Source organism: Acinetobacter sp. ANC_7654, from assembly GCF_056779855.1.
The window spans coordinates 115344-173014 of sequence record NZ_JBWYIR010000007.1 but is presented as its reverse complement, the minus strand read 5'-3'; the positions used below and the strand labels follow the sequence as shown (position 1 = coordinate 173014).

Annotated in this window: 52 protein-coding genes (2 of these 52 cut by a window edge); 16 read left to right on the top strand and 36 right to left on the bottom strand. The window is 40.1% G+C overall.

All coding sequences use genetic code 11. The features are described from left to right. Together AC1M86_RS09595 and gspE are read right to left on the bottom strand one after the other, a co-directional pair. Positions 1–1529, bottom strand: partial view of a DUF4394 domain-containing protein gene (locus AC1M86_RS09595; RefSeq protein ID WP_481593345.1) — the 5' portion only. 169 nt of this gene lie to the left of the window's left edge; the window shows 1529 of its 1698 coding nt (coding positions 1–1529); its start codon is at positions 1527–1529; its stop codon lies beyond the left edge, outside the window. A 608-nt stretch (positions 1530–2137) separates the two neighbouring features. Beyond that, on the bottom strand, positions 2138–3625 hold the full coding sequence (gene gspE / locus AC1M86_RS09590) for a type II secretion system ATPase GspE (protein WP_481607841.1): 1488 nt from the start codon (positions 3623–3625) through the stop codon (positions 2138–2140). A gap of 99 nt (positions 3626–3724) precedes the next feature. Here gspE and AC1M86_RS09585 point away from each other — a divergent pair, with 99 nt between their 5' ends. Further along, the gene (locus AC1M86_RS09585; protein WP_092768367.1) at positions 3725–4543 is read left to right on the top strand and encodes a hypothetical protein; all 819 of its coding nucleotides are present in this window, start codon (positions 3725–3727) and stop codon (positions 4541–4543) included. Between the two features lie 10 nt (positions 4544–4553). Further along, complete coding sequence (locus AC1M86_RS09580; protein ID WP_180028502.1) at positions 4554–5471, top strand: mechanosensitive ion channel family protein; 918 nt, start codon at positions 4554–4556, stop codon at positions 5469–5471. Positions 5472–5500: 29 nt separating this feature from the next. On the opposite strand, the gene AC1M86_RS09575 is transcribed toward AC1M86_RS09580, so the two are convergent. Both AC1M86_RS09575 and AC1M86_RS09570 read right to left on the bottom strand, forming a co-directional pair. Further along, positions 5501–6286, bottom strand: coding sequence for a DUF2339 domain-containing protein (locus tag AC1M86_RS09575; RefSeq protein ID WP_481607840.1), 786 nt, complete (start codon positions 6284–6286; stop codon positions 5501–5503). 45 nt (positions 6287–6331) lie between these two features. Beyond that, the gene (locus tag AC1M86_RS09570; protein ID WP_481607839.1) at positions 6332–8212 is read right to left on the bottom strand and encodes a DUF2339 domain-containing protein; all 1881 of its coding nucleotides are present in this window, start codon (positions 8210–8212) and stop codon (positions 6332–6334) included. A 160-nt stretch (positions 8213–8372) separates the two neighbouring features. Here AC1M86_RS09570 and polA point away from each other — a divergent pair, with 160 nt between their 5' ends. Then, positions 8373–11132, top strand: a complete 2760-nt coding sequence (gene polA, locus AC1M86_RS09565) for a DNA polymerase I (RefSeq protein WP_481607838.1) — start codon at positions 8373–8375, stop codon at positions 11130–11132. A gap of 78 nt (positions 11133–11210) precedes the next feature. Here polA and AC1M86_RS09560 read toward each other — a convergent pair whose 3' ends face one another. The 5 genes from AC1M86_RS09560 to ppx form a co-directional block, all read right to left on the bottom strand. After that, positions 11211–11759, bottom strand: a complete 549-nt coding sequence (locus tag AC1M86_RS09560; protein WP_481588726.1) for a YggT family protein — start codon at positions 11757–11759, stop codon at positions 11211–11213. A gap of 23 nt (positions 11760–11782) precedes the next feature. After that, a complete protein-coding gene (gene proC / locus AC1M86_RS09555) occupies positions 11783–12613 on the bottom strand; it encodes a pyrroline-5-carboxylate reductase (protein ID WP_035268555.1) in 831 nt (276 codons plus the stop codon). A gap of 21 nt (positions 12614–12634) precedes the next feature. Beyond that, a complete protein-coding gene (gene tilS / locus AC1M86_RS09550; RefSeq protein WP_481607837.1) occupies positions 12635–13987 on the bottom strand; it encodes a tRNA lysidine(34) synthetase TilS in 1353 nt (450 codons plus the stop codon). Next, positions 13924–14748, bottom strand: coding sequence for an acetyl-CoA carboxylase carboxyltransferase subunit alpha (locus AC1M86_RS09545; RefSeq protein WP_481593338.1), 825 nt, complete (start codon positions 14746–14748; stop codon positions 13924–13926). The genes tilS and AC1M86_RS09545 overlap by 64 nt, the downstream gene beginning before the upstream one ends. Before the next feature lie 67 nt (positions 14749–14815). Continuing rightward, a complete protein-coding gene (ppx, locus tag AC1M86_RS09540; protein ID WP_481590343.1) occupies positions 14816–16336 on the bottom strand; it encodes an exopolyphosphatase in 1521 nt (506 codons plus the stop codon). A 269-nt stretch (positions 16337–16605) separates the two neighbouring features. On the opposite strand from ppx, the gene trxA reads away from it, so the two are divergent. The 3 genes from trxA to AC1M86_RS09525 all read left to right on the top strand — a co-directional run bounded on the left by trxA (position 16606) and on the right by AC1M86_RS09525 (position 19206). Continuing rightward, positions 16606–16932 carry a thioredoxin gene (trxA, locus tag AC1M86_RS09535; protein ID WP_035268564.1) on the top strand — a complete coding sequence of 109 codons (327 nt, stop codon included), beginning with the start codon at positions 16606–16608 and terminating at the stop codon, positions 16930–16932. Between the two features lie 319 nt (positions 16933–17251). After that, positions 17252–18520, top strand: coding sequence for a transcription termination factor Rho (gene rho / locus AC1M86_RS09530; RefSeq protein ID WP_035268567.1), 1269 nt, complete (start codon positions 17252–17254; stop codon positions 18518–18520). Between the two features lie 401 nt (positions 18521–18921). Continuing rightward, positions 18922–19206, top strand: a complete 285-nt coding sequence (locus AC1M86_RS09525) for a hypothetical protein (protein WP_035268570.1) — start codon at positions 18922–18924, stop codon at positions 19204–19206. A 140-nt stretch (positions 19207–19346) separates the two neighbouring features. On the opposite strand, the gene AC1M86_RS09520 is transcribed toward AC1M86_RS09525, so the two are convergent. From AC1M86_RS09520 to pheS, 3 genes are all read right to left on the bottom strand, one after another. Then, positions 19347–19643 (bottom strand): integration host factor subunit alpha, encoded by a 297-nt coding sequence (locus tag AC1M86_RS09520; RefSeq protein ID WP_035265376.1) that lies wholly within the window; start codon positions 19641–19643, stop codon positions 19347–19349. Beyond that, entirely contained in the window at positions 19640–22021 is a 2382-nt protein-coding gene (gene pheT, locus AC1M86_RS09515; RefSeq protein ID WP_481607836.1) for a phenylalanine--tRNA ligase subunit beta, read from the bottom strand. The genes AC1M86_RS09520 and pheT overlap by 4 nt, the downstream gene beginning before the upstream one ends. 120 nt (positions 22022–22141) lie before the next feature. Continuing rightward, positions 22142–23122, bottom strand: coding sequence for a phenylalanine--tRNA ligase subunit alpha (pheS, locus tag AC1M86_RS09510; RefSeq protein ID WP_035265373.1), 981 nt, complete (start codon positions 23120–23122; stop codon positions 22142–22144). A gap of 169 nt (positions 23123–23291) precedes the next feature. Between pheS and AC1M86_RS09505 the strand changes: the two genes are divergently transcribed. Continuing rightward, on the top strand, positions 23292–24317 hold the full coding sequence (locus AC1M86_RS09505; protein WP_481607835.1) for a hypothetical protein: 1026 nt from the start codon (positions 23292–23294) through the stop codon (positions 24315–24317). Here AC1M86_RS09505 and AC1M86_RS09500 read toward each other — a convergent pair. The 6 genes from AC1M86_RS09500 to AC1M86_RS09475 form a co-directional block, all read right to left on the bottom strand. After that, on the bottom strand, positions 24302–24841 hold the full coding sequence (locus tag AC1M86_RS09500; protein ID WP_481607834.1) for a P-loop NTPase family protein: 540 nt from the start codon (positions 24839–24841) through the stop codon (positions 24302–24304). The genes AC1M86_RS09505 and AC1M86_RS09500 overlap by 16 nt on opposite strands. Positions 24842–24924: 83 nt before the next feature. After that, complete coding sequence (rplT, locus tag AC1M86_RS09495) at positions 24925–25284, bottom strand: 50S ribosomal protein L20 (protein ID WP_004867327.1); 360 nt, start codon at positions 25282–25284, stop codon at positions 24925–24927. Positions 25285–25295: 11 nt separating this feature from the next. Beyond that, positions 25296–25490 carry a 50S ribosomal protein L35 gene (gene rpmI / locus AC1M86_RS09490; RefSeq protein ID WP_004278281.1) on the bottom strand — a complete coding sequence of 65 codons (195 nt, stop codon included), beginning with the start codon at positions 25488–25490 and terminating at the stop codon, positions 25296–25298. A gap of 158 nt (positions 25491–25648) precedes the next feature. Next, positions 25649–26074: a YqaA family protein gene (locus AC1M86_RS09485; protein ID WP_035265367.1), complete on the bottom strand. Its 426-nt coding sequence runs from the start codon at positions 26072–26074 to the stop codon at positions 25649–25651. Continuing rightward, complete coding sequence (locus AC1M86_RS09480) at positions 26071–26370, bottom strand: hypothetical protein (RefSeq protein WP_481588718.1); 300 nt, start codon at positions 26368–26370, stop codon at positions 26071–26073. Before AC1M86_RS09480 ends, AC1M86_RS09485 begins: the two co-directional genes overlap by 4 nt. Before the next feature lie 72 nt (positions 26371–26442). Then, entirely contained in the window at positions 26443–27060 is a 618-nt protein-coding gene (locus AC1M86_RS09475) for a glutathione S-transferase family protein (protein WP_481607833.1), read from the bottom strand. A gap of 280 nt (positions 27061–27340) precedes the next feature. Between AC1M86_RS09475 and AC1M86_RS09470 the strand changes: the two genes are divergently transcribed. Further along, complete coding sequence (locus AC1M86_RS09470) at positions 27341–27811, top strand: Hsp20 family protein (RefSeq protein ID WP_481595065.1); 471 nt, start codon at positions 27341–27343, stop codon at positions 27809–27811. Positions 27812–28251: 440 nt separating this feature from the next. Here AC1M86_RS09470 and infC read toward each other — a convergent pair whose 3' ends face one another. Together infC and thrS are read right to left on the bottom strand one after the other, a co-directional pair. Continuing rightward, positions 28252–28803 carry a translation initiation factor IF-3 gene (gene infC, locus AC1M86_RS09465; protein WP_081403231.1) on the bottom strand — a complete coding sequence of 184 codons (552 nt, stop codon included), beginning with the start codon at positions 28801–28803 and terminating at the stop codon, positions 28252–28254. Positions 28804–28808: 5 nt separating this feature from the next. Further along, positions 28809–30731, bottom strand: a complete 1923-nt coding sequence (thrS, locus tag AC1M86_RS09460) for a threonine--tRNA ligase (RefSeq protein WP_481607832.1) — start codon at positions 30729–30731, stop codon at positions 28809–28811. A 325-nt stretch (positions 30732–31056) separates the two neighbouring features. Here thrS and AC1M86_RS09455 point away from each other — a divergent pair, with 325 nt between their 5' ends. Further along, positions 31057–32676 carry a glutamate synthase-related protein gene (locus tag AC1M86_RS09455; RefSeq protein WP_481607831.1) on the top strand — a complete coding sequence of 540 codons (1620 nt, stop codon included), beginning with the start codon at positions 31057–31059 and terminating at the stop codon, positions 32674–32676. A 58-nt stretch (positions 32677–32734) separates the two neighbouring features. Here AC1M86_RS09455 and AC1M86_RS09450 read toward each other — a convergent pair whose 3' ends face one another. From AC1M86_RS09450 to AC1M86_RS09440, 3 genes are read right to left on the bottom strand one after another with little or no spacing between them, the layout of a single operon-like run. Continuing rightward, positions 32735–33934, bottom strand: a complete 1200-nt coding sequence (locus tag AC1M86_RS09450; protein ID WP_481607830.1) for an alanine racemase — start codon at positions 33932–33934, stop codon at positions 32735–32737. Between the two features lie 3 nt (positions 33935–33937). Beyond that, entirely contained in the window at positions 33938–35227 is a 1290-nt protein-coding gene (locus AC1M86_RS09445) for a D-arabinono-1,4-lactone oxidase (protein WP_481607829.1), read from the bottom strand. After that, entirely contained in the window at positions 35224–36966 is a 1743-nt protein-coding gene (locus tag AC1M86_RS09440) for a neutral/alkaline non-lysosomal ceramidase N-terminal domain-containing protein (RefSeq protein ID WP_481607828.1), read from the bottom strand. The genes AC1M86_RS09445 and AC1M86_RS09440 overlap by 4 nt, the downstream gene beginning before the upstream one ends. A 264-nt stretch (positions 36967–37230) precedes the next feature. Here AC1M86_RS09440 and AC1M86_RS09435 point away from each other — a divergent pair, with 264 nt between their 5' ends. Then, positions 37231–38871 (top strand): acyl-CoA synthetase, encoded by a 1641-nt coding sequence (locus AC1M86_RS09435; RefSeq protein WP_481587552.1) that lies wholly within the window; start codon positions 37231–37233, stop codon positions 38869–38871. A gap of 57 nt (positions 38872–38928) precedes the next feature. Here AC1M86_RS09435 and yjgA read toward each other — a convergent pair whose 3' ends face one another. The 9 genes from yjgA to mazG form a co-directional block, all read right to left on the bottom strand. After that, a complete protein-coding gene (gene yjgA / locus AC1M86_RS09430) occupies positions 38929–39462 on the bottom strand; it encodes a ribosome biogenesis factor YjgA (protein ID WP_035265351.1) in 534 nt (177 codons plus the stop codon). A 2-nt stretch (positions 39463–39464) separates the two neighbouring features. Then, positions 39465–39734 carry an HPr family phosphocarrier protein gene (locus tag AC1M86_RS09425; protein ID WP_035265349.1) on the bottom strand — a complete coding sequence of 90 codons (270 nt, stop codon included), beginning with the start codon at positions 39732–39734 and terminating at the stop codon, positions 39465–39467. Further along, complete coding sequence (rapZ, locus tag AC1M86_RS09420) at positions 39731–40582, bottom strand: RNase adapter RapZ (protein WP_035265345.1); 852 nt, start codon at positions 40580–40582, stop codon at positions 39731–39733. The genes AC1M86_RS09425 and rapZ overlap by 4 nt, the downstream gene beginning before the upstream one ends. Positions 40583–40621: 39 nt before the next feature. Further along, complete coding sequence (gene panC, locus AC1M86_RS09415) at positions 40622–41461, bottom strand: pantoate--beta-alanine ligase (RefSeq protein ID WP_179998617.1); 840 nt, start codon at positions 41459–41461, stop codon at positions 40622–40624. Between the two features lie 2 nt (positions 41462–41463). Continuing rightward, entirely contained in the window at positions 41464–42273 is an 810-nt protein-coding gene (gene panB, locus AC1M86_RS09410; RefSeq protein WP_481597617.1) for a 3-methyl-2-oxobutanoate hydroxymethyltransferase, read from the bottom strand. Positions 42274–42313: 40 nt separating this feature from the next. After that, positions 42314–42802 (bottom strand): 2-amino-4-hydroxy-6-hydroxymethyldihydropteridine diphosphokinase, encoded by a 489-nt coding sequence (gene folK / locus AC1M86_RS09405; RefSeq protein WP_481591534.1) that lies wholly within the window; start codon positions 42800–42802, stop codon positions 42314–42316. Beyond that, a complete protein-coding gene (pcnB, locus tag AC1M86_RS09400) occupies positions 42799–44256 on the bottom strand; it encodes a polynucleotide adenylyltransferase PcnB (RefSeq protein WP_481588712.1) in 1458 nt (485 codons plus the stop codon). The genes folK and pcnB overlap by 4 nt, the downstream gene beginning before the upstream one ends. A 153-nt stretch (positions 44257–44409) precedes the next feature. Further along, positions 44410–44820: a ComEA family DNA-binding protein gene (locus AC1M86_RS09395; RefSeq protein ID WP_481607827.1), complete on the bottom strand. Its 411-nt coding sequence runs from the start codon at positions 44818–44820 to the stop codon at positions 44410–44412. Then, the gene (mazG, locus tag AC1M86_RS09390; RefSeq protein WP_481607826.1) at positions 44813–45607 is read right to left on the bottom strand and encodes a nucleoside triphosphate pyrophosphohydrolase; all 795 of its coding nucleotides are present in this window, start codon (positions 45605–45607) and stop codon (positions 44813–44815) included. Before mazG ends, AC1M86_RS09395 begins: the two co-directional genes overlap by 8 nt. 107 nt (positions 45608–45714) lie before the next feature. Here mazG and AC1M86_RS09385 point away from each other — a divergent pair, with 107 nt between their 5' ends. Together AC1M86_RS09385 and AC1M86_RS09380 are read left to right on the top strand one after the other, a co-directional pair. Further along, positions 45715–46491 carry an SDR family oxidoreductase gene (locus tag AC1M86_RS09385; protein WP_481607825.1) on the top strand — a complete coding sequence of 259 codons (777 nt, stop codon included), beginning with the start codon at positions 45715–45717 and terminating at the stop codon, positions 46489–46491. Between the two features lie 79 nt (positions 46492–46570). After that, positions 46571–47002, top strand: a complete 432-nt coding sequence (locus AC1M86_RS09380) for a hypothetical protein (RefSeq protein WP_481588708.1) — start codon at positions 46571–46573, stop codon at positions 47000–47002. 55 nt (positions 47003–47057) lie between these two features. Here the strand turns inward: AC1M86_RS09380 and AC1M86_RS09375 are convergent, their stop codons facing one another. From AC1M86_RS09375 to cysM, 4 genes are read right to left on the bottom strand one after another with little or no spacing between them, the layout of a single operon-like run. Then, entirely contained in the window at positions 47058–49364 is a 2307-nt protein-coding gene (locus AC1M86_RS09375) for a RelA/SpoT family protein (protein WP_035265331.1), read from the bottom strand. 53 nt (positions 49365–49417) lie between these two features. Continuing rightward, on the bottom strand, positions 49418–50785 hold the full coding sequence (gene rlmD, locus AC1M86_RS09370) for a 23S rRNA (uracil(1939)-C(5))-methyltransferase RlmD (protein WP_481607824.1): 1368 nt from the start codon (positions 50783–50785) through the stop codon (positions 49418–49420). A gap of 9 nt (positions 50786–50794) precedes the next feature. Continuing rightward, positions 50795–51616 carry a 3'-5' exonuclease gene (locus tag AC1M86_RS09365; RefSeq protein WP_035265329.1) on the bottom strand — a complete coding sequence of 274 codons (822 nt, stop codon included), beginning with the start codon at positions 51614–51616 and terminating at the stop codon, positions 50795–50797. Between the two features lie 16 nt (positions 51617–51632). After that, positions 51633–52553, bottom strand: a complete 921-nt coding sequence (cysM, locus tag AC1M86_RS09360) for a cysteine synthase CysM (RefSeq protein ID WP_481591540.1) — start codon at positions 52551–52553, stop codon at positions 51633–51635. Positions 52554–52703: 150 nt separating this feature from the next. Here cysM and AC1M86_RS09355 point away from each other — a divergent pair, with 150 nt between their 5' ends. From AC1M86_RS09355 to AC1M86_RS09340, 4 genes are all read left to right on the top strand, one after another. Next, on the top strand, positions 52704–55508 hold the full coding sequence (locus AC1M86_RS09355) for a GacS-like sensor histidine kinase (protein WP_481607823.1): 2805 nt from the start codon (positions 52704–52706) through the stop codon (positions 55506–55508). A gap of 110 nt (positions 55509–55618) precedes the next feature. Further along, entirely contained in the window at positions 55619–56407 is a 789-nt protein-coding gene (locus tag AC1M86_RS09350; RefSeq protein ID WP_481607822.1) for a crotonase/enoyl-CoA hydratase family protein, read from the top strand. Between the two features lie 35 nt (positions 56408–56442). Beyond that, positions 56443–57318: an NAD(P)-dependent oxidoreductase gene (locus AC1M86_RS09345; protein WP_481607847.1), complete on the top strand. Its 876-nt coding sequence runs from the start codon at positions 56443–56445 to the stop codon at positions 57316–57318. Between the two features lie 12 nt (positions 57319–57330). After that, positions 57331–57671, top strand: the 5' end (the start) of a protein-coding gene (locus tag AC1M86_RS09340; RefSeq protein ID WP_481607821.1) for a hydroxypyruvate isomerase family protein. The gene runs 433 nt beyond the window's last position; 341 of the gene's 774 nt are visible here — the first part of the coding sequence; it begins with the start codon at positions 57331–57333; its stop codon lies beyond the right edge, outside the window.

Genomic DNA, 57671 nt, shown 5'->3' with positions numbered 1-57671 from the left:
TTGTTGCTTATTGCCGCTAGAGCTAATCCATTATCACCACCAGCAATATCGAAACCATCATTCAAGCTTAAGTTCACGCCAAGACTACCTAATCTCACCAATGTTCCATCATTGGGTGGAACTTGCTTCGTCAGTAACTGATTGGCCTGATCTAGATTAAATAATTCGGTGCTAAGAGCTGAAATAGGTGTTTTAAAACTGTTGGTATATGCCGCAGCGCTAATCACTGCATTTGTGATCCCATTAATTTTGCCATCTTGAATGGTTTCACCCGTATCGACATTGATTCGCAGATTTTGCCCTGAATTACTGATGACTCTTAAACGGTCAGCCGTTGGATTGAAGTCAACAGCAAACTGTGTGCCGTCTAGAGTACTAAAGTTACTACCCGTGCCTGCTTTAAGTGCAGTCACAAGTGTTGCAGCACCAGAATTTGGGTTAATGGTATACAAGTTTGCTTGATTAGTTAAACCATATAGTGTATCGGTTTTATCAGCAGCAGTACGTAATCTAAAATCAATACCTACGAATTTCTCATTGACCAATACGCCTGTAATTTTTTGTTCGGTCGTATCATTTGGACTATTGATTTCAAATCTAATTAAAGAATTATTATTGGTCAACCCAATTCCTTTTGAAGTGGTTTCTTCTGCTCGATTAAGCGCAATCCCACGAATGGAGGTTTGACGATATTCGTTAGGCAAGTCGCTTGTCTCAAAAATAGCGTTATTGGTCGTTCCGACTTGAGCAAGATTAACTTGAAATAGTTTATATGCACCCGAGACTTTTAATGCAGCAAAACCAATATTATTTATTGGGTCTATATCAAAACCACCGTTATTCGATACATCCTGACCTAAGGGTGCAGAGATACCTAATGTTCCGGCATTTGCATTTTGCAGATAAATGCGATCTGTCGAAGATTCGATACTGTATAATTTTGTACTTGCCGTTCCAGCAAAAGCATTGGTATAAGCTGCGGCACTTACTTCGGTTGTAGCATCACCAACCCGACTAATTTCTCCATCGGTGATGGTGAGACCTGTATCAACATTAACTCTTAGGTTTTGACCATCTTGACCAATAATTCTTAGACGATCCGCAGCAGGGTTGAAATTCACGCTAAGCGCATCAGGATTGGAAGTAATTTTACTAAAAGCTGCATTACCATCTGTCGTATCTGCTGGATCAGCTGTCATTTTAATAACGAATTTTGCTACTCCAGAACTTGGATTTAACGTGTAAATATTACCCAACAAACCTACTGCATATAACTTTCCATCACTTGGACGATGGTCCATTCCAACCAGCTGATCCCCAGAAACTAAACCTGAAATTTTAATATTTGAAATCAGCGAACTAGGTTGGTCGTGATTGAGTGAGCTAATCATACCGTCACTGGTCAGTACCAAGAGATTACCAGTAGCATTTGTTGGAGGAATAGGCTCAGATGAATTTGAATCATTACATCCAACTAATCCGATACCACCGAGTGCGGTGAGGGTGCAGATGAGTGTTTTGAGTTCCATGTATAATTTTCCTTAATTACTGATATTTGATTTTGAAGAACTTCTGATTACACGGTTCAATATGTAAAACAACTCAGCTTTGCTGAGAAACACGTCGAGGTATCTTTAGACTTGGAAAGGATCATTCTATAGTTAAGCATGTAGAATACATAGAAATGTAGATCTTCAAGTTCAATGTCTGTCGCATGTTAATTAACCATATGTTTTTATTATTTTTTAGTAAATATATGTTTTATAGCTATTGTTTTGTATTGTTAGATCTATTTGGTAATACTTCACAGATTTTTTACATTAAGTATGAAACCAAATGCAAAATTAAATTATCACATTGCAAAATCTAAATATTACATAATCTTTAATTTTGTAAAATAATTTTAGTGAGATGTCTTACTGTAATGGCGTTTTGACATAAGATAATTCATAAATATTCCTATAATTCACCTTATAAACCTTATTCAAAATTATTTTTATTTATTAATGTAATTCATTACCTTATGCGAAATGCCCAACTATTATAATTGAGCTCTTTTGTTGAATCCTCAGCTTTCGAGCTTAATTTCAAATCAGCGCTTCTTCGTTTTATCGAGAATTATTAAATAATCTCTGAATCACTCCGCCGCTTCATTTGTTACTCGAAGTACTTCCTCTAATGTACTCTTACCTTCAAGCACCTTTCGTAATCCATCATCACGTATCGAACCTGACTCCTGGCGAGCATAGTTTTCAACTTCAAACTCTGCAGCATTCCCGTGAATCAGACGGCGCATTCCATCATCAACAGGGACGATTTCATAAATGGCGGTACGACCACTAAAACCTGTATGCGCACAATGTTCACACCCCTCTGGTTGAGGCAGATTGAGCGCAATACCATCATGGACATTCTTAAAAATTTCTTTTTCAAAGTCATCCGCGGCACGCCAACTATGACAATGCGAACACAAAGTACGAACCAATCGTTGCGCAATCACACCAATTAAAGAACTCGACAGAAGAAATGGCTCAATTCCCATGTCTTTTAAACGCGTCACTGCACCAATCGCAGTATTGGTATGCAACGTCGACAATACCAAGTGACCCGTCAAAGATGCTTGCACAGCAATTTCTGCAGTTTCTAAATCTCGAATTTCCCCCACCATCACCACATCGGGATCTTGACGAAGCATCGCTTTCAATGCACGCGCAAATGTCATATCCACTTTAGTGTTAACCTGAGTTTGTCCAATACCTTCAAGTTGATATTCAATTGGATCTTCCGCGGTCAAAATATTCTTAGATCCATCATTTAAATCCGAGAGTGCAGCATAAAGTGTCGTCGTTTTACCAGAACCTGTCGGTCCGGTCACGAGAATGATACCGTGAGGACGATGCACTAATTGGGTTAATCGCTCGTAATCATCTTTCATCAGACCCAAATGGGTCATATTTAAACGACCTGCTTGCTTGTCTAAAAGACGCATTACTACGCGCTCACCATGTGAAGAGGGTAAAGTCGAAACACGGACATCCACCTCACGACCAGCCAGTCGTAAAGAGATACGACCATCCTGAGGAATTCGCTTTTCAGCAATATCAAGTTTTGCCATTACTTTAATACGTGAAACTAACAATGGGGCAAGTTCACGACGTGGTTGCACGATTTCTCGAAGTTGCCCATCAACACGTAAACGAACCGATAACTTTTTTTCAAAAGCTTCAATATGTATATCTGATGCACTCACTCGAATGGCTTCGGACAATAATGCGTTAATCAATCTAACAATCGGAGCATCGTCTTCCTGATCCATCAGATCTTCTGCTTCAGGTACTTGATCGGCTAAACTTAACAAGTCAGGATGATCTTCTAAACCAGCAGCCACTTGCTGAGACTCGCCTGTCTCGCCAGCATAACTTGAACTGAGTAACTGACTAAAATCTTGTTCAGTCGCCAATTGATATTGGGCTGTACGCCCCACGTAACGGCGTGCTTCTTGCAAAGCAACCAAAGCAGTATCTTGACGACGGACAATAAAAACTTGATCCCCTTCATAACGCAACAAAACGCCATGCTTTTTTGCAAAACTATACGGTATTTGTATTTGTTTAAGTACTTGCATAAGGGATGATAATCATGATTAAAATTACCTCGAGTGTACTCTAAGCATTTGACAGCGTGAAGACAGTTTTTTAATGAATTTATTTAAGGATATTCCCTATTGTCACTAGATCAGAAACTTGAGCAAAACCCTTCGACTTTAAGATGGTGGGGTGAGCAGCATTTTGAACTCAATCAAGTGCGTGCTTGGCAATTTGGTTCATTGCTCTTTCGACTCACTCGTGGCTTACAAGAATGGCGCATGGAGTACTACCGTCCTCAAATTCAATACGACTACGAACAAAAGTGGCAGGAAATGGATGACCCCCATTTTTCATTTCCTCGTCCAGTGCATGTAGAACGTTACATGTTCAGGGAAACTCACCCTAAAATTCAATTGATACCACGTCTTGCAGATCGATCTGTGGTGATCCGTCCTGTAGACCCAATTTACATTCCAGCTGGTCAACGTGGCACGCTTTATATTAGTACCCCTCTGTGGCTTTCAGGTTATGTCGAAAGTCAAAAGACCCCATTATTCGATATACCGGTCATTATGCCTAAAGATACATGGTTCGGACCTGATCAACGCAGTGGTGAAATGTGTTACGCCACTTCAGTTGATGGTCGAACAGAACTCAAACAACTTCGTCCACGTGCATTTCGTGCAGTCACTCCAATTGACTTTCACAATGTCAGTGGACATCAACTCCGTTTCGATCGAATGAATGTACCTGTTCCTGCCCTGCCTTTGTTTTATAGTGAAAGTACAGAGCGATTATGGACGTCACAAATTAAAGTCATTCACGAAGGGATGGATCGACCAGCACGTATTCGTATTGAAAATCGCACCCCACCATTGGCTGGTGATGTAATTTATGTCAATCCAGCACGTGCCCCAGGTAGTACTTTATTTAACATGTTTGATTCATTCTTCTAAGGGGGGGCATATGGCAGATAGTCTTACCGGCACCATTGCTGATAGCCTCAAAAGTATATTTACCAATATCAATACGGATCGCTTAACTGAAATTATTATTGCGATTGTGCTTTGCTTTATTGGATTCCTTTTTGCTCGAGTCGTTTCCAATACTTTTGTTAGAACGATCGGCGCCAAATTTAATGCTCATCAGCGTTTGGTATGGCGGCGCGGTATTTTTTATTTTATTTTCCTCATCTTTGTGATGGCGAGTTTAAAAGAAGCAGGTTTTAAATTAAGTGTATTTCTAGGTGCCGCTGGTATCTTGACCGTAGCGCTGGGTTTTGCCTCCCAAACCTCTGCGACGAACTTGATTAGCGGTTTATTCTTGATTGGTGAAGGTTCTTTTGAAATTGGTGACACCATTCAAATTACGTTAATTCGTGGACATACCATCGAAGGCGAAGTGATCTCCATTGATTTACTGTCTGTCAAATTACTGACTCAAGATAATGTCTATGTCCGTTTACCTAATGAGCAATTAATTCGTGCTCCCGTACACAACCTTTCTAAATTTCCGATACGGCGCATTCCCATTACACTTGCAATCAACTTTCATGAAGACATCATTAAAGTACGAGAAGTTTTATTAAAGGTGGCGAACAGCTATCCTTTAGTGTTAGCAGATCCTAAACCTGCTGTGACGGTAACCGCATTCCGTGAATCTTCAATCGAATTGTTATTCGCCATTTGGTGCCAACAGGAAAACTTTTTGAAAGTGCGTGATGAAATGCAAGAACGCATTCGAAATGGTTTTGTTGATCACCATATTGAAATTCCTGTACCTAAAATGGGCTTTGTTGATCGCCCTCCACAACCCTCGTTGACAGATGAGGAAATAGACCAATACGCCAATGATAAGGAAATCAAAAGAGAGCCTAAATTATAATGAATTAAGGTTAATGCTTGATCTCAGGATCAAGCATTAGTCTCTTCTACTCGTTTTTGCTCTGGCGCTGGAGCGATGTACGCAATAATCAACATTAATCCTCCCGCGCCTAAAAATGATAAAACTCGACTTAGAGTGCCGATATGGGATAAATCTAACAACACCAACTTAAAAGTCACGATCGCCAAAATACTTGCACCAAACATCCATACCACTCGATTATGGATGATAGCGGCATATTTCATCACAATGAATGCCATGACCACCCACAATAATGTCAACGCCAATTGCACTGCAGAATCTTGCCAAATGATCCACTGGTTATAAGGTGTAGCAAAATAAAAATGTAAGGCTCTAAGAAGTACATAACTACTTACCCATAGCACAGCGAGTAAGATCAAGAATGCGCCAAGTGTTCGCTCTAGCCCCATTCTGATTTGACTGCGAAGCACCTGAATAAGCACCCACAAACCAGTCAGACTGACGAAATCAATAGGGTTTAAGATTGGGATAAAATATTTCCAAAAGGGTTCTACCACCCAAATTTGTGAGCTGACAATCCAGCACAACAATAAAATGAGGCTGGTCTTTGTTAACCAAAGCTTATTCAAGTCTGTTGTTTTAGAAACACTATAGCCATAAAGTATCAACGGTAAAAGAACAGCTCCCATCATAGGTGACATTGAAACTACACCCACACTGGCACAAGCTAAAGAAGCGAGTCCACCAAAGGCGATCCATTCATTTTCGTACTGAGCATTTGAAATTGGTTTTAACCACAGATAGCTCAGGCCCAAGCAAGCCAAGATAAACAAGCCTTGCTCACCAAATGACTGCCAGACGATGACTCCTTGAGTGTATTAATCGATCAGCATAATAGCTGCGAACACTACAATAGGAATCAGCCCCAACCATTTTGGTAATAACCATGACCATGAGACTACTTGGCGCGGTTGCAACACAAAATTGGCAGCAAAATAAATCGCAGTTGTGAATGCAAGTGTGTAGATTAATCTCATCGGTTCACTAAAACTTTCCACACCTTGATAAAGCAGTAAAAGACTCGCAAAAAAAGAAAAAATAGACAGGAAAATTTTATCTGACAGTGTCAGCTGTTTTTGATAACGCATCACAACATTGGAGACCACAATCGCAAGGATATAACTTAGACCTAGTAACCATGGGATGATATTTGGAATTGATGCTAACTCGATCAAATAGTATAAATACGAAAATAATCCAACTGTTAACAACGCATAACCTAATGTTCGCCCTACCCTAAACTCACGATGCAAACCCCACATTAAAATAAGAAGTCCTTCAAAAATCCACCCGATCACACTCCATACTTGTGGGATCAAGATCGGCGGGATAAAACTTAGAAAAATAAAACCTAACATTAAATAATTTTGTTTAATCGCCGTATCAAATTTCGCGTGCTGCACAACTTTAAAAATCGCAAAGTGAGTCAATGCAAAACCCAAACACAAGGCAATTTGAACCGATTTTTGATCTAAATACATGAGATGTAAAAATGCGTATGCGACCAAGGGACTGACATAAATCAATGCGGAGTCAATAATACGCTGACCTAAATGAGCTTGATTTTGATGTGTAGCGAGCTGGTTAAATCTGAAACCCAACCAAATAAATACACTCGCATGTGCAATAACTAGACAGGATAAAACGAATCTCTCTGCAACACCGCCATTCAAAAAGGCATAACCATCACCGATAACAACAATGAGCAGCAACGCTATTTGAGTGAGTATTTTCCATGGATGTAATGTACAAATTACACCTACAACACAATTGACCGCTAGATAATAAGACAGTAATTGAGCTGAGGAAAAATCTGCATGAGGTAATGTGAACGGTGCAATATAAGCAACCAAAACTCCCATCAGGGAAAGCTCCACTGACCGCTGTTTTAAAATCAGTATGACCAACGACAGCATGCTCAAGCTGTAAAGCGTAATCGTATTAATGAGATTTAACAGATCATCGTGATAAGCAAATAGAATACTTAATAACAATCCCGCAAAACCCAGTCCTTGTAAAGCAAGACCAAAGCCGCGGTTTTTTTTCTGTATATGATAACCAAAGGCAACACATATGACGGCGATGACAGCAACAGCCAAAAGTTTGATTGAAAGACTTAAGGTCCAATGTTCAACCATATATCTCAATAATAAGACGACCCCAATCACTAGGACAGTAATCGCAACTTTCAGGACAGGGTTCCCATGAAAGATCCATCGTCTGATTTGCGCCCCAAAACCCAAATCATGCTGCTGATTTGTGTGGATTCCCTCTGAACTTTGTAAAATACTTGTGATGCTGGTCTGATCGTCTGGATCTTGTTTTATTAACTTTTCCTGTAAAGCACCGATTTGAATTAATCGTCCCTCAAGTTGTCGCAACCAGTTTAGGAAAAAATAAATCCAGAATGTTAAACCTAATCCAACCAACCATGTCCAATCGAACAAGCTGCCAATTAGTGCAAGAAATGACGAAATATATAAGGGCAATCGTGATGTATTCTGTTTCGAATAATGAGTCTGTTGCTCAATGTTGGTAAGCGGTTTTTCAATATGATGGGCATATTGCATAACACTTATGAGGAATGCAGCAACACATAAAAACGTAATGATCGGCAACGCTAGAACCCAAGTACTGATCGCTACTATGATGAGGAGCATCAACCAAATCATTTTTATTTCACTATGTTGCTTCAGCATACACATCATTCCTTTTTAGCTAGATTGATGATACCTCAGCAAGAATTGGCATTTTGCGTTTTTCATCGCATATTCTGTACACTTGATTGCAAATCTTGTATCAGCGCAACTGCTGAAAATCACGTACAATGAAAAAGTTAATTGGATTAGGAACGTTTCAATGCCACCATTTGTCTTGGTCGATGGGTCATATTTTTTATTTCGTGCTTATCACGCACTACCACCGCTAACGACGTCAACAGGTTTACAAACCAACGCAATTCGCGGAGCTATTTCTGCTATCCAAAAGTTAATGCGTCGTGTTCAACCTACACACATGGCTGTCATTTTTGACACACCTGAACCAACTTTCCGTCATCAACTTTCCCCAATATATAAAGGGGATCGACCGAGCATGCCTGACGAACTCGCTCAACAAATTCCGTATTTACATAATTTAATTCGTGCTTTAGGTATCCCACTCCATGCCATACCTGGTGCGGAAGCCGATGATATCATCGGTACGCTGGCAAAACGTGCAGAAAAAGAAGGCTATCAAGTCTTGATTTCCACAGGCGATAAAGACATGGCTCAATTGGTCACGGACAAAGTGACACTTGAAGACAGTTTTAAAGACAAGCCCATGGATGTGAATGGCGTTTTTGAAAAGTTTGGTGTTTGGCCGAACCAAATTATTGATTATTTAACCCTCATGGGAGATGCCTCTGACGGCATCATGGGCGTTCCTGGTATCGGAGCAAAGACTGCGGCTAAACTGCTGAATGAATATGGTTCAATTGGTGGCATTCTTGAAAATGTCGATAAAATTAAAGGCAAAGTAGGCCAAAATATTAAAGACAATGCAGATGGTATTGCGCTAGATCATCAGCTAGCAAGTATTGTTTGTGACTTAGACATGAATCTGACCTACGATGATCTTAAACTCCGAGATCCAAATGTTGCAGAGTTACGTCAGCTTTACACCGAACTTGAGTTTAGAAATCAACTTCAGTCTTTAGATCATCCCAACAATCCAAATAGTGCTGCCTATAAACAATCAAGTCAAGTTGTCGCAAAACCGAGTACTGCAACATCGAAAATCGAAGACCAAGCGGTTCAAACTAGTGTAGATGATCAGCTTGGCGAGGCAACTTACCATACCGTTTTAACACCAGCGGATTGGGAAAAACTCTTTCAAAGATTGACTACTGAGAAACGCTTTGCTTTCGATACTGAAACCACAAGTTTAGATTATCGTGTTGCAGAGATGGTAGGCTTCTCTGTGGCATTTGATGCCCAAGATGCATATTACGTTCCGCTTGCTCACGACTATGAAGGTGCTCCAGAGCAATTGGATCGCGACGCTATTCTTGCGCAAATCAAACCAATTTTAGAAAACGCTGAGATTGAGAAGATTGGTCATCATTTAAAATATGATGCTCATATTCTCGAAAATCATGGAATTCATTTACAAGGCTGGTACTTTGACACCATGCTTGCCTCGTACGTGCTCAATGCTGTGGCGACGCGCCATGGTATGGATGACGTTGCGCGCGTTTATCTTAGCCACTTAACCACTACTTACGAACAAGTGGCGGGCAAAGGTGCTAAACAAAAAACCTTTAATCAAATTGAAATCGAAACAGCAGCGCATTATGCCGCTGAAGATGCCCATGTAACCTATCGTTTGTATGAGGTATTGGAGCGTAAGCTTAAAGAAATCCCAGAGCTTCTCAATATTCTTCATCAAATCGAAATGCCGACAGCTGCAGTTCTGACGACGATGGAAGAAAATGGAATTCAGCTCGATTTGAGTTTCCTCGATCAATTGGGTCAAGAATTTTCTAATACAATTCTAGAGTTAGAAAATCAGATTATCGAAATCGCTGGTCAACCTTTTAATGTCAGCTCACCTAAGCAGGTGGGTGATATTCTTTTTGATAAGTTAGGTTTAAAAGGTGGTAAGAAAACTTCAACAGGTCAATACAGTACCAGCGAAAGCATTCTTGAGAAAATTGATCACCCGATCGCTGCACTTATTTTAGAATATCGTGGCTTGTCTAAATTAAGAAGTACCTATACTGACGGTTTAATCAAACAAGCCAATAACGAAAGTCATCGTGTTCATACCAGCTACCATCAAGCTTTAACCGCAACTGGACGATTATCTTCTACTGATCCTAATCTTCAGAATATTCCAATTCGCGAAGAGATCGGTCGTCAAATCCGAAAAGCTTTTGTTGCACCTGAAGGTCGGGTTTTACTTGCTGCCGATTACTCACAAATTGAACTACGTCTTATGGCACATTTTTCACAAGATGAGGCTTTAGTTGACGCGTTTAATCACGGCCAAGATGTTCATCGCCGTACTGCAGCAGAAGTATTAAATATTGCTTTGGATGATGTAACCAATGATCAACGTCGCCAAGCCAAGGCAGTCAACTTTGGATTACTTTATGGCATGTCTGAGTTTGGTTTAACACGTCAGTTGGGATTCACACGCGAAGAATCTCAAAATTACATTAAACAATATTTCCATCGCTATCCTGGCATTTATGAATATATGCAACGCACACGACAAGTCGCCTTAGAACAAGGCTTTGTTGAAACCATTACAGGGCGACGCTTATACACCCCAGATATCGATGCGCGCAATATGATGATTCGAAAGGCAGCTGAACGCGCTGCAATTAATGCGCCTCTTCAAGGTTCTGCTGCGGAGATTATCAAAATGGCAATGATCGAAGTAGATAAAATTCTCCCTAAAGATCAGGCCAAATTATTATTGCAAGTTCACGATGAATTAGTGTTTGAGGTAGATGAAGCGATTGCTGACGAGATCTCTATTAAAATCGCAGATGCAATGCAAGGTGTTGTTCAACTCTCTGTGCCACTTGTTGTTGAAGTCGGCAAAGGGAAAAACTGGGGCGAAGCGCACTAATTTCTAAGATTCTTAAATTGTAAAAAAGGACTCATTTGAGTCCTTTTTTATAAAATTGTTAAAATCCGTAATCTAGATTTAACCAATTGATTTCAACATGATTTCAGCAATATAAAGTGTAAAGAATGCAAGGATTGGAGATAGATCAATCATCCCTAAATTTGGCATTACTTTACGGAATGGTGCCAACATCGGTTCAGCTAATTCTTGAATCACTTCAATATAAGGTGAACGTGTTTGTGAAAACATCAAAATCCAACTACATATGATGTAAGCGAACAGTAAATATTTAAGAATTGAAATTAATGCCTGCAACATTGAAAGTACTGTTGAACCAATAAAGTACAATACATCGCCTGTTGGTAAGGCATTTAAATATTTATAGCCAAATACCTTAAGAAAATACAACAACACGATCAGCACTAAAGCTGCTAGATTTACACGCCCCTGTGCCACAGTTGGCAAGATTCGTCCAAACACATCTACAATTTTAGTTGCTTTCACTGTCGATAGCACAACAGGGTTATATGGACTGACTGCCGCCAATTGCATTAAAAAACGGAAAAATACCAATAAAATCGCAACATTAATGATAATGTCAAAAAATAGCGCAGAGTTCGCACCCATACTTCAATTTTCCTAAAATTTAGTTATTTAGAACTATCACTTAATTCCTGAGCGAGCTCCTGACTGCGTTTTTTTGCAGCCGCAAGAGCAGCTTGAATATTCTGTGAAATTTGCGCTCGATCAAAAACTTCCAAGGCCGCTTGAGTTGTACCATTTGGTGATGTCACATTTCTACGCAGTTCAGATGGCGTATTAGAACTGGTGATCGCCATTTGTGCAGCACCGAGAGCTGTTTGTAGCGTTAATGCTGTTGCAGTTTTCTCATCCAAGCCTAAATTTTTCCCAGCACGAATCATACTTTCCATCATATAGAAAAAGTACGCTGGCCCTGACCCCGATACCGCAGTTACTGCATCAATTTGCTCTTCTGAGTTTACCCAAAGTGTTAAGCCTGTTGCAGCTAAAATCTGACTTGCCAATTCACGCTTTGCTTGGTCAACAACGTCATGAGCATATAAACCATGGGCACCTGTTTGAACCAATGCAGGTGTATTAGGCATGACACGAACGATAAACTCCGTCCCCGTTAATGCAGCAATCGTTGCAATTTCAGCTCCTGCTACAATCGAAACAATTAACTTATTCTCAAATTTATCTTTTAACGGTTTAAGAACTTGTGCCAGTACTTGTGGTTTCACCGCCAGAACAACAACATCAGCATTTTGGATCGCGTCTTCATTATTGTCTGTAACTTGAATTTCTTTTTCTTTTAATAACTCTCTCACACGTTCTACAGGATCGGAAACTGTAATACGCGTTGTTGGTAAACCACGACTAATCAACCCTCCAATTAGGGCTTGAGCCATATTACCACCACCAATGAAACAAATATTACAGTTTAACGCAACACTCATGAACGACTCTCAACCTTGATTTTATAGCGATGAAACTAACTTTGGCTGCCAACCACCGACTTCACAATACTCTGATTCAGCCAGCCAAAACCCTTTTGGCGTGAAAACACCAAGCATAACATTATCTAAGCTTAAAATTTGAATAGTATGACGCTTCCATGGAAAAATTTGTGCCTCTTGAATTGCTTTTTTTAATGGCCATTTCCCCACACGTCCATGCAAATGGACTTTTTCCCCACCTTGACGATAATGCAATGTCAAAGGCTGATTTAAAAGTTCTGTACGCAGACCATACTCTTCCTGATGTTGGCAGATCTTAAATTGACCCGAAGCTAAATTTACAACTTGCTGGATTTCAAATTTTATTTCTGAATCAGTTGTATTCGATTCTGCTAAGTATGCATCCTTAGCAACTCGATATAAGACGTTTTGGAAACGAACATAATATTGTCCATTCCAATGCAATGCTGCTTGTGCATCAGGTTTCGCCAAAATAACTTCTTCATTCAACCGCTCTACCATCTCAAATGCAGGACGGTATTGATCCTTACCTTTCATCCAATTGGATAAAAGTTGTCTTCTTCTTGCTAAACTTAATTGATTGAGTTGTCGTAAATCTAGATGATCATCATCGCCACAGAACGCCAAATCTTGCTGTAAAACCTCTTGCAAAATTTCATCCGCATCTTGCATCAGCACACTAGTTCTCACAATCGCCTGTTGCATTTTAGGGAATCGGCTTTGCAAAATATTCCAAAGCTCATGACGGCACCAAGCTCGATCATAGTGCGTATCAAAATTGGTCGGGTCATCCACGTAGGGCAATTTGAGTTGTTCTACCCATTGGCAAATCTGCTCACGACTGAGATTCAATAATGGTCGCCAAATAATGATGTCTTCACGTGAATCTAATAATTTCATCGCGGACAACCCCTGTATTCCAGCACCAGAGAACAAACGTAATAATACGGTCTCAGCTTGATCCTGCTGATGATGTGCCAGTACTAAAATATCTGTGTCGGATAAATGATGTTTAAAAGCTTGATAACGTGCTGCTCGAGCTTGCTGCTCCAAATTCCCTTCAGCAACTTGAACTGTCTCGAGAACCACAGGGATGTGCGCTGCTATACAAAATTGATGGACGAATTCGGCCCATTCCTGATTTGCAGATTGCAACTGGTGGTTAATATTAATCGCACGGATTTTTTGGGGAATTAATTGAGACATGACATACAGCAACAGCATGGAATCCATGCCGCCACTGCATCCCACTAAGAACGTGTGTTCATCACCAAATTTGGCAATTTGTTTTAAGAAGCTAGACCTGAATTGTCGCTGCCAAACTTCATTAAACGTTGGTAACGTGCTTCGCATCTTGCATTTGCATCCATTGGAACAAGCTCATCAAGTGCAGCTTGTAACACATGTTTTAAATTATCCATGACTACGTCTGGCTGAAGATGAGCACCCTCACCTTCATCTACAACATACTCAACAATACCAAGTTCTTTCAGTTTATCTGCAGTGAGTGCAAGTGCTTCACTCGCTTGCTCAGCTTTTTCAGCAGTTTTCCAAAGAATTGAGGCACAACCTTCAGGTGAAATCACAGAATAAATACTGTGAGAGAGCATAATCACACGATCTGCAACGCCAATGCCTAATGCGCCGCCAGAACCACCCTCGCCTAGAACAGTCGCGATGACAGGTACTTTTAAACTTGAGAGTTGAGCTAGACTCGTTGCAATTGCTTCTGCTTGTCCACGCTCTTCAGCACCTACACCAGGGTATGCACCCATGGTGTCAATAAATGTGAAAACTGGAAGATTAAAGCGTTCAGCCATATCAAGTAAACGCTGAGACTTGCGATAGCCTTCTGGATTACTCATCCCAAAATTATGCTGTAACTTTTCACGTGTACTACGACCACGATGTTGACCAACCACCATCACAGCCTGACCATTAAAACGTGCTAAACCGCCAACCATTGCACCATCATCACCATATAAACGGTCACCATGAAGTGCATCAAATTCTGTAAAAATTTCGCTCACATAATCTAAAAATTGTGGGCGATCTGGATGACGCGCAATTTGAACCGTTTTCCATGCTTTAGATTGAGCAGCTTTATTTTTCATAAGTCGATGAATATCCCTAAATTAACTATGACGTAGTTAACTAATAAAATTCGCTTATCAGCTTCTGTTAGCCAATAAATTGTTCCGACTGAATATTCAAAACGATATCCCAATGTTTAAATTGCACCTGCTCATCATGCAGCTCTGCAACCAACAAAGGCCATTGTTTTGCATCACCAGAAACTTTCAGTTGCCATTGTTGCTCATCTAATATCTTTAATTCAATGGCAGGAAGCATCTCATCGCTTCGGCTGTGATTCAGCAAAATTGCGAGACGAAGGAGCAAACATAGATAGACAAGTTTAATTCCACCGACTTTCGTCACATCATTTTTTGCTTCAGCACGCAATTTACGGCGATGATGAGCGACCAAATGTGACAAATGATTTTGATCAATTTGTGAAAAACCAGCAATGTCAGAATGCTGAAGCAAATATGCGCCATGACGATGATAACCACTATGACTAATGGCTAAACCTATTTCATGAAGATAAGCTGCTCGACGTAGCAAATCACTATCGTCATTATTTAGACCAAGCGTTCCTGCCACGCTATCAAATAAATGTTGAGCCGTTTCAACAACACGTTCTGCTTGTTTTTGATCAGCACCATAACGCCCCATCAAGGCTTGTACGCTACGATCTCGAATATCTTCATGCTGGAAACGCCCGAGTAAATCATACATTACACCTTCTCGTAAGGCGCCATCTGAATAGACCAGCTTATCAACTTGAAGAACTTCAAATACAGCGTATAAAATCGCAATACCCGCAGGTAGGACTGCACGACGATCTTCCTTAAGACCCTCAAATTCCATGTCTGAAATATGTTTATATTTGAGTAATTTATCTTTAAGTTTTTCCAAGCCTTCACGAGTCAAGTTTTCCTGATCATCGCTCCAGCCCATATTTACCGCAATTTGACGACAGGCTTTAATGGTTCCACTTGAACCGACAACAGTATCCCATCCTGCCGCACGATAAGTTGTCGCGATACCCGAGATTTCTTTGCGTGCAGCAGTCACCGCACGATCGAAAGCTTTTGGATTAATATCGCCCTCTGCAAAATAGGCCTTTGTAAATGCAACGCATCCCATTTGCACGGATTCAGTATGAATCGGCTCAAACTCTTCACCAATGATTAACTCAGTCGAGCCACCACCAATATCAATCACCAAACGGCGACCGCTGTTCGCCATAGTATGTGATACACCTAAATAAATTAAACGTGCTTCTTCACGACCAGCAATAATTTCAATAGGTTTAGGCAGAATTTCAGCTGCTTTTTGAATGAATTCATGCCCATTCTTAGCTTGGCGCAACGCATTGGTGGCCACAATTCTTAAGCGATTGGATTGGACTGAACTTAGGCGCCCTACAAATCGAGCTAAGCATGCTAAACCACGTTGTTGAGCAGCTTCTGTCAAATTTTTATTTTCATCTAAACCTGCGGCCAATTGGACCTTTTCAGACATCGATGCGACTTTTTTTACCTCACCATGATCAACTCGAGCAATCGCCAAGTGGAAGCTGTTTGAGCCCATATCAATGGCTGCAAGGAGTTCTTCATCAATCAAAAAATCAGACATTGTTGCGCTAAGTTCAACCAGAATTGTGCCTAGATTAATTCACATAACTGTAATTTAAAAGCCATTTATTTAGTCAATTTAACGACTATTTAAAAAATCATCATATATGACAATTGTGTTACACCGATCATGGAAATCGTGAGCATCAATTAGACATTTACAGAATTTAGTCCGAAAATAAACCCTATCCCCTACTTTGTTAAAGTGGTCTATGTAATACTTATATACATAGATAGACTGTTTTCAAAAAATTATTCGGAGCAAATTCCATGTCTGCTAATATTGTTAATACAACTGATGCTAATTTTGAAGCTGACGTTTTAAATTCTGACACGCCAGTTCTTGTTGATTTTTGGGCAGGCTGGTGTGCGCCATGTAAAGCTATTGCTCCTGTACTTGAAGTTTTAGCAACTGAATACGAAGGTAAGGTTAAAATCGTAAAAGTTGACGTAACTTCATGCGAACAAACTGCTGTAAATTACAATATTCGTAATATCCCAGCTTTATTGATGTTTAAGAATGGTGAAGTTGTTGCTCAACAAGTTGGTGCAGCTCCTAAATCTAAACTTGCAGCTTTTATTGAAGAAAATATCTAATTCTTTCAATTTTAATTGCTTTGAAAGCGTCAAATTTTTGGCGCTTTTTTTGACGGTAAAATTGACAAAGAGCCATATCTCACTTATATTGCATGATCAAGAAACACTTGGACAATTTCTCCTCGTTTCTTACAATACACAAAACATAAGATCGCCGCTCGGCTAAAGAAATTGTTTACACATTTCTCCTCGAAAGAACTTACTAGATTCTGAGTTTGTTATTGTGCAAATCAATTGCTGCTCTTTTCTTGCACTGCGGATGTCTTTTGCTTCTATTCTATCTGTGTTCCACACTTCCTTTTAATTCAATCGACCATTTATGAACTTAACTGAACTCAAGAAAAAACCGATAGGCGAACTCATCAAAATTGCTGAGTTCATGGGCCTTGAAGGAATGGCACGTAACCGTAAGCAAGACATTATTTTTGCCATTTTGAAACGCCATGCTATGAATGGTGAAGAAATTTTCGGCGATGGTGTTCTTGAAATTCTGTCTGATGGTTTCGGTTTTTTACGTTCTGCAGCAGGGTCTTACCTTGCGGGTCCAGATGACATTTATGTCAGCCCTTCTCAAATTCGCCGCTTCAATTTGCGCACTGGGGATACGATTACAGGTACGATTCGTCCACCAAAAGAAGGCGAACGTTATTTTGCACTTTTAAAAGTGAATCAAATTAACTACGACACGCCAGAAAACTCTCGCAATAAGATTCTTTTCGAAAACTTAACGCCTTTATTCCCAACTGAACAATTAGTGATGGAGTTAGGAAATGGTTCGACTGAAGATTTAACTGCGCGTGTTGTCGATTTAGTTGCTCCAATTGGTAAAGGTCAACGTTCAATTATTGTTGCACCACCTAAAGCTGGTAAGACAATGTTAATCCAAAACATTGCTCAATCTATTGTTCGTAATAATCCTGAATGCTTCCTAATCGTTCTTCTCATTGATGAGCGCCCAGAAGAAGTAACAGAAATGGAACGTACCGTTCGTGGTGAAGTTGTTGCTTCAACATTTGACGAATCACCTGCACGTCACGTTCAAGTCGCTGAAATGGTGATTGAAAAAGCGAAACGTCTGGTAGAACACAAAAAAGACGTTGTTATTTTGCTTGACTCAATTACACGTTTAGCACGTGCATATAACACTGTTATTCCATCATCAGGTAAAGTTTTAACTGGTGGTGTTGATGCCCACGCTTTAGAACGTCCAAAACGTTTCTTCGGTGCTGCACGTAATATCGAAGAAGGTGGTTCACTTACGATCATTTCTACTGCTTTAATTGAAACTGGCAGTAAAATGGATGAAGTCATCTACGAAGAATTCAAAGGTACAGGTAACCAAGAGATTACGCTTGATCGCCGTATTGCTGAGAAACGTGTATTCCCTGCGATGAATATCAAGAAATCTGGTACACGTCGTGAAGAACGCCTCATGGATGAAGATAAACTACGTAAGGTTTGGATTTTACGTAAGCTTCTCCATCCTATGGACGAACTTGCTGCGATGGAATTCTTACTTGATCGCATGAAGGAAACCAAGACCAATGATGATTTCTTCGATCAAATGAAACGCAAAGCTGCCAACTAATACGCAAAAGGCCATCATTTATTGATGGCCTTTTATTTGGGTTGACACCATTTACATAAATACACAATACTAACTTTTGAATGTAACTTTTCTTGCAAGTATGTGATTTTTATCATCTTGTATTTTAATTCCCTTTATTTTTTAAGTATTTACTTAGTATTTCTCCAATTCAAAATGCAAAAATGATTGTAATTTTCTGTTAAAAATAGGGTCAAATTTCTCATTTTTTAAGCATTTTTTCATCTCGCCTAGTAGTAATTCAAAATACTCAGTGATAGCATGTCGGCATACCAGTTAGGCTGCTCCATGCGTTATTAACCTTACTAACGTTAGGAATAATAAAAGCACACAACAGACTAACCGGGTTTTTTGTCTCAATTTATTTTAATGAGAGTGATGCCATGTTATTCAAAAAAATTGCTATTGCTGCTGCCGTTGCTACTACTTTAGCTTTCGTTGGTTGTGCTAAAAAAACTGAAGAAGCTGCTGCTGACGCAAACGCTGCTGCATCTGAAGCTGTAGAAGCTGCTTCTGAAGCTGTTGTAGCTGCTGACGCTGCTGCTGTTGAAGCTTCTTCTGAAGTTGCTGCTCAAGCTGACGCTGCTGCTGCTGAAGCTACTGATGCTGCTGCTGAAGCTACTGACGCTGCTGCTGACGCTACTGCTGCTGCTTCTGCTGCTCAATAATCTAAAGTTTAGATTATTCGAAAAAAAGAGAACCTTTGGTTCTCTTTTTTATGCGCTGAATTTTATGAATACGCATAAAGTTAAGAGCATAAAAAAACCTGAGCTGAGCTCAGGTTTTTTTATGTTATTTGATCAAGCGATTAATCGACTTGCTCTGTCCCTACACGCTGTCTAAACTTTTGACCAGCACGGAAGGTCACTACACGGCGAGCAGAAATAGGAATCTCCTCACCTGTTTTTGGATTACGCCCTGGGCGCTGACGCTTGTCACGCAGTTCGAAATTACCAAAACCCGATAATTTGACATGTTCACCAGCAATTAATGCCTGGCTAATTTCATCAAAAAACAACTCAACCATTTGTTTAGCTTCACGACGATTTAAACTCGTCAGCTCACTCAAATGATCAGCCATTTCTGCTTTTGTTAATGCTGTCATGAGGCCCTCAATGTCGCTTGGTAAGTGTTTTCTAACACTTGTAAAATATTATCCATACCAGATTTAATTTCAGCATCCTCAAGCGTGCGACTCGGATGCTGCCATAAAAGTGCAAACGCCAATGAACGTTTACCCTCTTCTACACCTTGACCCGTATACACATCGAATAACCAAGAAGAATCAAGTAACTCTCCTCCAGTTTTTTCGATAAGTTGCTGAATTTCACTAACATTAATCTTATCACTAATTAAAACTGCAATATCACGTCTCACTGAAGGAAATCGTGATAATTCTGTAAAATTAGATACATAAGTTTGCAAAACAGACGATTGATCGAGTTCTGCTACCCATGTCGGTGCGAGATCAAGCTCATCTTCAAGCGATGGATGTAAACGACCAATATAACCAATTGATTGTCCGTCCACTAAAATTTCAGCAGCTTGACCTGGATGCAACCATGAACGCTCTGAACGCACATATTCTACTTGAACTCGTCCAGCCGCCAATACAGCCTCAATTTCACCTTTAAAATCGAAGAAATCCATTGGCTGAGGTTTAGCATGCCAAGATTCCTGATTCTTCGCACCTGTTGCCACAATCGCTAGTGTAGGTATTTGCTTAAGATCATGAATACTGGTGGCTTCTTGATAATCAAAACGCAAGCCAAGTTCAAAGAAGCGCACACGACTTTGTTGACGATTAACGTTGTATTGGACACAAGGAATTAAGCTTGAAAGTAAAGTCGAACGCATTACCGCCAAATCACTTGAAATTGGATTTGCCAATGCCAAAGGATTTACACTTGGATTTAACTGTTTTTCAAGTTTTAGATCAGCAAAACTAAAGCTGATTGCCTCTTGATAACCAAGTGAAACCAAAGTTTGACGTAATTGTGCAACTTCAAATTGATCTTGGTATTTTGCAAGTTTCACATCAATCACAGGCAAGCTGATTTGAATGTTGTCATAACCATGAATACGCGCAACCTCTTCAATTAAGTCTTGGTAGATTGCCATATCATAACGATGTGATGGCGGTACGACAGACCATTGACCTTGTGCTTTAATTGTTACCTGACAACCTAGACGTGTTAACGCATCAGTAATAAAGTCAGAGTCAACTTTATAACCAAGAAGTTGATCAACTTGCGCCTGCTCAAGCTCGATTGCTTCGCGTGTTGGCAATACTCTTGGATTTTCTGCTACCGTAATTGGACCAAATTCACCACCTGCAAGCTCAGAAATCAACTGAGATGCACGGTGCATTGCGATCATTGGAAGTTCGAAATCCACTCCACGCTCATAACGCTGAGACGCATCTGTATGTAAACCGAAGCTACGCGCACGACCCGCAATATGAAGTGGTGCAAAGAATGCTGATTCAAGGAAGATTTCAGTCGTTGCGTCTGTCACCGATGAAGACAAGCCACCCATGATGCCCGCAATTGCTAATGCTTTTTCGTCATCTGCAATCACCATCACGTTGTCTTGCATTTCAACTTCTTGCTCATTCAAGAGAACAAGTTTTTCACCTGCAGTTGCTTGACGAACGTGTACCGCACCTTGAACTTTACCACCATCAAATGCGTGAAGCGGTTGACCCAACTCCATCAATACATAGTTGGTAATATCAACTAAGATACTGTGCTGACGGATACCAGAACGAGCCAGTGCGCGTTCCATCCATTCAGGAGTTGGCGCTTTGGTGTTGACGTTTTTGATCACACGACCTAAGTAACGTGGGCAACCTTCAGTAGATACAACGACCTTCTTTTCATCAGCAATCGTTGCAGCCACTTCTTTAATTTCAGGCGCAGTCACGGGAAGTTGGTTAATCACACCAATTTCACGTGCAATCCCACGAATACTGAAACAGTCACCACGGTTTGGTGTGATACTAATATCAATCACGTTGTCATCAAGGTCTAGATATTCACGTACGTTTACACCGACTGGCGCGTCCGCAGGAAGCTCGAGTAGACCGTCGATTTTATCTTCTAAATCAATTTCAGATGCACCGCACAGCATACCTTGTGATTCAACACCACGAAGCTTACCTTTTTTGATTTTAAAATCACCTGGCAATACTGCACCGATGGTTGCTACGGGTGCTTTCATTCCTGCACGTACATTAGGTGCACCACAGACGATTTGTAATGGTTCACCCACACCAATGTTGACAGTCGTTACACGTAAACGATCTGCATCTGGGTGCTGTTCTACCGTAAGTACTTCACCTACAACCACACCTGTAAATGGTTTTGCAGCAGGAGATAAATCATCTACCTCAAGGCCAAGCATGGTCAGTTGGTCAGATAAAGTATCGCTATCGATGGCTGGGTTAACCCATGTGCGTAGCCAATTTTCGCTAATTTTCATTGATATAAAACCTGTAATTCAAATCTCTAGAATCCTCCCTCTAACCCCCTTTGCCAAGGGAGAGAACCCCAAATGATTCTGTGGAGTTCCTCAAGTTAGGAGAGGATTTAATAAAAAGTTTTAAGCAAACTGGCGTAAGAAACGCACATCATTTTGGTAGAACATACGCAAGTCGTTTATGCCATAACGAAGCATTGCAAAACGTTCAACACCTAAACCAAATGCAAAGCCTTTGTACTTGTCTGGATCAATACCCGCTGAACGAAGAACATTTGGATGTACCATGCCACAACCTAATACTTCTAACCATTTTCCTCGCTCATCCATGATGTCGACTTCAGCACTTGGTTCTGTGAATGGGAAGTAAGATGGGCGGAAACGTACTTTCAAGTCTTTTTCAAAGAACTCATTCAGCAAATTAACCAATAATCCTTTTAACTCAGCAAAGCTCGTATTTTCTGCAACGTACAAACCTTCAATCTGGTGGAACATCGGAGAATGTGTTTGGTCTGAGTCACAGCGATACACACGACCTGGACATACAATACGAATTGGTGGTTGCTGTGTTTCCATCGTTCGAATCTGTACACCAGAGGTATGCGTACGAAGCAAATGGTTTACATCGAAGTAAAAGGTATCGTGCATTGCACGCGCAGGGTGATGACCAGGAATATTTAATGCCTCAAAGTTGTGATAATCATCTTCAACCTCTGGACCAGTCGCAACAGAAAAACCTGCTTTCGTGAAGAATTGACAAATACGCTCTTGTACTTGGGTCACTGGGTGGATACTGCCCACCTGTTGTCCACGACCAGGCAACGTGATGTCGATCTGTTCACTTGCTAATTTTTGTTCTAGTGCAGCTTTTTGTAATGCAGTTTGACGCTCAGTTAATGCGCCATTAATCGCTTCTCGAACTGAATGAATCTGCGCACCAAAAACCTTACGCTCTTCCGGATCCATTTTACCCAGTGCTTTCGATTGTTCAGCAAGCTGGCTTTTCTTACCCGTAAATTGCACTCGAACCTGATCGAGTGTTGCAAGGTCTTGAGCTGCTGCAATGGCAGCGAGCGCTTCAGTGGTCAGGGCTTCCAGTGACATAGTAACTCTCAAAGCAACAAATATAAAAAATAATATAACTGCGCATTCTAACAGCTTTTATAGCTCCGTATGAAGATCAGCAAGTGTTAAAATTGGATGTGGAATTAAATTGGAAATTACATTTATAAAAAGTTTAAGATATGCGCAATGATCATTGAGAAGATATGTCATGGCATTAGATCAAATTTGGAAACAACAGCTCACACTTGTGACTTACGGCAATGAGTTTTTAAGTCAGGATTTAAGTTTTCAACACTGGAAAAATCATGCGATTTTTAATCAGCACCATTTCCTTTTTCGAGATTTAAATACGCAACACTTATTGGCACAACATTTCCAAGTTTGGTTAGAAAGCTTAAAACGTCAGGGTGTCACACGCTTAAGCCTACATAACTCAAGTTTATTAATCGATGAAAAAAATCCCAATCCAAATGTTGAGCTTTTACCATATCCCCATTTCATTGTCAGTCATCACCGCAATGTAAAAACAGCATGGATCTGTGGTAAAGAACTTGCCGAATGGTATAGTTCTGAACAAGACTTCGAGATACCAAACAACCAAACACTCCCTGCACGAATTGAAACATTTTGGCGTTTTGATCTATCCACCCAACATATCAAACGTGTTGAGGCAGATCTTCAAGCACCTAATTGGAATGATATTCACGACTACACAGAGAATGAGCTGTTCGATCGCGCATTAGCACAAGGGGTGGAATCTGTTAAACGTGGCGCAATCTTTTATGGTACTGACGATCAATCACCCTCCAACGCTGGAGCTGCCTTACCATTACTGCCACAAGATTATGCAGCACCTTATGCCAATGAAACCTTAGTGCGTTTCATGCATCTAGAACAACATTTAAAGATTCAAAAACGAAAGCTTTTGGAGCAAGATCATCAAGAATCTCTTGAGGAAGAAAAACAACTGAAGGTATTTCAACAAAAGTTAGATGACCTGAGTGCAAAATTCATCACTAAAGTAGCAAATCACTATAAAACTGCTCATTTAAAAAGCCCCGAAATTCACTCCCCTTTGGATGAAGCCTCAACGCATACTCAACATGGAAAACGATTTTTCAACAATGATTCCAGTTCTCACCAACCCACACCTAAAACAGGTAAATCAAATGTGTTTGCCCTCATTTTAGTCACTGCAATAATCTGTTTCTGCGCTTACTATTTTGGACTGTGATGTTTTAAAAATTCATCTAATTGTTCAGTTTTATGAAAATGTAGCCACTTTATATGATGATATTGAGTGGCATTCATCATCTGCAAATATTTAAATCTATTTTTCCCATGTGTTTGGACTACCCACAATATTATTGAGTCTTTACTTAACAATTTCGCCCAATGTTCTCTATTGTTAGAATTTTTCCATATTTTCTTTTGGCTAATCACACGGTATAGCGACCTCTTAATCACACGATAAAGATTTACGCGTAGTGAAAAATCCAACCACATCACAGTGTCGATCTCACTTAAGATTAAATTTTGAATCAGAGAATAATTACCATCAATCACGAAGCCCTTATTCATAGACCTAACACGATTTATAAATTTTTCTTGAAATTCTATTGAAGATGACTCAGTCCAGTTATCCAACCAAAAGAGATTATCAAGTTCAATATGATCGACTTGCAGTTGAACAGCCAACTTACGTGCAAAGGTTGTTTTCCCAGATGCTGCTGTACCGACGACCATAATTTTATTCATACTAATCTCTTGGCTTTATTTGGTCGTAAACAATGAAAATAAAAAAGACCGCTAAAAAGCGGTCTTTTTCTCATCTACGATGATTAAGCAGCTAATGCGCCTTTAGCTTTTTCAGCTAAAGCAGCAAATGCAACTGCGTCATGCATAGCGATGTCAGCAAGTACGCGACGGTCGATGATCACTTGAGCTTTTTTCAAGCCATCGATCATACGGCTGTACGACAAACCATTTTGACGTGCACCAGCATTGATACGCGCAATCCATAAAGCACGGAATTGACGTTTCTTTTGACGACGGTCACGGTAAGCATATTGACCTGCTTTGATTACCGCTTGGAACGCTACGCGGTAAACACGTGAACGAGCACCATAGTAACCTTTAGCGCGAGCAAGAATTTTTTTGTGACGGCGATGAGCCTGTACACCACGTTTTACACGAGCCATTTATAATCTCCTTAGATGTACGGGCACATACGACGAACTGAAGCAACGTCACTTACGTGAACCATTACACAGCCGCGCAATTGACGAATACGCTTAGCAGATTTTTTGGTCAAAATGTGGCGTTTGAACGCTTGTTTACGCTTAAAACCGTTAGCAGTCGCTTTGAAGCGTTTTGCTGCACCACGGCGAGTTTTCATCTTAGGCATAACAACCTCTTTTGAACACCTGTTCGGCTCGTTTGCACCATTACAATACGACCTGCAGGTAAGGGAGCGAGTATTCTATAGCATCTTTGCGCAAAACAAAAGCACCGTTAATCTTGATTCAGACAAATTAATCTTGATGAGTTTTACTCTACGAAAATTTAGAACAAACCAAGATACACCCAGTAAATAAATAGATACCGACCTGTTTTCGCTATACCCACCACGAAGATAAATTTCCAGAATTTTTCTTTCAAAATTCCTGCAATTAAGGTGATTGGATCACCAATGATAGGCACCCAACTTAAAAGAAGTGACCATGTACCATACTGCTGATAAGCCCGTTGAGCACGAATCATTTGATCTGACTTAAATGGAAACCACTTTTTGGTTTTAAACTGCTCTATTTTTAAGCCCAACCACCAATTAACGCATGAACCCATCACATTCGCTACACTTGCAACAAAAATAAGCATCCACGGCGAAAATTGTTTTAGAGCAAATGACCCCAACAATATTGCTTCGGACTGTAAGGGCAATAAAGTGGCGGCTCCAAAGGCACTTAAGAACAATAAAATCAGATTCATTTACTGGACTTATTCACCGCTAGAAGTTTCTGAGTTTTACGATATTCTTTTATCGACCACGCAATTGCCAACACTACTATGATGACACGTAGCACCGTATATTTACTCGTAATTGCTGGAATCACCTGTTTTAATTGATCCCTAGAATCTGGATCGATTGCTGCAATGATATTTTGCACATGAAATATTTCGACGATATAAGAAGCAACACAGAGTAAAATACCAGCAATAATTGCCCAGTATACTTTTGAATTAGATTCAACAATTTTGCTAAAATTTAAAAAAAAATCCTTCATGGCAGTTCTCCATAAAAAAACCACCAAATGGTGGTTTAGATATGTAGAGTTTATCACACTTAAATCCGTGATCTACTTTAGTAGTGCAAGCGCCTTTTGTACCGCTGGTCTCTGTTGGATACGTTGAATATAAGCTTCCACTTCAGCAAACTCTGCTAAATGAATACTTTGCCACTCGTGCCGCATCAACCAAGGGAAAATTGCCATATCCGCAATAGAGTACTCACCTGCCACATAGTCTTGCCCAACTAACTGCTTATTGAGCACCCCATATAATCTTTTAGTTTCTGTAATGTAGCGCTCGATCGCATAAGGGATTTTCTCTTTAGCAAATTTAGCAAAATGATGATTTTGACCTAACATCGGTCCTAGACCACCCATTTGCCACATCAACCATTGTTCAACCTGAATCCTCGCGATTTCGTGCTGAGGATAGAATTGTCCCGTTTTACGTCCTAAATATTGCAGTATTGCACCAGACTCGAAAATCGAAATCGATTGATTATTCGGTCCATTTTGATCAACTATCGCAGGAATTTTATTATTAGGAGAAATCGCAAGAAAGTCAGTTTGGAACTGATCATTTTCTAATATATTGATTGGATAGATTTGATAATCTAAAGCCATTTCTTCGAGTGCAATTGTTATTTTTAATCCGTTGGGTGTTCCCCAGTAATATAAATCGATCATTACAGTTCAGGCTCCATATGCCCTTTGTTGATTGATTTATCCACCATAAATCATTTCAAACCAAACAACAAGGATAGAAATTTTTTATTTATAAGTTATAAAAAATCAATTATTTATAAAATATTTTAAAAATTTTTTGAATTTATTATTGAAAAATTTCGGTCTGAACCTATATAAAAAATTGCCAGATTTATGATGATCATCTGGTTCTGTTGATGATAGTCATGACAGAACAACATTCTTATTTTTATGACTTTGCTGACCTCAGGAGGTTTTAATCATGAGTAACTTAAATCTTCATCCATTGTTTCGTCGTAGTATTGGTTTTGATCGTTTAAACGATTTTATTGATTACGCAATGCAAAGTGATGCTCCAAACTACCCACCTTATAACATTGAAAAAAAAGGTGAGAACAGATATCGCATCGTGGTCGCTACTGCAGGATTTAGTCAAGATGAGTTAAATATCAGTCTTGAAAATCAACTTCTCTCAATCACAGGAAAACCTGAAGCTATTCAATCTGAACAAACCGAATATCTTCATAAAGGAATTGCGCGTCGTTCATTTAAATTATCGCTTCGCTTAGATGAACACATTGAAGTTCAACAAGCAGATTATGAAAACGGCTTATTAGTGATCGATTTAGAGCGTATCATTCCAGAAGAGAAATTACCTCGACAAATTCCAATTGGCAAAAAACTTCTGTTAGAAAATACAGAGTCTACTGAAAAAACAGTTCATGTCGAATAAAACATCGAAGTTGATGAGTCACAAAAAAGCCGATGCAAAAGTATCGGCTTTTTTTATAGATCAAATCTACAGGTGCTTTGAGCAACTAACTTTCTGATGAACTCATGTGCAATAAAAAAGTCTTTATGAATCATCTTAAAGACGTTAAAACACTCCAAACCTATTCAGCTTTACCATCCATCTAGAATTTTCTATGCACAAGTACGAGTTTACCTGTCGAAATAATTACATTTTTTACTCAAGCCACAAAATGATTCGAGAAGTTTAAAATATACGTTTATTAGACTTCACTAAAGTACTGCCTGATGGAAATATTCAACTGATGATTTATACCACAACTACAGTCGTTCCTCTCTTTACTAACTCAGGTGTACCTATATTCCTTCAATCAACATATAAAAAAAGCCCTGCATGTGCAGGGCTTTTTCTCTAAATCGGTTTTACTTTTTCTTTTTAGGACCAAGTAACATACCCATTTGACGGCCTTCCATTTTTGGTGCTTGTTCCACTACACCGATTTCAGCCACATCAGCTTCAATCTTTTGTAATTGAGCAAGACCCAATTGTTGGTGAGCCATCTCACGACCACGGAAACGTAGAGTAATTTTAACTTTGTTGCCTTCTTCAAGGAATTTCAGAATAGCACGCAACTTAACATTGTAATCACCAACGTCTGTACCAGGACGCAACTTGATCTCTTTAACCTGAACTTGATGCTGCTTTTTCTTAGCATCTTTTTGCTTTTGCTTCAGATCAAATAAATGCTTGTTGTAATCCATGATTTTACAAACAGGCGGCTCTGCATTCGCAACGATCTCAACGAGGTCAAGATCAACTTCTTCTGCAGCACGCAACGCTTCAGCAAGTGAAACGATGCCTTTTTGTTCTCCGTCAGCGCCAACGAGACGCACTTCTTTCGCACGAATCTCATCATTTAATGCAGGACGATTGCTTTTAGCACCTTGTTGTTGGTTACGGTCAGGCTGTTTAATCTTTCTTACTCCACAATATACCGGCCGCGTTCGGCTACGGCTACTTTCACTAAGTCAACGAATGCATCGATAGACATAGTACCTAAATTTGTTCCAGAGCGAGTACGTACATTCACTGTACCTTCCTCTACTTCTCGATCCCCAAGCACCAATAGGTATGGAATACGCTCTAAAGTACGCTCACGAATCTTAAAGCCGATTTTCTCATTTCTCAAGTCTGAAATCGCTCGAATGCCATTTTCTTGCAATTTAGCGACGACTGACTGACAAGCATCTGCTTGAGAATCGGTAATATTCATCACACATGCTTGAATTGGTGCCAACCATGGTGGCATAAATCCAGCGTAGTGTTCAATAAGTATACCAATAAAACGTTCAAAACTGCCAAGAATTGCACGATGAAGCATCACAGGATGATCACGATCGTTGTCTTCAGTGACATAAGATGCATCTAAACGTAATGGCAAGTTAAAATCGCATTGGATTGTACCGCACTGCCAGATACGACCTAAACAATCTTTCAAAGAAAATTCAATTTTAGGACCGTAGAACGCACCCTCACCAGGTTGTAAATCCCAAGCGAGACCTGCTGCATCCAGTGCGTCAGCTAAAGATTTTTCAGCAACATCCCAAAGCTTATCATCCCCTACACGCTTTTCTGGACGTGTTGAGAGTTTCATTTGCACTTCTTCAAAACCGAAATCTTTATAAACATCTAAAGTCAGTTTGATAAAGTCAGCAACTTCTTGACCAATTTGCTCAGTTGTACAGAAAATGTGTGCGTCATCTTGGGTGAAACCACGAACACGCATAATCCCATGTAATGAACCCGATGGTTCGTTACGGTGACATGAACCAAATTCAGCAAGACGAATTGGTAAATCACGGTAAGATTTTAAACCTTGGTTAAACACTTGAACATGACATGGGCAGTTCATTGGTTTAACGGCATAGTTACGGTTTTCAGAATGTGTAGTAAACATGTTTTCTGCATAGTTTGCAGCATGTCCTGATTTTTCCCACAGACTAAAATCGACCACCTGAGGTGTGCGAATCTCTTGATAACCATTGTCCTGCTGAACTTTACGCATGTATTGTTCTAAAACTTGATAGATCGTCCAGCCATTTGGATGCCAGAACACCATGCCTGGTGCTTCTTCTTGCATGTGGAACAGATCAAGCGCTTTACCAATTTTACGGTGGTCACGCTTTTCAGCTTCTTCAATACGTTTGATATAAGCAGCCAACTGCTTCTTATCCGCCCAAGCCGTACCATAAATACGTTGAAGTTGTTCGTTTTTCGCATCACCACGCCAGTAAGCACCTGACATCTTCGTCAACTTAAATGACTTTAAGAATTTAGTGTTTGGTACGTGTGGACCACGACACATATCCACATATTCTTGATGATAATAAAGACCCATTTGAGTCTCATCTGGCATATCTTCGATGAGGCGTAATTTATAATCTTCACCACGCTCAGTGAATACTTTGATCACTTCATCACGAGGTGTCATCTTTTTAATGACATCATAATCTTGATCGATGAGCTTTTTCATACGCTCTTCGATGGCAGCCATATCATCTGGTGTAAATGGTTTTTCACTGTAGATATCGTAATAGAAACCATCTTCAATGACAGGTCCAATCACCATCTTTGCTTCGGGGAAAAGCTGCTTCACTGCGTGACCAACTAAATGGGCACAAGAGTGACGAATAATTTCAACACCTTCATCATCTTTAGGCGTAATGATCTGCAACGTGGCATCATCAGTGATTAAGTCACATGCATCAACTAGATGGCCGTTTACACGACCTGCAACCGTATTTTTTGCAAGACCTGGACCGATGCTTTGAGCAACTTCCATGACAGAGACAGCTTGATCAAATTGTTTGTGATCGCCGTTTGGCAAAGTAATAATTGGCATAAAAAATCCTTAAGGAGTGATGCCCCGTACAATGGAGCATGTCACCGCGAGATTATGATCGAGGCGAACCTCAAAAGATAAAAACGGTGGATAAATAAAATCGCTAGAGATTTTACACGTGTCACGTTGTTTAATAAACCGTTAATCGAGCATTAGGCGATAGCAGTTTTAATTGTGACAAAAATAGTTAAAATATATTCCCAATCTAATATTTAAACCAATATTATCCCAATTATAGAAAAATAATCTTTTATACTTTCTATTAGATGATCAACATACTTTTAAACAAATAAATATAACCCACTGAAATCATTAGGCAGGTCATATGAAATCTCACCCACTAATTGCTTGGTCTACACTCCAGCCGCTTAAACCCGCATATGCTTTAGCAGCCAATGTGGATCTTGTTGTTCTTCGTCTTGAAGATCATGATGAAGAAAAAGTCGTAGTCATGTATGGTCGTTGTCAGCATCGCGGAGCACTCATGTCCGATGCCCATATTCAAGGCGACAAAATTGTATGTGGCCTTCACGGCTCTCATTACATCTATAAAACTGGCATTAACCCGAGATATCTCAATAAAAATCTGCAAAAATTTAAAGCTTGGATTCATGATGATCATGTCTATGTTGACTTAGAAGAAATCGAAGCTTGGGAAAAAAGAAATCCACAGCAATTCAACCGTGATCGTTATCAAGGACTCTACGCAGATTCTCAGCCTGCTCCTGAAGAGCCACACAATAGATTCATCTTAGAATTAGCTCGAAATGGTCTAAAAAATTTCGGTCATCATGGTCCTACCGCAGCCATGGGTGTGCCTTTTGACAAACTTCCAAAATGGGAAGATATTCAACTGGTCACAGCTCAACTTTGGAAAGTTCCTCTACTGGATGATGCCCCCGTTGCAAGCGAAGTGATTATTGGACCAAATGCAAAAAAACCATTGAGACTCAATATTCCATTATTTGTTTCCGACATGAGTTTTGGAGCTTTATCGCAAGAAGCAAAAACTGCACTGGCAATGGGTGCGGAAATGGCAGGTACTGGCATCTGTTCTGGTGAAGGTGGAATGTTAGATGATGAACAAGCCTCGAATTCACGATATTTTTACGAGTTGGCCTCTGGTCGTTTTGGCTATGACATTGAAAAAGTAAAAAAGTGCCAAGCTTTTCACTTTAAAGGTGGACAGGCAGCAAAAACAGGAACAGGCGGACATCTACCCGGGCATAAAGTGGTCGGAAAAATTGCAGAAGTACGTGGTTTAGAAGAAGGACAATCTGCGATTTCTCCCGCAACCTTTCCGGATTGGACTGAACTTTCACAGTACAAGGAGTTTGCAAACTATATACGCGAGCAGACAGGTGGCATTCCGATTGGCTTTAAACTGTCTGCACAGCATATCGAAAAAGACATTGATGCTGCGATTGCGATAGGTGTGGACTACATTATTTTAGATGGTCGTGGTGGTGGTACAGGTGCAGCACCAACATTATTCCGTGACAATATTTCAGTGCCGACCATTCCTGCTTTAGCACGGGCACGTCGTCATTTAGATCGTTTAGGACGTCGTGACATTAGTTTGGTCATTACAGGTGGCTTACGTGTCCCTGCTGATTTTATTAAAGCCTTAGCGCTGGGTGCAGATGCCATTGCCGTGTCTAACTCTGCCATACAGGCAATTGGTTGTTTGGGAATGCGCGCGTGTAATACAAATGAATGCTCTGTCGGTATTGCAACACAAAAAGATCATTTGCGTCGAAGACTCGAAATAGAAAAATCAGCACAGCAACTCGCCAACTTCTTCAATGCTTCAGTCGAGTTGATGCAAGTAATGGCGCGTGCTTGTGGGCATGACCATTTAAGTAAATTTAATTTGGATGACTTAACCACTTGGAAAAAAGAAATCAGTGAATTAACGGGCATCCATTACGGCGGCGTCCAATAAATTTCAAACCAATGCTAAAAAGGGATGATTAACTTCATCCCTTTTTTTCTTTTAATCACTACTCTCTAAAATTTTCCCAAGGTTCAAATCTACTCGTTTCCAAATCAGATGAATTCCACTCATTTTCTTTTCGATAAAGGTACGTGCGATTGAACTGCGGGATGACCACCTCACTCTGGCTCGGTCGAATAAATACATAGTCATCAGGATGGATATCAATTTTACGATCGACACAAATCATTTCCTGGTTGGTGCTTCGTCCATACAATAAATGAGGATGAGATTTTGCTGGATAAACATATTGACCCATCCAATAGCCACCGTAGATAAAAACCGCTTGATGCTTCTGAAAGAATTTTATTTTTTTAAATGAAGGTATCCCTGGCAATGAGACTTCGTCTAATACTTTCAGTACGGGACTCGCAATATATAAAGCGGGTTTAAGCAAAGAAAGATGTTCAGAATCAAAATCGCTGGGCTTTAGCAACATTGAGCCAAATGACAGATCATTACACACACTATGTTTCACGTGAAAACTAAAGGTTGGACTTCCTCCTCCGTTAAAACACAGCTGAGCATGATTTAAATCTGGGAATTGGTGTTTTAAGATGTGCTGATAATTTTGATAAATATGTTGAGACTCAGCATAAGCTGTTTCTGCACGCTTCACCATCTTAGGTAGTTTAGTAACATGCGCATCGTAGCCCATTAAACCACTCAAATTTAGCGTTTTTTGATGCTGCTGAATATAATTGAGCATTTGTATAAATTCAGCAGAATTTTGAACGCCTCCACGATGTAATCCCACATCAATTTCAAGATTGATATTGAAGCTAAATCCCAGTTGATCAGCCAAGGCATGATATTGTTGCAAACGAGCAAAGGAATCAATTAACCAATGTATCTTGCATTTGATTGGCGTGTGATGGTTTTGATAAAACCTTTCTACTGCACGAATTGGCATCGGCTTGCCAAAGAGTAAATCAGCTTGATCAAAATGATTGAACATCAATTGTAAGTGATCAATATGGAACACCATAAAGTGTCGGGTGTCTAAATCGAAACTTAGCTTTTTTAACAAAGGCAAACAAGCCAAAGATTTAACGACTAACCGCGGTTTTAAGTGCTTTGCCGAAGCTAGCTGCTGTTTTACATAAGCAATATTAAAGTTTAATGCATCGTCATCGATCAAGAGCATAGGTTGACCTAAACCATGTGCCCGCAAATCATCATTCATTTGATTAAAAAAACTATTCATCTCTCATCCTTGTTGCCCAAGTAATAGTTTTTCAAGATAGGGATTGAGAAACTTTCGATGGGGATCGAGCGCTTCTCTGATTTGCATAAATTCATTCCATTTCGGATAAAGAGCTCGCATCTCTTGGTGAGACAGTTGATGCATCTTAGCCCAGTGTGGACGGCCTCGATATTTTTGAAAAATCGGCTCAATAAGATCAAATACTTTTTGAGGTGACTGCTTATAATATTGATGGATTGAAATCGAAATACTGTCTTGCTGATAGAAAGGACTTAGCCAAATATCGTCCCCTTTGACCACGCGGAATTCGATAGGGAAAAAAGAATTTATTTGATATTTTCTAAACGTTGCAATCACTTCTTTGATGCATTGAATACCATTCTCAATTGGAATTTGATATTCCATTTCATTGAATTTGGTATTCCGAGGTGTTGCAAAAATATCACCCGACCAATCAATGAATTCTGTTGGCTTCACAAAAACACCGACTAATTTTTGAAGATATTTCGTCAAAAAAGGGGCTTTTTTAGAAATTTCACAACACCATGTTAAAAGTTGATCCTCAGATGGCCAAGAAGTTTCTCTTGGCTTCACCTCACCCTCTGTAACATCAAGTGTTTTAAAAATTAACTGATCTGTAAAAGGGAAAATAAAATACTCCAAATGCCGATGTTGGTGCATCAATTGGAGAAATTGATCAAGGCTTTCTTCTACAGGGGCTAAATGAATTTTCTCTTCCAATTTATATCTAGGGCGGTTTTGCATGGTTATTTTCGTTAATATCCCGAGTGATCCCAACGATACTCTCCCTGCCTGAAAAATTTCAGTGTTCTCCGTCTTGGAGCATTGGATTAACTCCCCGTTTGCCTGTAATAGCTCAAAATCTTCTACATAGCCTGAAATAGAATATAGCGCTGCACCTGTCCCGTGTGTTCCTGTAGACACAGCACCAGCTAAACTTTGTTGATCAATATCACCCTGATTCATAAGCGACTGTTCATAAGGAGCAAGATGCTGTCCTAAATTGAATAGTCGAGTACCTGCCCATAACGTCGCTTGGCATTTAGCCTGATCAGCATTTAAGACACTTGAAAATCGGTCTAAAGAAATAATAGACGCATCCGTTTTTACCAAAGGAGTAAATGAATGCCCTGCACCAACCACACGAACTTTAGGATGTTGAATCACAATATCCTGTAATTCATGTAATTGATCTGGATATAAGATATGTTGCGGGTTTGAGTGGCAATATCCCGACCAGTTAGACCAATAATGATGTGTCAGATTACTCATGTTGCCAACTCCTTTTGTGCAACGGCGGTTTGAACATTTCCCCGATTGGTTCTTTTCTCTAATTCTTTTTGAGGTACTGCTTTAGGTACGCAATTTGATAATTGACGTTGTTCAGGTGGCAAACAAATCTGTTTAGCCAAATGTTTAAAATAGGTTTGAAAAGCTGCCAAAGTCCATTGACCAAATAAAGTGTGTCCACCTTCATAGGCTTGTTCTTGATATTCTTCGAATGTCGTGACATAGCCCATATAGTCATTACAATAAGATGCAAACCAAATTTTTGCGTTAGGAAATGTCGGTAATACACTTTTCTGAATGGTATTTAATACGCGCTTACCTGAAGTTGTTGTAAACTCTCCGGGAGCACATACCAAAAAAAGTTGACCGATTCGAATGAGCTGAATTGGCACAATATGTGGCACTAAATCGCTCTCTTGAATTGCGCCAGCGTGAACTTGAGCATTCATTTCAGCAATGAGTGGATCTAAAACACCAGGAAGTGAACCTAATTTTTTTCCTAATATCCGATGCTGACCCGATTCAAAAATAATATTTTTGGGTCCTTGAGCATGATAAAGCTTCTGATAATAAGCACTTTCCGCTGGATCTTTTGAATTCAATTTACTTCGTTTGAATTGTTTTGAAAGTAAATTCATAGCCATGATCAATGGCTTTGCAGCACCCACACCATCGACTGGTGTGCCCGCAATAAATGCTGTCCCATGACAAGCTTGGCTTGTTATCGCATTGCTATATCCACCTGAAAACTCTGGATCAGCCACAGTATTTGCCATATCAACATACTCGAGTACTGCATCCAAATCTTGATATTGGATGTTTTGATTCTGTTGCTCAAGTAAAGCGGCTAAAGCATACTCACTCTGTATACGACCATTGTTTCTCGCATAGATGTATTCTGCTTCTCCTTTTATCTTTTTTCTGATCTTAGTCTGATTCTTTCCATGGAAGTGTGGTGACACATCGCCTGCTGTTGCTTGCGCAAATATACAAACTGGTCCATCCACCCCAGCAGCACTTAAGGTCTCTTCCGAAAGTGTTGCGGCATAGCCTTTATTATCACCATCATGAGCGTCTAATTGATTGCCCAAACATGTCGCATGCACACCAAACAGTGACAACAGAGAATGAAGCTTTTCCCCACGATAAAAGCCAAGGACTTGCATTTGTCGATTGATTGCTTTGTAAGTTTCAGATTCACCGACGAATGCAGTATCGAGATTTCGATTATACGCTTTTATCGAGCGATTCCATGCCACAGGGACTTGCTCAGGAATGTCAATTGTCGCTAATCGAATCTCTGTAAAATCGCGATTGAATAATGCCTGTTGAATACTGGATTGCACAGCATCCACAACTGCATCAAGGTGCTCAGGCACAAATCCTGGTGTCGGCATATTATAAAGAGCTTCATAACCACAACCGCCTGGACCTGAATGGGTATGCGTTGCCATTAGAACCAAACGATGCGGATCGAAACAATCCCTCAACGTTTCATTCAAGCGTTGGATTACATTGATTCGAATTGCTGAAGTAATACAGCCAAAATCTAGACAACATAATATCAATGGGGCATCTTGATCTTTTTGAATGGTCACTGTTCTCGCATACAGCGCAGTTCTTTTTTTATAGGCACGGTGATGCCACATCCCATAGCCAAACATGGCATAGCCTTTGGGTTCGATGTTAATTTCATCTTTCCCCCACCCAACAATATACATATGCAAAATCCTTTTGCTTTTATTATTCGATTTTGAAACTTAAAATCTGTTTAAAATTTACCCTATTTCTCGATCAATTACATTATTCAGCACAAATAAATATCACCAACTTCACGAATAAATCGCAATAAAATGAAGTTAAAAAATATGAAATTTCGCCTAATTGACAAAATGTCACGTTTGCTCGACTAAAGGATAAATGTATTCCGTTTATTTTTTGCTTATCTTTTACTCAGGATTATAAAAATGAAGATGGATACTAAAATGAATTTAAGTCCGTATGACGAACTACCTAGAACGCCAGCAAATTTTGTTGCCCTTTCTCCACTCAGATATTTAGAGCGTGCGGCCTATATCTACCCTCAGCAAGATGCAATTATTCATGGTACACGCCGGATTAGCTGGAAAGAAAAGTACAAACGTTGCCGGCAATTTGCCGATCAGCTGCAAAAGCTTGGTATTCAAAAAAATGATACTGTGTCGGTATTACTTCCAAATATTCCAGCCATGATCGAAGCGCATTTTGCAGTGCCTATGGCAGGCGCTGTACTCAATACATTAAATACGCGCCTAGATGCAAAAACACTCGCATTTATGCTTGAACATGCTGAATCAAAAGTACTTTTAGTTGACCCTGAATTCTCAGAATTAGCACAGGAAGCTTTAGCACAAGTTCCTCAGGACATTTATGTTATCGATGTTGCAGATACTGAATATGAATTCAATGATCAAGCGCCCCGTATTGGAAAAATTGAGTATGAATCTTGGCTTTCACAAGGTAATCCTGAGTTTGAGTGGCAATTACCACAGGATGAATGGGATGCCATCAGCTTAAACTACACCTCAGGCACAACTGGGAATCCAAAAGGTGTGGTCTATCATCATCGTGGGGCTTATATTAATGCAGCGAGTAATATCATTGCTTGTGGTATGACACCCCGTGCCACCTATTTATGGACTTTGCCTCTGTTCCATTGTAATGGATGGTGTTTCGCTTGGACCATGGCCGCCAACGGTGGCACAAATGTTTGTCTTCGAAAAGTTGATCCAGCACAGATCTATCAATTGATCGCGGATCATCAAGTCGATTACTTCTGCGGTGCACCAATTGTATTGTCCATGTTGATCAACACACCAAAAGAGCAACAACGCGAAATTAATCATCGAGTCGAAGTGATGGTTGCTGGTGCAGCGCCACCAGCTGCCATTATTGAAGGTATGCGAAATCTAGGAATCAATGTTACCCACGTTTATGGTCTCACTGAAACCTATGGACCATCAGCGCTATGTGCTTCGCAAGCAGGCTGGAGTGATTTAAGCATCCAAGAACAAGCTCAACTACATTCACGCCAAGGTGTACCTTATCCACTTCAAGATGGGATGAAAGTATTGGATCCTGAAACGATGCTGCCTGTACCGAACGATGGTCAGACCATGGGGGAAATTATGTTCCGTGGCAACATTGTCATGAAAGGTTACTTGAAGAACCCTGAAGCCACCGCTGAAGCATTTGCTGGTGGATGGTTCCATACTGGCGATCTTGCCGTATGCCAGCCTGATGGTTATGCCAAAATTACAGATCGCTCGAAAGATGTGATTATTTCTGGTGGTGAAAATATTTCTTCACTTGAAGTGGAAGAAGTACTTTATCAACACCCTGCCGTGCTGACAGCTGCAGTTGTTGCAAAACCTGATCCACGTTGGCAAGAAGTTCCATGCGCATTTATTGAATTGAAGCAAGGGCAACAAGCTACACCTGAAGAAATCATTGAATACTGCAAACAACATCTTGCTCGATTCAAGGTACCCAAAGACGTAGTGATTACTGAAATTCCTAAAACCTCAACAGGCAAACTGCAAAAGTTTGTGTTGCGAGATTGGGCAAAAGATCGTGCTGCACTCTAAATATTAAGCATCTAAGAAATAAAAAAGGTCTGAAACATCAGACCTTTTTTTTTACCATTAACGATCAGAGATAAGTGCAACTTGCTGAACGTAATTCAGCAAATTTAACTTAGATTGTGCAACAGCATCCTCACCTAAGTTTTTTTGAATATCACGTTCAATACGAAGTAAATGCTGACGTATTGCATGATGCTCTGCAGCATTGTAAGTCTTCATAAATTCTTTAATAACAGGCTCACCTTGTGCAATCATACGATCGACCCAGCGGTGCAATTGTGCTGTCTTTTTCGCCCCTTGTTGAGGTGTCAAATAAGATAAGATCATGCTCTCGTCTTCATTGCGTAATAATTTACCAATACGCAAAAATTGACGACGACGAGCCTCACCTGATGTTATCAATTGAACATCCAATAAAGCTTCAATTAAGCGCTCTTCCACAGGAAGGCTTTCAATCTTTTTTTTGGGTAACTCAGCAAGTTGAGCCCCTAAAGCAGCCATACGTTGTACAGCTTTCTTTTGTTCAGTTTTACTTGCACGTCCTTCTAAAGACTCAAAATCATCTTCAGTAAAACGTTGCGATCGACGTGCCACGATTATTCAGCCTCGTAAAATTTTGCTGCGAATAATGCTTGAACTTCAGACAAAGCTTTCTCTTCATCTGCCCCTTCAATCACTAGTCTTAATGTAGTTCCTTTGCCTGCACCGAGCATGAGCAAAGACATAATATTTTTGGCATCGACTAATTTATCGCCCTTACCAATTTTAATCGAACTTCGAAATTTGGTAGTGACCTCAATGAGCTTGCCTGACGCACGCGCATGTAATCCTAATTTGTTAATTACGTCAACAGTTGTGTCAATCATGACCAGTGCTTCATTTCTCTATGCAAGACCTGAATAGACCATTGTGCCTCAAGCGCCTTTTTGAGTCTATCCACAATAAATACAGAGCGGTGCTGACCACCTGTACATCCAATCGAAACCGTAATGTAATGGCGATGCCCTTCTGCAAAGGCAGGCAACCACTTCTCTAAAAATTGCTTTAAATCCTCAAACATCATATTCACTTGGTCAAATGATGTCAGGAATTTTTCAATGGGCTCATCTAAACCCGAATATTTTCTAAGCTCTAAATCCCAATGTGGATTGGGTAAATGCCGCACATCAAAAATAAAATCAGCATCCAACGGAATACCATGCTTATATCCAAAAGACTGTAAAATAACAATTAAGTTATCTACCTGCCCTAAGCGGGATAATAATGTATCTTTAAGATCATGGACACTTTTATCTGATGTATCAATCTGTACAGTTGCTCTTAATTGAATCGGCAACAGTAATTGTTTCTCTTCCTGAATGCACTCATTCAGACTTTTAAAACGATTCGCCAGTGGATGAGGTCGACGCGAAGCACTAAAACGAGCAATTAACTCTTGATCTTTGGTGGTGAGATAAATCACCTCGACCTCACCATGTTTTTCCAGTTGCTGATAAACTTGCTCAAATTCTTGCAAATCAGCGCGTGTACTCCGAACATCAACCCCTAAAGCCAATTGTTCTAAATTATTTTCTTGATCTAACTTTCCAACGATCTCAGGAAGTAATGCTAGCGGCAAATTATCGATACAGTAATAACCTAAATCTTCGAGAACCTGCAATGCAGATGACTTCCCTGAACCGGATTGTCCTGTAACAATAAGAATTCGCTTCATGCACCACACCTGACGATCATCATCGAGTTTAATCCTGTTTTAATGACTGATTTGTAAATTGTCGATCAAGCGTGTCGAACCAATTTTCGCAGCAACAAATAACACAATATCTTGGTCAAATTGCTCTACTGCCTGCAACATTGGATTACGTGCTTCAACATAATCCACGACAAAGCCAGCATCACTTAAAGTTGATTTTATCTCAGCAAGAACCTCTGTAAGCGCTTGACCTTGTTTTAAATTTGTTTCAGCAGTTTTTAAAGATTGATAAATGACTGGTGCAATTTGACGATGTTCAGCCGAAAGATAACCATTACGTGAACTTAATGCCAAACCATCTTCAGCACGTGCAATTGGCACACCAATAATTTCAATCGGCATGTTCAAGTCACGTACCATTGTCTTAATCACAGCCAACTGCTGGTAGTCTTTTTGACCAAAAAATGCAAAATGCGGTTGTACGATATTAAATAACTTCGTTACCACTACCGCAACACCATCAAAGTGCCCCGGACGTTGAGCACCACATAAATCATTGGTAATTTGACCGACACTAATGTTTGTTAAGCGAGGTTGACTGCCATACATTTGCTCAACTGAAGGTGCAAAAATAATGTCACAACCCTCTTCAGCCAACAACTGACTGTCTTGATCAAGTGTGCGTGGGTAACTGTCATAATCTTCATTTGGGCCAAATTGAATCGGATTCACAAAAATACTGACCACAACCACATCACATAATTTACGTGCTTCACGTACTAAATTTAAGTGACCTTGATGTAGATTCCCCATGGTCGGGACAAAACCAATAGTCTTTCGTGCTTGACGAGCAGCATGAAGGGATGCGGTTAAACCATGGATTGTTGTTTCAGTTTTCATGATTAAAGCTCAACTTGGAACGTATGTTCTTTAGCAGGGAAAGATTGATCTAGTACAGCAACATGATACGATTTGATTGCATCAAGAATGGACGTTTCACCAGACTGTTCTTTCATAAAATTACGTACAAAACGTGCAACACGACCGAAGTTTAATCCCAGCATATCTTGAACAACCAGAACTTGACCATCGGTTTGTGCTCCAGCACCAATACCAATCACAGGTACATGCGGAAATAGTTCTGTAATTTCTTGACCCAATTGTGCAGGTACACACTCTAGCAATAACACTGCAGCCCCAGCCTCAACAACGGCTTTACAATCAGCAATCAGCTGATCCGCAGCTTCACGCGTTTTGGCTTGTAATTTATAGCCACCAAATACATGAACGGATTGCGGCGTTAGTCCAAGATGGACACACACTGGAATACCATTGCGAGTCAATACTTCTACCGTTTCAGCAAGCCAAGCACCACCTTCAAGCTTGACCATTTGTGCGCCAGCCTGCATCACTTTTTTCGAGTTTACTAGTGCATCATTAAGTGTGGCATAACTCATAAAAGGCAGATCAGTTAAGATGAAAGCATGGTTATTTCCACGACGTACAACTGAGGTGTGATAGACCATATCTTCCACATTCACAGGCAACGTTGAATCATGGCCTTGAATAGTCATCCCAAGCGAATCACCAATTAAAATGGTATCTATTTCAGCAATTTCCATTGCCTTCGCCATACTGGCGTCATAACAAGTCAGACATGAAAATTTTCGACCTTGCTGTTTGAATTGTCTTAAATCGCTCAGACTGATCATAAGATGCCCTCTAACACAGTTCCTTAGAACATTTTAAAGTTTAAATATTGATCCAAGATGAATCTGCTAAAACATCCAATTGGCTGTGTTTTGCAATATTCGTTTCTCGAATTTTCTGTCCATGAATTTCTAATTCGACATCCAGATCTAATAACGGCAGTATGACAAAATCTCGCTCAAATATCCCGATATGCGGAACAGTTAAGCGATCATTTTGAATCGTTTGATCACCATATAACAATAGATCTAAATCGAGTGTGCGTTCACCCCAACGACGTAAACGCACCCGCCCTGCTTCATTTTCTATTTTTTGTAATTCATCCAATAATTCAAGCGCCGTTAGACTCGTATCTAAACGAACGACCGCATTGTGGTAATGTGGTTGGTCTTGAGGACCCATAGGTGGACTATGATAAAGCCTTGATGCTTTCACCATACCCAGCATTGCCAGTTTCGTATAGGCTTCTGCCATCAACTGCTGAGAATCACCTAAATTACTTCCCAGTCCAATATATGTTCGTACTGTCATTGGATAGGACCAAACACCACTGTATTTAAATCGCGTTTGACACGTTTACGCTTCAAAATAGGATGATCAGCTGCAATACCATTATCCAAAGCGATACTCGCATTTTGCTCTGTTCTTCGCTCATTCGCTGAAGCGGCCTTACGACTGCGGCGGCTACGTGACTCCGTTTCTTTAACTAGCGGTTCAATCTGCTGAGGCTTTGTTTCCGCAACATCTTCGGTCACGGCAACTTTACGTCGTGATTTAGTCCGTTGACGATTGTACTGCGCAATCACACGCTCTTTTTCGTCCAAAGACATCAACTGATAAGCATCCCACCATTGACCCATGCCATTGGTCGTCTGATCTCCAGACTTTTCACGCAGCAACATAAAGTCAAAACCTGCTCTAAAACGAGCATGACCTGAGAGTGCTTCAATTTGCTGAGGTTTTGGGTTCAACAAACGAGTTTGCATTTCCCAAACTTCACGAATAAATGTTTCTGCAAAACGCGGGATAATCGTGCGTGTCGCTTGGCGCTTCAGCACATCTAAGCCAGCTTGAGCACGTGCTTCAGCTGCCACAACACCTTTGTGCATATAAAAATCACAACGCTCAAGGAATGGTTTCCACAACAATACCGCATAGAAAAATGCAGGGTTGATCGTTTTACCAATTTGAATTCGCTGATCTGTATTTTTCGCTGCACGTTCAATAAATGCATCAATATGAGGAGGAATATCTGCAAATAATTGCTTCCAGATTCCAAACTCAATCAACATCGGGAGCACACGATTCAAATGCCCCATTGTGAATAACTTTTGAGATTCATCATATAAACGATGTGGTGATACATCACGTAAAAGCAAGGTTGCTTCAGGTGTAAATACGTCTAAAATTGCAGGATCAATTTTAAAGTTAAGTTTCGCAGCAAATCTCAGTGTTCGTAACATACGAACTGGATCTTCTTCAAAGCGTAACTTTGGATCACCCAATAAACGCAATGTTTTTGTTTTTATATCATCAATAGCGTTACAGAAATCAAGAACGATACCCTTACGCGGTTGGTAATACATCGCATTGATTGAGAAATCTCGACGAGCAAAATCTTCCTCAATTGAGCCCCAATTATTATCTCTTAGAATCATCCCTGCAGCAGAAGTCACTGCTTTTTTAGGAGGAGCTCGGAAAGTGGCCACTTCAATTAATTCACGACCAGAATAGACATGAGCCAACTCAAAACGACGACCAATAATTCGGCAACGACGACCAAATACTTCTTTGATTTGTGAAGGTGTCGCATTGGTTACAGCATCGAAATCTTTAGGCGCAAGTCCAAGCATCAAATCACGGACACCACCACCGACGATATAAGCTTCATAGCCGGCTTTAGTTAAAGAATCAATAACATCTAAAATGGAAGAAGGTAATTGTGCAGTGGATAAACCGCACTTTGACGCGTGCAAAGTTTGCAAAAGACGCTGTCTCCTACGTCAGAACGTAAAATCATAATTGTGCTAATCATAGCTCTAACACAATCAAAGGGCAATTTTATTCTCCAGGATTCACTGTCAAAATTGATTAAATTTCAACACCCCTTAGTACCATTCGTTCTCTATAAAAATGTGTTAGAGGGCTAACTGGTTGCGATTCTTTTCGATAAACTTGGGACCTATTCCTTTGACATTTTGAAGTTCATCTATTGACTTAAAACTGCCATGCTTTTGCCGATACTCAATAATTGCAGCAGCTTTCTTCTCACCCACTCCTTTAATCATTTGTAGTTCAACCATTGAAGCCGTATTAAGACGAACTTTAGTTGATTGCCCGACACCACCAGCTGCTTGCTTTGATGATGTATTTACGGCTGGTCGAGATAAATAATGGTTCGCACTTTGCCGGTTAAGTCGTTGATCATGAGCTTCTTGCTCTGCTTTCCATTTTAAGTAAGATTGATCAAACTGTTGTGGATATGCCGAACTGATTAAACTCACACATGCAGTAAATATCAGAAGAAGAAAAGAAATGATGCTATTCATGTTGAACCTGAATTTTATTGTTATGTCGCTTTAGATACACTTTTGCCTGATCCCACAATTGGTCCATTTCTTTGAGACTCATATTTTCAATGGGCGTATTTCTATTTTTTGCCTGCAACTCAATGTATGAAAAACGTTGTTTAAATTTGTGGATGGTTCCAAGTAGAGCCATCTCACTTGAAATGCCGATTTTACGTCCAACATTGATTAAAGAAAATAAACAATCTCCAAACTCTTCTTGTATTTCGTCGGAATTTTGATGGTTGAGGGCTTCTCTTAATTCAGATAACTCTTCATCTAACTTTTCATACGCCTGCTCAACATTTTCGAAATCAAATCCAATCTGAGCTACATTTTTTTGAATTTGCTCGGCTTGATCTAAGGCAGGACCCGCTTTAATTTCATCTAAACGTGATTTAGTTTTGTCTTTGTTCTCTTCAGCCTTAATTTTTTGCCAAAGTTCACTCACCTGCTGTTCATTCAGTTGTTCAAATTGAGCTGATTGAAAGACATGAGGATGTCTTCGAATCAACTTGTCGCACAACGTTTCCACCACATCATGAAAATTAAATGCTCCTTGCTCACTATACATTTGCGCTTGAAATACAACTTGCAGCAGAAGATCTCCTAATTCCTCTTTTACATGCGCTGTATTTTGTGATCGAACTGCTTCTTCAACCTCATAAGCTTCTTCAATCGCATAGCGAGTCAAGCTTTCAGGCGTTTGTTTTTGATCCCATGGACATTTCGCACGAAGCTCTTGCATGATATTTAAAAGTTTTTCCATGAAAGTTGATCTCTAGTGAATGATGAGTTTAAAGTTATTGTTGATTCAATGAACAATCTTATGCTCAACTAGGAACATAAAATGATGTAAAACAACAAGGATTTTCGATGACATCTAGCATTTTTATCAGTGGCGCAGCACAAGGGATTGGCGCAGCTACCGCAAAACTATTCTATCAGCAAGGTTATAAAGTCGGTATTTATGACATCAATCTCGAACAAGCTGAACAATTGGCTCAATCTTTAGGGCCAAATGCTAAAGCGGGTTTGCTAGATGTTTCCCAATACGACCAATGGCAAAGTGCTTTAACTGAGTTCAACGAATGGGCTGGTGAAATAAATATATTATTAAATAATGCTGGCATCTTATATTCAGGGGCATTCGAAAATACAGATATCTCATCGCATCATCGAACATTTAATATCAATGTTAACGGCGTTCTCAATGGCTGTCACGCTGCGCTCCCTTTCTTAAAACAGGCCTCCCACGCACGTATCATCAATATGTCCTCTGCTTCTGCTATCTATGGTCAAGCTGATTTAGTGTCCTATTCAGCAAGTAAATTTGCTGTTCGCGGCATTACAGAAGGTCTTGATGTTGAATGGCAAAAATATGGAATACGCGTATTAGACATCATGCCATTATTTGTTCAGACTGCCATGGTAAAAGGCATGGATGCGGGTACGATTCAAAATATAGGAGTCAGTCTCAGCGCCCAAGACGTTGCTCAGGAAATTTACCGTGTCGCTCGTTTAAAAAACCATCACTTAACCGTGACTCACCATACGGTTGGCATCAAAACTGAATTGATGTATCACCTGTCAAGATTTAGCCCTCAATTGATCAACAGAGTGACAAACTTAATATTAAGTAAAAAGAAATGACAAATTGGTCACATTTGTGTAATATTCTCTCGCCTCAACAGGGGCATTTATAACAATGCGTTACAAATGAGAATATATAATGAAAAAAATTTTAACTTTAGCTATCGCTACTGCTTTAACAACGACTCTTGCTCAAGCTGCGGGTGAACTACCAACGCATCAGCACTCAACTGCTGAACTCAAGGCAATGGATTGTGCAACACTAGCTGTTGAAAAAGCCAATGCTAAGCGTAACTTAGAAAATGCTGATAAAAATATTGCAGCTGCTGCAACCCAAACACCAGCTAAATCATTGAGCAAATGGGCGGGTATGGCAGGTAATGCATTATCTACTTTCGGTGGCAACTCAGAAAAAGCAACAAAGATGGGGCAAGTTGCAAACTCTGTAGCGGGTGAAAGCGATACTTCTGATGCTGCAAATATTCCATTACAGCAACAGATCAAAGCTGCATCACAAGCAAACATTGATAATATTGGAATCTATCAAGGTTCTAAAAAATGCAAAATCTGATTTAACGCTATTTGAGTGATCAGTCATAAAAAAGCCTGCTAAAGCAGGCTTTTTTTTAATTCCCTTGCACCAAACGTCTTGCGCTAATGATGCCTGGTTGCTGTTCCAATCGAGCCAACAAGCGAGACAATTGAGCCAAACCTTTGACCTCAATCAACAGCTTCATATTGGCAATACCATCCGCTTCGGAAATGGTATTCACTTGGCGAATATTAATCTGATCTGAAAAAATCACTTGGGTTAGATCCTTCAGCAGTCCTCGACGATCATAAGCCTCAACCACAATTTGGACACTCTGTCCTCTTGTCGGTTGCATTTCCCAATCTGCTTCAACAGCGCGTTCAGGTTCTTGGCTGATCATACGCACATAATCCGGACAAGCCACCTTATGAATACTCACGCCACGATTGAGTGTGATATATCCAGCAATCGACTCACCATGAACAGGCTGACAACATTGTGCAATATGTAGTTCAACATTATCCAAACCGTCAATCAGAATCCCATGCGCTGATAATGTATGACTCGCCCGTGGATTTAATGCTGGCTTCAGCACTAACTCAGGCTCATCTTGATCCAAGTGCATATGACGATTGACTTGATTAATCAATGCATGAAGACTGATATCTCCACTCACCAAGGATACAAGAATGTCCTCACCTGTTTTAACGTTAAAGTGAGCACAATAATCACTCAAATCAATACTTTTTGGGTGAATTGCAAGACGTGATAATTCCTTGGTGAGAATCTCTCGACCGACTTCTAAGTTCTTACTACGGTCTTGCTGTCTGAACCAATGGCGCAACTTGTCTCTTGCACGTGCTGTCTTGATATAACCTAAAGAGTTCACCAACCAATCACGATTTGGCTCACGATCTTTCTTGGTCAGAATCTCGACTTGTTCACCTGTTTTTAATGTATAAGTCAGTGGCACATAACGTTGGTTCACACGTGCTGCATAACACTTATTACCAACCTCAGTATGCACATGATATGCAAAATCTAAAACGGTTGAATTACGCGGTAATTCTTTAATGTCACCATCACGACTAAAAACATAAATTTTTTCAAAATCTTCAAAATCTTGAAGCTGATTGAAATTTTCAGTTTCGTCTTCATTCGGATGCGCACCTGCTTCATTTCGTTCTTGATAATGTTCAAGCACGGAACGTAAAGAGTGCAAACGATGATTAAATGAATAATCTGTAGTTTTCGCACCTTCTTTATAATTGAAATGAGAACAAACGCCTAACTCAGCTTCTTCATGCATTTCAGTGGTTCTGATTTGTATCTCTAAAGATTTATTTTCAGCAATCACTGCAGTATGTAAAGAACGGTAGCCATTGGCTTTTGGGTTAGTGATGTAATCATCAAACTGATGGGGAATATGACGCCAGATTTGATGTACGATCCCCAAAGCGTGATAACACTCAGATACATTCTGAACCAGTACACGAACAGCTCGAATGTCATATAGCTGATCGAAACTTAAGTTCTTACTTTTCATTTTTCGATAAATCGAATAAATGTGTTTCACACGACCTGAGATTTCAGCCTCAATGCCATGCTTCAATAACTCACTTTTCAGCTTATCGACCACGAATTGAATATATTGTTCGCGCTCTAAGCGTTTTTCATTGAGTAAAGATGCAATTTCTTTATAGCGCTCTGGTGCTAAATAACGGAACGCAAGATCTTCAAGTTCCCATTTTAACTGCGCGATACCAAGACGATGCGCCAAGGGCGAGTAAATGGTCAAAATTTCTCGTGCGACACGCTCTTGACGCTCTTTTGGAGAGTTTGCCAACTCACGCAAAGCCAGCGTGCGCTCAGCCAACTTGATTAATACAACGCGAACATCCTCTGTTACTGAGATCAACATCTTGTAAATCCCAGTTAAATGTTCACGCTGATTATTATTGAAGTGATCTTCTAAACGTTTATTTTTTTCGATCAGCTCTGACAACTTACCCATTGCCAAAGTGCCTTTCACCAAATTGTAGACACTTTCACCAAAGCTTTTACGAATCTCCTCAAGCGACGTCATGCCCTCACGCACACTACGATAAAGCATCGCTGCTGACAAAGTATCTTCATCAACATGTAGGTGAGCCAAAATATCTGCCATACCTAAGCCAGTCGCGAAGGTATTCGTTTTATGATGGTGATCAGAAGTCAGTTCTTTTTTTAAAACACTAAGAGCGACTTCTTCTAATTTTTTAAGTTCTGCACCGTCTAAAATAATCCGCGCACGGTCTAGCCAAGTGGCTAAACCAAGTTGCGCTTCAGCGGCATGTTCTACAGTCGTTTCCTCAGACAACTCAGTCAGTCGTCCAGGTAACTGCTCACGTACTGTGACCATACCCTTCTCCTTTTTTAAATCTAATCTTCATTTTATTAAATCAACACTTAGCACTAGCTTTTTTCAAATAAAGCAATAGATTCAACATGGCCTGTATGACTGAACATATCCATCACACCAGCTTTCTTCAACTGATAACCATGTTGTACTAAAATCCCTGTATCACGTGCTAATGTAGCAGGATTACAGGAAACATAGACGATTTTTTTTGCACCAAAATTTGGCACATAGTGCATAATTTCTTCAGCTCCAGCGCGTGGTGGGTCTATTAAGAGTGCATCGAACCCTTGATTTGCCCAAGAATGTTGCGAAAAATCTTGCGTTAAATCCTGAGCATAAAATTTTACGTTTGTGATGCCGTTTTTCAGTGCATTTTCTGTCCCACGCATCACCATTTCCTCACTTCCCTCCACCGCGACGACCTCACCCCGTGTTACAGAACGTGCAAGTGGCAATGAGAAATTCCCTAGACCACAGAATAAATCAAGAACACGCTCATTTCCGCTCAGGTCAAGCAATTCACATGCCAGCTTCACCATTTGTGGATTAATGGTGGGGTTAACCTGAGTAAAGTCAGTCGGTTTAAAACCAAACGTCACGTTAAAATCCGGTAGTGAGTAATGTAATCGCTCAGATAGGTCACCATCCGCACGATGAACACTACTTACACCAGCTGGTTGCAAATAAAGCTGCCATGATCTTTCTAACGCAAATTCACGCAGTTGGTTGACATCATTTTGCAGTAATTTGTTGGTATGACGTATCAAAAGTGCAACCTCTTGATCTCCTTTCGCCAATTCGATATGACCTATATCTGCTTTTGCTTTTAGATTTTCAAGGAGTACCTTGAGGTGAGGTAACGCAGCATCTAGCTCTGCATCTAAAATTTTGCAGGTTTTAATTTCTGTAAGCTGATTAGATTGAACCTCACGAAAACCCATGACTAGTTTATTTTTTTTAGCAATGTAGCGAACGCCAATACGAGCCTTGTGACGATAATCTTCACGTGTCGAACGCAATGGTTCTAGCCACGACTCTGGAAGAGCACCTGCAAAGTGGGTGAGATGCGACTCTAAAACTGATTGTTTTAAACGAATTTGTTCATCTAATTTTATGTGCTGCATATTACAGCCTCCACATTTTCCAAAATGTGGACAAACTGGCTGTGTACGAATTGGACTCGGCGCCCCAATCAACTGCACACAATCAGCTTCTTCTAATTTTTTTGCCTGATGGGTAATTTGAGCTTCTACTGTTTCTCCTGGCAGTGCAAAACGAATAAAAACCTTTTTACCCAATTTTTCTTGAGGATGTTCCTGTCCTTGAAAATGTGCGATCCCTCGCCCTTCATGTGAAAGTCTCTCAACTGTAAATGTATAACGAGGAAGTTGAGATGAGCGATGTGCGGCACGTTGTTTCAAAGAGATAACCTAATGTTGAGTTGATTTAAAATCAGAAGCGGTGAAGTCAGTTTTTTCAGCAGTTTCTTGCCAAATACGCAAAAATTCTGTTTGCTGGGGTTGACCTTGAAGATAATGAATCGTCGCTTGAATCCACAGACGATGATCTTCAGGCAAAATCTGTCCTTTTAACAATACATAGCGCAGATAGACTAACCATGTGTTTAAAACATCCCCTTCACAATAACTGGTTAATTCTATCCAATTATTGTTACGAACATATTCAGGGATAAAATAACCTGGTGTTCCGCGCTTACCCGGGTAACCGAGCATATAAGCGACATCATCCAGTTTTTGGAAGTGACGCGCATTAAACATTGCCATAAAATCCATCAAATCAATATGACGATGATGGTAACGATTCTGGTAGTTATTATAGCGCTTTTGTGTATCAATTTCGCCTTGATCAAACAGACTTGGCGCAGACAACCCATGATACATTGCTCTATACATAATAACAGGCAGATCAAATTGGGAGCCATTCCAACTGACTAAAGTCGGATTACGTTTATCAAAAATTGATAGAAATTTTTGTAAAATTTCAGGTTCTGAATAATGTTCACGACTGAATGAAAATAATTTCATTCCCGCCTTTTCATCAATCCATAGTCCTGAAATACAGACAATTTCATGTAAAGCAAGTCGCTGAAAGTCAGTGCCCGCTTCTTGACGTCTTAACTTACTCAGCGCTTGTTCAATACTATCTTCTGGTAAATCTAAGCCATATAGATGCGCTCCTGATTTAAGATCGGTCAATGTTTCAATATCAAACACTAAAACAGGTAAGCGCATATAGATTTACTCGAATTTATTGTTCATCTTCTACAGAGAATAACCCTGTAGAGAGATAACGATCACCACGATCACACACGATACATGCAATCACAGCACTAGGATGTTGTTCAGCGATTTTTATTGATGCCCAAACTGCACCACCAGAAGAAGTACCAGCACTAATTCCTTCCTTACGTGCCAATTGTCGAGCCATTTTTTCAGCTTCAACTTGTGGAATATCCATAATTTGATCAACACGAGAAGCATCAAAAATCGTCGGTAAATATTCTTGAGGCCAACGGCGAATACCTGCAATATTCGACCCTTCAGATGGCTGTAGACCAATAATTTGAATATTTGGATTTTGTTCTTTGAGGTATTTTGAAATCCCCATGATGGTTCCCGTTGTTCCCATCGAACTTACAAAATGCGTAATTTTACCGCCAGTTTGTTGCCAAATTTCTGGACCAGTTGTCAAATAGTGTGCTTGGACATTGTCTGGATTACCAAATTGATTGAGTACTAAACCTAGACCATCTTTTTCCATTTGCAATGCGATATCACGAGCTTCTTCCATATTCTCGGATTCAATAAGCTCAGCACCATACGCACGCATTGCATCTTTGCGCTCTTGACTAGAGCTTGCAGGCATAATCAATTTCATTTTATAGCCACGCATTGCCGCAACCATGGCTAATGCAATACCTGTGTTACCGCTAGTCGCTTCGATCAGCGTATCACCTGGCTTAATGTCACCACGTTTTTCAGCTTGCATGATCATGTTATATGCTGGGCGATCTTTGACAGAGCCCGCTGGATTATTACCTTCCAGTTTTGCCAATACAGTCGCTTGAGTATGACTTGCCAGACGCTGTAACCTAACCAATGGGGTTTTACCCACATAGTGGTCTAATAAAAAATCGTCTGATTGAAAATCTACTTGTGTATTACTCATTATTTGCACCTATATTGAGGTGCAGGTATTGTATGAAAAAAAGTATCTCACTGCATCAATTTCAAAGGCTTTTTAATGAGGGTGATTAAAGCACCATCATTTTTTAAAGCGTGCTAATATGCCTAACATGGGGAATGAGTCACTCTGCACATGTCGAATTTGAATAAAAAAATCTTCAATCGCTTAAAACTAAACCATGCTTATGGGCAATTGATTGCCCTTATTTTTGTCCCCATTGCAGTACTGGCAAGCGTCGGCTCTGCACTGGTGCTCACAGAAACCTCCAATTCTGCAAAATCAGAACAACGCTTTGCCGCAAATGCAATTTTAAGTCGTTATAAATACACGACAGAAAACCTACTTATTGCGCTAGAAAAAAATCCCTCACAAGCGCAACAAGACCGCGCTAAAAGCATCTTACAAAAGATGTTTAATGAAAAATATTTACTCAGTGTCGCAGTCCTAGACCAACAACAAAAACCATATTTTGGGTTAGGCTATCGCAATGAAAAACCTTGGCCTAGCTTCCCGACCAATGTACAAACATTTGGTCCGATTAAAGATCAACATAATCATATTTATGGCTTAGCATTAAATACGCCTGATCAAAGTAAAAAATGGCTTGTTATCGAGCTAGATAATCAACCTCTAGCCATTTCTCAATATCGTGTTTTCATTGTACTGATCACGACGGGTTTGTTGACACTTTTACTCTTATTACTGTGCTTGAACTTTTATTCACGACGTTGGATTGCGCCTATGTACGAAATACGTATGCAATTACAGCGACTCAATGCAGACACACTCGACCAACACATGGTCATCAATAGTACTGGCGAGTTAAGGTTACTCCAACGTGATATTGCGAATGTCGTGAAGCGTCTACATTTCAGCTTTTTAGAGCTGAAGGAACATACCGAGCAGACCGAAGACGATTTAAGACGTACGCTTGATACACTTGAAGTGCAAAATATTACTTATAAACAAGCACGCGATCAGGCCATTTCATCCAATCAGGCAAAATCTGTTTTTCTTGCCAATATCAGTCATGAATTGCGTACCCCGCTGAATAGTATCGATGGTTTTATTCACTTGTTATTGCGCCAAGAGAATCTCAGCAATGATCAAAGCCTGTATTTGCAAACGATTCGCAAATCCTCTGCACATCTTTTAGCACTGATCAATGATGTCTTAGACTTTTCAAAAATTGATGCCGGTAAACTTGAATTAGAAACCGCATCATTTGATTTAGAAGAAGCGATCTTCGATGTTATGGACATGTTGTCGCCATTAGCCGCCCAAAAAAATATCGATATGGCCTTCTACTATGCCGATAACATTCCAAAGTATGTGATTGGCGATGCTTTACGTTGTAAACAGATTTTGACTAACCTGATTTCAAATGCCATCAAATTCACTCCTGATGGTGAAATTATTGTACGTGTTCGCATGGAGCATGACGATCTAGAACATTGCCTATTGCATTTCAGTGTTCAAGATAGTGGTATTGGATTAAGTGGTACAGATCGTAAACGGTTATTTGAATCATTTTCTCAAGGCGATGCTTCCGTTACTCGTCAATTTGGTGGCACAGGTTTAGGGTTAGCAATCTCAAAACAATTGGTTAATCTGATGCATGGCCAAATTGGCTTTGAAGATAACCAAGAACGCGCCCCAACTGAAAAGGGTTCAACATTCTGGTTTACTGCGAAATTTGCGGTTGATGAATATGAAATTATTCATCCGCAATTCCATGACATGCGTGTCATCTCCTATTTAGCCCACCCTGCAACTGCGAATGTTTTACGTCATTATTTAGAAAATTATGGTGTTGAACACACAGAAGCTCAATCCATTCTAGATTTATTCAGCCGTCTAAACGGTTTGACACATCAACCTGAAAATACGTGGTTGATTGTAGATCACAGTGGTGATCCAGAGGCTTTATTAAAAGAGATTCGCGGACGTTATCAAGGTCACTTAGCCGTATATGGCTATCAGATGGCACTCGACCTCAACATGTTGAATGAATACAAAGCGAGGCCACTGTATCAACCTCTGAGCCGCTCATCATTAATTCAGCTCTTGGAAAATCAGCCAATATTTGAAGTTGAACCTCATGATAACTTTAAAGCCCTTAATTTACATGTACTTGCAGTAGACGATCATCTACCAAACTTAATCGTTTTAGAAGCTTTGCTCGGCGAAATTAATGTTCAAACAACTAAAGCGCAAAGTGGACAAGAGGCACTACAAATTTTACAACAACAGATTCAAAATGATGAAAAGCCGTTTGATCTGATATTTATGGACATTCAAATGCCAGTGATGTCTGGCATCGATACGACTCGTGCGATCAGATCGTTAGAATCCACCATCGAGGGACGTCACACACCAATCATTGCACTCACAGCACATGCTTTAGCAGATGAGAAACAAAAATTACTTAAAGTCGGCATGGATGACTATGTCACCAAACCAATCCAAATGGATCAGATTATTCAAATTCTGACCCATTGGAGCAGTGATAAGTTTATTCATCCAATTAAATCCCAAGAAAAAACTTTACGTATCGAAACCTTAGATCATCAGGTTTTAGATTGGAAACAGTGCGTTCAATTGGCAGCGAATAAAGAAGATTTAGCACAAGATTTATTGAAGATGCTGGTAGATAGTTTCCCAAATGAACTTGCTGAAATAGAACAACTCATCGAACTTGAAGATTATCCGCAGCTCGAACATGTATTACACCGTTTATATGGGGCAACACGCTACGTCGGCACTCCGAATTTACAAAGCATCACAGGTGAATTTGAACAGTTCGTTTCAACGCTGCGTAAAGAGCGTAGAAAAGCAGATGAGCAATTTATTGAAAATGTGATGAAACGGCTGGATGAATTAAAAGATGCGATTGTACAAGTAAAAGAAGCAGCCGAGTCTATTTTGAATCATTAATAGACGATCAACGCACTGTATTAGGCAATACGTGATGACTCTACTGTCACGACAGTCTATTTTGGACATGTTATGCTTAAAACAAGAAACAATAAACTCGAGTCACAATAATGGCTGTCATACGTGTAGAAAAAAATAATGGAATTGCGACGGTTTTTCTGAATCGTCCCGACAAACGTAACGCGATGAGCTTTCAACTTTTGAAAGAGTTGGTGCAAGTCGCAAAAAAAATTAAATCTGATCGTACTATCCGCTGTGTGATTCTCACTGGTGAAGCCAACGTATTTAGTGCAGGTATTGATTTAACAGACCTGAATAATCCACAAAATCGTGCTTATGCCGCATGGGAACTCATTAAACCTGGTCAAAGTCTATTTCAAAAAGCTTTTTTAATCTGGCAAGAACTCCCTGTTCCAGTCATTGCAGCTATTGACGGGTATTGCTTCGGTGCAGGTATGCAATTGGCTTTAGCGGCTGATATTCGAATTGCTCACCCCAATACCCAAATGTCGATCATGGAAACCCGTTGGGGCTTAGTTCCAGATATGGGGTTAACGCGCTCAATCAAAGGTATTATTGGAGTCGACCTAGCCAAAGAATTATCATTAACAGCACGTGTATTTGATGGTGAATATGCCAAAGTAATTGGATTGATCACGCATGTTGATGACAAGCCGATGCAAAAAGCTCAACAGCTTGCCGAAGAAATGTTGCAACGCTCACCAGATGCCTTAGCCGCAGTCAAACAAGTCTTAGATGCAATGGAACACGCACCCAAAAAATCACTTCGTCTTGAGAAAATTTGGCAACTCAAATTACTCCTTGGCAAAAACAGTCAAATCGCGCGTAAAAAAGATAAAAATCCAGATTTGGAATTTTTACCACGTCAATTTAAATAAATTGGTTTTCAAACTTAGATCAGGGATTAGCTTCAATAATGATTAACGGTCAAACTAAAATCGCGTTCTTAGGTATGGGTTTAATGGGTAGCAGAATGGCGACTCGATTGATACAGGCTGGGTTTTACACTGCTGTCTGGAACCGAAGTCCAAACGCATGTGAGCCGTTAATCCAGCTTGGGGCACATCCCCTTCAACTCTCTGAGATAGCACAATTTGATCTGATCCTAACTTGTTTAGCCGATGACAATGCGGTAGAGGCTGTTTTTTCTCAAATTGAATCACTGATTCAACCCGAGCAGATTATTGTGGACTTCTCGAGTCTATCTGTGGATAAAACTAAAAATCTTGCACAACGTGCAACTGCTAAATCAGCGCATTGGATAGATTCTCCTGTGTCAGGTGGAACAGCTGGTGCTGAAAATGGCAGTTTAGTTATTTTTGCTGGCGGACCATCGAGCATCATCGAATCTTTACAACCAATGTATCAAGTTCTTTCACAGCGTATAACCTGTATGGGTGGAACTGGAACAGGACAAGCCACCAAAATTTGTAATCAACTGATCGTTGCTGCAAATAGCACACTTATCGCAGAAGCTGTTGCTTTAGCAGATCAGGCGGGTGTTGATACTCAACTGCTTGCACCCGCCTTAGCAGGTGGATTCGCCGACTCTAAACCTTTTCAAATTTTAACACCACGTATGGCAACGCATGAGTTTGAGCCTGTGCAATGGAAAGTTCAGACCCTGTCTAAAGATTTAAATAACGCCTTGAGTTTGGCTCGACAATTTGACCTTAATATTCCTGTCGCTCAACAAGCCTTAGAACAATTGAAAGCGCATCAATCCAATGGCTTTTCTGAATCAGACCTTGCCTCAGTCATTCTGCAAGTTGAACAAAACAATAAATAGGTCGCATTCAATATGAAGCTCGCTGTTAATTTATCGATGATCTTTACAGAAGTTCCACTCATTGAACGCTTTGCGCTAGCTGCTGAATATGGATTCCAACATGTAGAAATTCAATTTCCATATGAGCTGAGTATTGAGCAAATTCAGCATGAACTTAATGAACATCAACTTAGCTTGTGTCTCATCAACGTTCCTGCCGGAGATTTAATGCAAGGCGGATGCGGATTAGCAAGTATCCCAAGTAAAACTGATGAATTTAAACAAGCTGTTGACTTAGCGATTGAATATGCATGCTCACTCAATATACCTCGAGTGAATATTTTGGCTGGTAAGCAACCAGATAATGTTGAATA

Excerpts from the sequence above, each read along its gene's own strand:
- ppx (WP_481590343.1), bottom strand. The coding sequence starts at position 16,336 with ATGTCTGATTTTTTGATTGATGAAGAACTCCTTGCAGCCATTGATATG.
- pheS (WP_035265373.1), bottom strand. The coding sequence starts at position 23,122 with ATGTCACTGGAAGCCCTGACCACTGAAGCGCTCGCTGCCATTGCAGCA.
- rpmI (WP_004278281.1), bottom strand. The coding sequence starts at position 25,490 with ATGCCTAAGATGAAAACTCGCCGTGGTGCAGCAAAACGCTTCAAAGCG.
- AC1M86_RS09380 (WP_481588708.1), top strand. The coding sequence starts at position 46,571 with ATGAAAAAAATTTTAACTTTAGCTATCGCTACTGCTTTAACAACGACT.
- mazG (WP_481607826.1), bottom strand. The coding sequence starts at position 45,607 with ATGGAAAAACTTTTAAATATCATGCAAGAGCTTCGTGCGAAATGTCCA.
- AC1M86_RS09570 (WP_481607839.1), bottom strand. The coding sequence starts at position 8,212 with ATGCTGAAGCAACATAGTGAAATAAAAATGATTTGGTTGATGCTCCTC.
- AC1M86_RS09545 (WP_481593338.1), bottom strand. The coding sequence starts at position 14,748 with ATGAAAAATAAAGCTGCTCAATCTAAAGCATGGAAAACGGTTCAAATT.
- AC1M86_RS09395 (WP_481607827.1), bottom strand. The coding sequence starts at position 44,820 with ATGAATAGCATCATTTCTTTTCTTCTTCTGATATTTACTGCATGTGTG.
- pheT (WP_481607836.1), bottom strand. The coding sequence starts at position 22,021 with ATGAAAATTAGCGAAAATTGGCTACGCACATGGGTTAACCCAGCCATC.
- AC1M86_RS09440 (WP_481607828.1), bottom strand. The coding sequence starts at position 36,966 with ATGTATATTGTTGGGTGGGGGAAAGATGAAATTAACATCGAACCCAAA.
- trxA (WP_035268564.1), top strand. The coding sequence starts at position 16,606 with ATGTCTGCTAATATTGTTAATACAACTGATGCTAATTTTGAAGCTGAC.
- panC (WP_179998617.1), bottom strand. The coding sequence starts at position 41,461 with ATGAAAACTGAAACAACAATCCATGGTTTAACCGCATCCCTTCATGCT.
- tilS (WP_481607837.1), bottom strand. The coding sequence starts at position 13,987 with ATGCGAAGCACGTTACCAACGTTTAATGAAGTTTGGCAGCGACAATTC.
- AC1M86_RS09580 (WP_180028502.1), top strand. The coding sequence starts at position 4,554 with ATGGCAGATAGTCTTACCGGCACCATTGCTGATAGCCTCAAAAGTATA.
- AC1M86_RS09480 (WP_481588718.1), bottom strand. The coding sequence starts at position 26,370 with ATGAAGGATTTTTTTTTAAATTTTAGCAAAATTGTTGAATCTAATTCA.
- AC1M86_RS09385 (WP_481607825.1), top strand. The coding sequence starts at position 45,715 with ATGACATCTAGCATTTTTATCAGTGGCGCAGCACAAGGGATTGGCGCA.
- AC1M86_RS09560 (WP_481588726.1), bottom strand. The coding sequence starts at position 11,759 with ATGGGTGCGAACTCTGCGCTATTTTTTGACATTATCATTAATGTTGCG.
- rapZ (WP_035265345.1), bottom strand. The coding sequence starts at position 40,582 with ATGAAGCGAATTCTTATTGTTACAGGACAATCCGGTTCAGGGAAGTCA.
- AC1M86_RS09470 (WP_481595065.1), top strand. The coding sequence starts at position 27,341 with ATGAGTAACTTAAATCTTCATCCATTGTTTCGTCGTAGTATTGGTTTT.
- AC1M86_RS09375 (WP_035265331.1), bottom strand. The coding sequence starts at position 49,364 with ATGGTCACAGTACGTGAGCAGTTACCTGGACGACTGACTGAGTTGTCT.
- AC1M86_RS09505 (WP_481607835.1), top strand. The coding sequence starts at position 23,292 with ATGGCATTAGATCAAATTTGGAAACAACAGCTCACACTTGTGACTTAC.
- AC1M86_RS09365 (WP_035265329.1), bottom strand. The coding sequence starts at position 51,616 with ATGCGCTTACCTGTTTTAGTGTTTGATATTGAAACATTGACCGATCTT.
- folK (WP_481591534.1), bottom strand. The coding sequence starts at position 42,802 with ATGACAGTACGAACATATATTGGACTGGGAAGTAATTTAGGTGATTCT.
- AC1M86_RS09500 (WP_481607834.1), bottom strand. The coding sequence starts at position 24,841 with ATGAATAAAATTATGGTCGTCGGTACAGCAGCATCTGGGAAAACAACC.
- AC1M86_RS09425 (WP_035265349.1), bottom strand. The coding sequence starts at position 39,734 with ATGATTGACACAACTGTTGACGTAATTAACAAATTAGGATTACATGCG.
- rho (WP_035268567.1), top strand. The coding sequence starts at position 17,252 with ATGAACTTAACTGAACTCAAGAAAAAACCGATAGGCGAACTCATCAAA.
- AC1M86_RS09455 (WP_481607831.1), top strand. The coding sequence starts at position 31,057 with ATGAAATCTCACCCACTAATTGCTTGGTCTACACTCCAGCCGCTTAAA.
- AC1M86_RS09485 (WP_035265367.1), bottom strand. The coding sequence starts at position 26,074 with ATGAATCTGATTTTATTGTTCTTAAGTGCCTTTGGAGCCGCCACTTTA.
- AC1M86_RS09475 (WP_481607833.1), bottom strand. The coding sequence starts at position 27,060 with ATGATCGATTTATATTACTGGGGAACACCCAACGGATTAAAAATAACA.
- gspE (WP_481607841.1), bottom strand. The coding sequence starts at position 3,625 with ATGCAAGTACTTAAACAAATACAAATACCGTATAGTTTTGCAAAAAAG.
- proC (WP_035268555.1), bottom strand. The coding sequence starts at position 12,613 with ATGAGTGTTGCGTTAAACTGTAATATTTGTTTCATTGGTGGTGGTAAT.
- AC1M86_RS09520 (WP_035265376.1), bottom strand. The coding sequence starts at position 19,643 with ATGACAGCATTAACAAAAGCAGAAATGGCTGATCATTTGAGTGAGCTG.
- polA (WP_481607838.1), top strand. The coding sequence starts at position 8,373 with ATGCCACCATTTGTCTTGGTCGATGGGTCATATTTTTTATTTCGTGCT.
- rplT (WP_004867327.1), bottom strand. The coding sequence starts at position 25,284 with ATGGCTCGTGTAAAACGTGGTGTACAGGCTCATCGCCGTCACAAAAAA.
- cysM (WP_481591540.1), bottom strand. The coding sequence starts at position 52,553 with ATGAGTAATACACAAGTAGATTTTCAATCAGACGATTTTTTATTAGAC.
- AC1M86_RS09445 (WP_481607829.1), bottom strand. The coding sequence starts at position 35,227 with ATGAGTAATCTGACACATCATTATTGGTCTAACTGGTCGGGATATTGC.
- panB (WP_481597617.1), bottom strand. The coding sequence starts at position 42,273 with ATGATCAGTCTGAGCGATTTAAGACAATTCAAACAGCAAGGTCGAAAA.
- AC1M86_RS09350 (WP_481607822.1), top strand. The coding sequence starts at position 55,619 with ATGGCTGTCATACGTGTAGAAAAAAATAATGGAATTGCGACGGTTTTT.
- AC1M86_RS09435 (WP_481587552.1), top strand. The coding sequence starts at position 37,231 with ATGAATTTAAGTCCGTATGACGAACTACCTAGAACGCCAGCAAATTTT.
- AC1M86_RS09525 (WP_035268570.1), top strand. The coding sequence starts at position 18,922 with ATGTTATTCAAAAAAATTGCTATTGCTGCTGCCGTTGCTACTACTTTA.
- AC1M86_RS09355 (WP_481607823.1), top strand. The coding sequence starts at position 52,704 with ATGTCGAATTTGAATAAAAAAATCTTCAATCGCTTAAAACTAAACCAT.
- thrS (WP_481607832.1), bottom strand. The coding sequence starts at position 30,731 with ATGCCAATTATTACTTTGCCAAACGGCGATCACAAACAATTTGATCAA.
- AC1M86_RS09450 (WP_481607830.1), bottom strand. The coding sequence starts at position 33,934 with ATGAATAGTTTTTTTAATCAAATGAATGATGATTTGCGGGCACATGGT.